Source organism: Pseudomonas sp. WS 5011 (assembly GCF_012985775.1).
Taxonomy (GTDB): domain Bacteria; phylum Pseudomonadota; class Gammaproteobacteria; order Pseudomonadales; family Pseudomonadaceae; genus Aquipseudomonas; species Aquipseudomonas peli.
Map to the genome: position 1 here is coordinate 1 of NZ_JAAQXA010000006.1, position 56,177 is coordinate 56,177.

The 56,177-nt window shown below is 58.8% G+C and carries 58 protein-coding genes, 1 tRNA gene, 1 pseudogene and 1 riboswitch (1 of these 61 running past the window's edge); of the genes and pseudogenes, 19 read left to right on the forward strand and 41 right to left on the reverse strand.

Annotated features, from left to right (window positions below; all coding sequences use genetic code 11):
* Positions 1-121: 121 nt before the first annotated feature.
* The 4 genes and pseudogenes from HBN63_RS08245 to HBN63_RS08260 all read left to right on the forward strand — a co-directional run.
* Positions 122-1,846 (forward strand): annotated as a pseudogene (locus HBN63_RS08245) (DUF748 domain-containing protein); the annotation flags it as partial.
* 12 nt (positions 1,847-1,858) lie between these two features.
* On the forward strand, positions 1,859-2,155 hold the full coding sequence (locus HBN63_RS08250; RefSeq protein ID WP_167147759.1) for a DUF2845 domain-containing protein: 297 nt from the start codon (positions 1,859-1,861) through the stop codon (positions 2,153-2,155).
* A gap of 3 nt (positions 2,156-2,158) precedes the next feature.
* Complete coding sequence (locus HBN63_RS08255) at positions 2,159-2,458, forward strand: DUF2845 domain-containing protein (RefSeq protein WP_160088684.1); 300 nt, start codon at positions 2,159-2,161, stop codon at positions 2,456-2,458.
* A gap of 43 nt (positions 2,459-2,501) precedes the next feature.
* Positions 2,502-2,792 (forward strand): DUF2845 domain-containing protein, encoded by a 291-nt coding sequence (locus tag HBN63_RS08260; protein WP_170049074.1) that lies wholly within the window; start codon positions 2,502-2,504, stop codon positions 2,790-2,792.
* A 64-nt stretch (positions 2,793-2,856) separates the two neighbouring features.
* Here the strand turns inward: HBN63_RS08260 and HBN63_RS08265 are convergent, their stop codons facing one another.
* From HBN63_RS08265 to rlmE, 16 genes are all read right to left on the reverse strand, one after another.
* Positions 2,857-3,054: a CsbD family protein gene (locus HBN63_RS08265; protein ID WP_090256042.1), complete on the reverse strand. Its 198-nt coding sequence runs from the start codon at positions 3,052-3,054 to the stop codon at positions 2,857-2,859.
* Positions 3,055-3,117: 63 nt separating this feature from the next.
* Positions 3,118-3,486 (reverse strand): BON domain-containing protein, encoded by a 369-nt coding sequence (locus tag HBN63_RS08270; protein ID WP_170049075.1) that lies wholly within the window; start codon positions 3,484-3,486, stop codon positions 3,118-3,120.
* Positions 3,487-3,783: 297 nt separating this feature from the next.
* Positions 3,784-5,889, reverse strand: a complete 2,106-nt coding sequence (gene pnp / locus HBN63_RS08275; RefSeq protein WP_090255985.1) for a polyribonucleotide nucleotidyltransferase — start codon at positions 5,887-5,889, stop codon at positions 3,784-3,786.
* 207 nt (positions 5,890-6,096) lie between these two features.
* Positions 6,097-6,366, reverse strand: a complete 270-nt coding sequence (gene rpsO / locus HBN63_RS08280; RefSeq protein ID WP_090255984.1) for a 30S ribosomal protein S15 — start codon at positions 6,364-6,366, stop codon at positions 6,097-6,099.
* Between the two features lie 155 nt (positions 6,367-6,521).
* On the reverse strand, positions 6,522-7,439 hold the full coding sequence (gene truB, locus HBN63_RS08285; RefSeq protein ID WP_170049076.1) for a tRNA pseudouridine(55) synthase TruB: 918 nt from the start codon (positions 7,437-7,439) through the stop codon (positions 6,522-6,524).
* 4 nt (positions 7,440-7,443) lie between these two features.
* Positions 7,444-7,848, reverse strand: a complete 405-nt coding sequence (gene rbfA / locus HBN63_RS08290; protein ID WP_090255982.1) for a 30S ribosome-binding factor RbfA — start codon at positions 7,846-7,848, stop codon at positions 7,444-7,446.
* Between the two features lie 107 nt (positions 7,849-7,955).
* Positions 7,956-10,451, reverse strand: a complete 2,496-nt coding sequence (gene infB / locus HBN63_RS08295; protein WP_170049077.1) for a translation initiation factor IF-2 — start codon at positions 10,449-10,451, stop codon at positions 7,956-7,958.
* A 27-nt stretch (positions 10,452-10,478) separates the two neighbouring features.
* Positions 10,479-11,960 carry a transcription termination factor NusA gene (nusA, locus tag HBN63_RS08300; RefSeq protein WP_090255980.1) on the reverse strand — a complete coding sequence of 494 codons (1,482 nt, stop codon included), beginning with the start codon at positions 11,958-11,960 and terminating at the stop codon, positions 10,479-10,481.
* 67 nt (positions 11,961-12,027) lie between these two features.
* Positions 12,028-12,489, reverse strand: coding sequence for a ribosome maturation factor RimP (gene rimP, locus HBN63_RS08305; RefSeq protein WP_090255979.1), 462 nt, complete (start codon positions 12,487-12,489; stop codon positions 12,028-12,030).
* A gap of 301 nt (positions 12,490-12,790) precedes the next feature.
* Positions 12,791-12,876 (reverse strand) — tRNA-Leu (locus HBN63_RS08310).
* A gap of 25 nt (positions 12,877-12,901) precedes the next feature.
* Positions 12,902-13,285 (reverse strand): preprotein translocase subunit SecG, encoded by a 384-nt coding sequence (gene secG / locus HBN63_RS08315; RefSeq protein ID WP_090255978.1) that lies wholly within the window; start codon positions 13,283-13,285, stop codon positions 12,902-12,904.
* Between the two features lie 4 nt (positions 13,286-13,289).
* Positions 13,290-14,045 (reverse strand): triose-phosphate isomerase, encoded by a 756-nt coding sequence (gene tpiA / locus HBN63_RS08320; RefSeq protein WP_170049078.1) that lies wholly within the window; start codon positions 14,043-14,045, stop codon positions 13,290-13,292.
* 65 nt (positions 14,046-14,110) lie between these two features.
* Positions 14,111-15,448, reverse strand: a complete 1,338-nt coding sequence (glmM, locus tag HBN63_RS08325) for a phosphoglucosamine mutase (protein WP_090255976.1) — start codon at positions 15,446-15,448, stop codon at positions 14,111-14,113.
* 18 nt (positions 15,449-15,466) lie between these two features.
* A complete protein-coding gene (folP, locus tag HBN63_RS08330; protein ID WP_090255975.1) occupies positions 15,467-16,318 on the reverse strand; it encodes a dihydropteroate synthase in 852 nt (283 codons plus the stop codon).
* Positions 16,319-16,326: 8 nt separating this feature from the next.
* On the reverse strand, positions 16,327-18,243 hold the full coding sequence (gene ftsH, locus HBN63_RS08335) for an ATP-dependent zinc metalloprotease FtsH (RefSeq protein WP_170049079.1): 1,917 nt from the start codon (positions 18,241-18,243) through the stop codon (positions 16,327-16,329).
* Positions 18,244-18,423: 180 nt separating this feature from the next.
* Positions 18,424-19,047 (reverse strand): 23S rRNA (uridine(2552)-2'-O)-methyltransferase RlmE, encoded by a 624-nt coding sequence (rlmE, locus tag HBN63_RS08340; protein WP_090255973.1) that lies wholly within the window; start codon positions 19,045-19,047, stop codon positions 18,424-18,426.
* Positions 19,048-19,149: 102 nt separating this feature from the next.
* On the opposite strand from rlmE, the gene yhbY reads away from it, so the two are divergent.
* Positions 19,150-19,461 (forward strand): ribosome assembly RNA-binding protein YhbY, encoded by a 312-nt coding sequence (yhbY, locus tag HBN63_RS08345; RefSeq protein ID WP_170049080.1) that lies wholly within the window; start codon positions 19,150-19,152, stop codon positions 19,459-19,461.
* A 65-nt stretch (positions 19,462-19,526) separates the two neighbouring features.
* Here the strand turns inward: yhbY and HBN63_RS08350 are convergent, their stop codons facing one another.
* The 8 genes from HBN63_RS08350 to grpE all read right to left on the reverse strand — a co-directional run bounded on the left by HBN63_RS08350 (position 19,527) and on the right by grpE (position 29,748).
* Positions 19,527-19,973 (reverse strand): DUF4149 domain-containing protein, encoded by a 447-nt coding sequence (locus HBN63_RS08350; protein ID WP_170049081.1) that lies wholly within the window; start codon positions 19,971-19,973, stop codon positions 19,527-19,529.
* Positions 19,945-20,421, reverse strand: coding sequence for a transcription elongation factor GreA (gene greA / locus HBN63_RS08355; RefSeq protein WP_160088698.1), 477 nt, complete (start codon positions 20,419-20,421; stop codon positions 19,945-19,947). Before greA ends, HBN63_RS08350 begins: the two co-directional genes overlap by 29 nt.
* Positions 20,418-23,639: a carbamoyl-phosphate synthase large subunit gene (gene carB, locus HBN63_RS08360; protein WP_090255969.1), complete on the reverse strand. Its 3,222-nt coding sequence runs from the start codon at positions 23,637-23,639 to the stop codon at positions 20,418-20,420. Before carB ends, greA begins: the two co-directional genes overlap by 4 nt.
* 36 nt (positions 23,640-23,675) lie before the next feature.
* Positions 23,676-24,824 (reverse strand): glutamine-hydrolyzing carbamoyl-phosphate synthase small subunit, encoded by a 1,149-nt coding sequence (carA, locus tag HBN63_RS08365; RefSeq protein WP_160088702.1) that lies wholly within the window; start codon positions 24,822-24,824, stop codon positions 23,676-23,678.
* Positions 24,825-25,033: 209 nt separating this feature from the next.
* Complete coding sequence (dapB, locus tag HBN63_RS08370) at positions 25,034-25,837, reverse strand: 4-hydroxy-tetrahydrodipicolinate reductase (protein ID WP_170049082.1); 804 nt, start codon at positions 25,835-25,837, stop codon at positions 25,034-25,036.
* 71 nt (positions 25,838-25,908) lie between these two features.
* Positions 25,909-27,036 carry a molecular chaperone DnaJ gene (gene dnaJ / locus HBN63_RS08375; protein ID WP_090255965.1) on the reverse strand — a complete coding sequence of 376 codons (1,128 nt, stop codon included), beginning with the start codon at positions 27,034-27,036 and terminating at the stop codon, positions 25,909-25,911.
* A 126-nt stretch (positions 27,037-27,162) separates the two neighbouring features.
* Positions 27,163-29,079, reverse strand: coding sequence for a molecular chaperone DnaK (gene dnaK, locus HBN63_RS08380; protein WP_170049083.1), 1,917 nt, complete (start codon positions 29,077-29,079; stop codon positions 27,163-27,165).
* Between the two features lie 99 nt (positions 29,080-29,178).
* The gene (grpE, locus tag HBN63_RS08385; protein WP_170049084.1) at positions 29,179-29,748 is read right to left on the reverse strand and encodes a nucleotide exchange factor GrpE; all 570 of its coding nucleotides are present in this window, start codon (positions 29,746-29,748) and stop codon (positions 29,179-29,181) included.
* 156 nt (positions 29,749-29,904) lie between these two features.
* Here grpE and recN point away from each other — a divergent pair, with 156 nt between their 5' ends.
* On the forward strand, positions 29,905-31,578 hold the full coding sequence (recN, locus tag HBN63_RS08390; protein WP_170049085.1) for a DNA repair protein RecN: 1,674 nt from the start codon (positions 29,905-29,907) through the stop codon (positions 31,576-31,578).
* 60 nt (positions 31,579-31,638) lie between these two features.
* On the opposite strand, the gene fur is transcribed toward recN, so the two are convergent.
* Positions 31,639-32,043 (reverse strand): ferric iron uptake transcriptional regulator, encoded by a 405-nt coding sequence (gene fur / locus HBN63_RS08395; RefSeq protein ID WP_090255961.1) that lies wholly within the window; start codon positions 32,041-32,043, stop codon positions 31,639-31,641.
* 97 nt (positions 32,044-32,140) lie between these two features.
* Between fur and bamE the strand changes: the two genes are divergently transcribed.
* Positions 32,141-32,656, forward strand: a complete 516-nt coding sequence (gene bamE, locus HBN63_RS08400) for an outer membrane protein assembly factor BamE (RefSeq protein WP_170049086.1) — start codon at positions 32,141-32,143, stop codon at positions 32,654-32,656.
* 75 nt (positions 32,657-32,731) lie between these two features.
* Here the strand turns inward: bamE and HBN63_RS08405 are convergent, their stop codons facing one another.
* Genes HBN63_RS08405 through HBN63_RS08415 form a run of 3 tightly spaced genes read right to left on the reverse strand, consistent with a single transcriptional unit; the run spans position 32,732 to position 34,917 of the window.
* Positions 32,732-33,052 (reverse strand): RnfH family protein, encoded by a 321-nt coding sequence (locus tag HBN63_RS08405; protein WP_167147718.1) that lies wholly within the window; start codon positions 33,050-33,052, stop codon positions 32,732-32,734.
* A complete protein-coding gene (locus HBN63_RS08410; protein ID WP_170049087.1) occupies positions 33,045-33,479 on the reverse strand; it encodes a type II toxin-antitoxin system RatA family toxin in 435 nt (144 codons plus the stop codon). The genes HBN63_RS08405 and HBN63_RS08410 overlap by 8 nt, the downstream gene beginning before the upstream one ends.
* Before the next feature lie 34 nt (positions 33,480-33,513).
* Positions 33,514-34,917 carry a sodium-dependent transporter gene (locus HBN63_RS08415; protein ID WP_170049088.1) on the reverse strand — a complete coding sequence of 468 codons (1,404 nt, stop codon included), beginning with the start codon at positions 34,915-34,917 and terminating at the stop codon, positions 33,514-33,516.
* A 166-nt stretch (positions 34,918-35,083) separates the two neighbouring features.
* Between HBN63_RS08415 and smpB the strand changes: the two genes are divergently transcribed.
* Positions 35,084-35,566 (forward strand): SsrA-binding protein SmpB, encoded by a 483-nt coding sequence (gene smpB / locus HBN63_RS08420; RefSeq protein WP_090255207.1) that lies wholly within the window; start codon positions 35,084-35,086, stop codon positions 35,564-35,566.
* Positions 35,567-35,769: 203 nt separating this feature from the next.
* Here the strand turns inward: smpB and HBN63_RS08425 are convergent, their stop codons facing one another.
* Positions 35,770-36,399, reverse strand: coding sequence for a LysE family transporter (locus tag HBN63_RS08425; RefSeq protein WP_170049089.1), 630 nt, complete (start codon positions 36,397-36,399; stop codon positions 35,770-35,772).
* 82 nt (positions 36,400-36,481) lie between these two features.
* Between HBN63_RS08425 and HBN63_RS08430 the strand changes: the two genes are divergently transcribed.
* From HBN63_RS08430 to HBN63_RS08445, 4 genes are all read left to right on the forward strand, one after another.
* Positions 36,482-37,447, forward strand: a complete 966-nt coding sequence (locus tag HBN63_RS08430) for a 2-hydroxyacid dehydrogenase (protein ID WP_170049090.1) — start codon at positions 36,482-36,484, stop codon at positions 37,445-37,447.
* A gap of 28 nt (positions 37,448-37,475) precedes the next feature.
* A complete protein-coding gene (locus HBN63_RS08435) occupies positions 37,476-38,474 on the forward strand; it encodes a class I SAM-dependent methyltransferase (RefSeq protein ID WP_170049091.1) in 999 nt (332 codons plus the stop codon).
* Positions 38,475-38,510: 36 nt separating this feature from the next.
* A riboswitch (yybP-ykoY riboswitch) is annotated at positions 38,511-38,642 on the forward strand.
* A 76-nt stretch (positions 38,643-38,718) separates the two neighbouring features.
* Positions 38,719-39,303 (forward strand): TMEM165/GDT1 family protein, encoded by a 585-nt coding sequence (locus tag HBN63_RS08440; RefSeq protein WP_090255215.1) that lies wholly within the window; start codon positions 38,719-38,721, stop codon positions 39,301-39,303.
* Positions 39,304-39,408: 105 nt separating this feature from the next.
* Complete coding sequence (locus HBN63_RS08445) at positions 39,409-39,852, forward strand: ketosteroid isomerase-related protein (protein ID WP_167147700.1); 444 nt, start codon at positions 39,409-39,411, stop codon at positions 39,850-39,852.
* Positions 39,853-39,906: 54 nt separating this feature from the next.
* On the opposite strand, the gene HBN63_RS08450 is transcribed toward HBN63_RS08445, so the two are convergent.
* Entirely contained in the window at positions 39,907-40,719 is an 813-nt protein-coding gene (locus HBN63_RS08450; protein WP_160088728.1) for a M48 family metallopeptidase, read from the reverse strand.
* Positions 40,720-40,897: 178 nt separating this feature from the next.
* On the opposite strand from HBN63_RS08450, the gene HBN63_RS08455 reads away from it, so the two are divergent.
* Positions 40,898-43,033, forward strand: coding sequence for a methyl-accepting chemotaxis protein (locus HBN63_RS08455; protein ID WP_170049092.1), 2,136 nt, complete (start codon positions 40,898-40,900; stop codon positions 43,031-43,033).
* A gap of 64 nt (positions 43,034-43,097) precedes the next feature.
* Here the strand turns inward: HBN63_RS08455 and HBN63_RS08460 are convergent, their stop codons facing one another.
* From HBN63_RS08460 to HBN63_RS08470, 3 genes are read right to left on the reverse strand one after another with little or no spacing between them, the layout of a single operon-like run.
* Positions 43,098-43,715, reverse strand: coding sequence for an SOS response-associated peptidase (locus HBN63_RS08460; protein ID WP_170049093.1), 618 nt, complete (start codon positions 43,713-43,715; stop codon positions 43,098-43,100).
* A 59-nt stretch (positions 43,716-43,774) separates the two neighbouring features.
* A complete protein-coding gene (locus HBN63_RS08465; RefSeq protein WP_170049094.1) occupies positions 43,775-44,035 on the reverse strand; it encodes a DUF2007 domain-containing protein in 261 nt (86 codons plus the stop codon).
* Complete coding sequence (locus HBN63_RS08470; RefSeq protein ID WP_170049095.1) at positions 44,035-44,217, reverse strand: CPXCG motif-containing cysteine-rich protein; 183 nt, start codon at positions 44,215-44,217, stop codon at positions 44,035-44,037. Before HBN63_RS08470 ends, HBN63_RS08465 begins: the two co-directional genes overlap by 1 nt.
* Positions 44,218-44,345: 128 nt before the next feature.
* Here HBN63_RS08470 and HBN63_RS08475 point away from each other — a divergent pair, with 128 nt between their 5' ends.
* Complete coding sequence (locus tag HBN63_RS08475; protein WP_170049096.1) at positions 44,346-45,512, forward strand: 1-acyl-sn-glycerol-3-phosphate acyltransferase; 1,167 nt, start codon at positions 44,346-44,348, stop codon at positions 45,510-45,512.
* Between the two features lie 64 nt (positions 45,513-45,576).
* Here HBN63_RS08475 and HBN63_RS08480 read toward each other — a convergent pair whose 3' ends face one another.
* Positions 45,577-45,864, reverse strand: coding sequence for a hypothetical protein (locus tag HBN63_RS08480; protein WP_170049097.1), 288 nt, complete (start codon positions 45,862-45,864; stop codon positions 45,577-45,579).
* A 273-nt stretch (positions 45,865-46,137) separates the two neighbouring features.
* On the opposite strand from HBN63_RS08480, the gene HBN63_RS08485 reads away from it, so the two are divergent.
* Complete coding sequence (locus HBN63_RS08485) at positions 46,138-46,344, forward strand: hypothetical protein (RefSeq protein ID WP_170049098.1); 207 nt, start codon at positions 46,138-46,140, stop codon at positions 46,342-46,344.
* Between the two features lie 65 nt (positions 46,345-46,409).
* Here HBN63_RS08485 and HBN63_RS08490 read toward each other — a convergent pair whose 3' ends face one another.
* Entirely contained in the window at positions 46,410-46,994 is a 585-nt protein-coding gene (locus HBN63_RS08490) for a YajG family lipoprotein (RefSeq protein WP_090255237.1), read from the reverse strand.
* A gap of 231 nt (positions 46,995-47,225) precedes the next feature.
* Here HBN63_RS08490 and HBN63_RS08495 point away from each other — a divergent pair, with 231 nt between their 5' ends.
* Entirely contained in the window at positions 47,226-47,459 is a 234-nt protein-coding gene (locus tag HBN63_RS08495; RefSeq protein WP_170049099.1) for a hypothetical protein, read from the forward strand.
* A gap of 454 nt (positions 47,460-47,913) precedes the next feature.
* Entirely contained in the window at positions 47,914-49,416 is a 1,503-nt protein-coding gene (gene mqo, locus HBN63_RS08500) for a malate dehydrogenase (quinone) (RefSeq protein ID WP_167147682.1), read from the forward strand.
* Positions 49,417-49,501: 85 nt separating this feature from the next.
* On the opposite strand, the gene HBN63_RS08505 is transcribed toward mqo, so the two are convergent.
* The 3 genes from HBN63_RS08505 to HBN63_RS08515 form a co-directional block, all read right to left on the reverse strand.
* Positions 49,502-49,864, reverse strand: a complete 363-nt coding sequence (locus HBN63_RS08505; RefSeq protein WP_167147679.1) for a PilZ domain-containing protein — start codon at positions 49,862-49,864, stop codon at positions 49,502-49,504.
* 60 nt (positions 49,865-49,924) lie between these two features.
* Positions 49,925-50,347, reverse strand: a complete 423-nt coding sequence (locus tag HBN63_RS08510) for a DUF4124 domain-containing protein (RefSeq protein WP_160088746.1) — start codon at positions 50,345-50,347, stop codon at positions 49,925-49,927.
* A gap of 210 nt (positions 50,348-50,557) precedes the next feature.
* The gene (locus HBN63_RS08515) at positions 50,558-50,932 is read right to left on the reverse strand and encodes a tetratricopeptide repeat protein (protein ID WP_160088748.1); all 375 of its coding nucleotides are present in this window, start codon (positions 50,930-50,932) and stop codon (positions 50,558-50,560) included.
* Positions 50,933-51,081: 149 nt separating this feature from the next.
* On the opposite strand from HBN63_RS08515, the gene HBN63_RS08520 reads away from it, so the two are divergent.
* Positions 51,082-51,879, forward strand: coding sequence for a tetratricopeptide repeat protein (locus HBN63_RS08520; RefSeq protein WP_160088750.1), 798 nt, complete (start codon positions 51,082-51,084; stop codon positions 51,877-51,879).
* Between the two features lie 88 nt (positions 51,880-51,967).
* Entirely contained in the window at positions 51,968-53,419 is a 1,452-nt protein-coding gene (pyk, locus tag HBN63_RS08525) for a pyruvate kinase (RefSeq protein WP_170049100.1), read from the forward strand.
* A gap of 61 nt (positions 53,420-53,480) precedes the next feature.
* Here the strand turns inward: pyk and HBN63_RS08530 are convergent, their stop codons facing one another.
* The 3 genes in view from HBN63_RS08530 to HBN63_RS08540 are tightly spaced (at most 46 nt apart) and all read right to left on the reverse strand, a layout consistent with a single transcriptional unit that may run on beyond the window.
* Positions 53,481-54,254 (reverse strand): enoyl-CoA hydratase, encoded by a 774-nt coding sequence (locus HBN63_RS08530; protein WP_170049101.1) that lies wholly within the window; start codon positions 54,252-54,254, stop codon positions 53,481-53,483.
* Positions 54,255-54,300: 46 nt separating this feature from the next.
* On the reverse strand, positions 54,301-55,242 hold the full coding sequence (locus HBN63_RS08535; protein WP_170049102.1) for an iron-sulfur-binding ferredoxin reductase: 942 nt from the start codon (positions 55,240-55,242) through the stop codon (positions 54,301-54,303).
* Positions 55,235-56,177, reverse strand: partial view of a GGDEF domain-containing protein gene (locus HBN63_RS08540; RefSeq protein WP_160088758.1) — the 3' portion only. The gene runs 185 nt beyond the window's last position; only the last 943 of its 1,128 coding nucleotides appear in the window; the start codon falls outside the window, past its right edge — the gene reads right to left on this strand; it ends in the stop codon at positions 55,235-55,237. The genes HBN63_RS08535 and HBN63_RS08540 overlap by 8 nt, the downstream gene beginning before the upstream one ends.

Sequence of the window (56,177 nt, forward strand, 5' to 3'; positions counted from 1 at the left end):
TCTTTGCGGGTCTGTTTGCGCTTACCGGCATACTCGGCGTCGGCGAAGGTCATCTGCTTCATTGGAAAACTCGGCGGGTGGAATCCGGGCATTTTGCCAAAATCAGGAAGTCTTCTTCAGAGTTTCCCTAAGCGACTTTGACAGCCTGGGCACTTCACCCTTCGGCCTCAAGCTCGACACAGGAGTGAACAAGACCGGGCAGATCAAGGCCGACGGCCAGGTGCAACTGACCCCGACCACGGCCAAGCTGCAGGTTGCCACCCGCGATATCGACCTGCGCCTGGCGCAGACCTACCTGAGCCCCTTCGTGCGTCTGGAACTGCGCAGCGGTAAGCTCGGTAGCGACCTGGCGGTTGATCTGCAGAGCGTGGAACCGCTGGCCTTCAGTATTGGCGGGCAAGCCGAGATCAACCAGCTGCATACTCTCGACACGCTAAAGGACCGCGACTTCCTCAAATGGCAGCAAGTGCTGGTGGAAGGAATCGACTATCAACACGGCAAGGGCCTGGTGATCGGGCAGATCAAACTGCAGCAGCCTTATGTGCGCTTTATCATCAATGAAGACCTGACCACCAATATCAGCGATCTGATGATTCCACAGCCGGCAGAGGCCAACGCCAAACCCGCTGCAGCGAGTAAACCGCTGCCGATGCGCATCGGCGGTATCAGCATCAAGGACGGTTCGGCGAACTTTGCCGACTTCAGCCTGACGCCTAACTTCGCCACGGCCATTCAGCAACTCAACGGCAAGATCGGCACACTCGACAACCAGAGTCCGAAAACCGCCAGCGTCGATATTCAGGGCAAGGTCGACAAGTACGCGCCCGTCAGCATCAAAGGCAAGCTGACGCCGTTCGACCCGATGAACAGCCTGGATATCGCCACCAGCTTCAAGAATGTCGAACTGACCACCCTCACGCCCTACTCCGGCAAGTTCGCCGGCTTCCGCATCCGCAAGGGCCGCCTCAACCTCGACCTGCATTACCAGATCGAGAAAGGCCAGCTCAACGCCGAAAACAAACTGCTGCTGGAAGACCTGCAGCTGGGCGAAAAAGTCGACAGCAAGGACGCCATGGACCTGCCAATCCGCCTGGCCATTGCCCTGCTCAAAGACACCGACGGCAATATCAGCATCCAGCTGCCCGTGCAGGGCGACCTCAACAGCCCGCAGTTCAGCGTTATGCCCATCGTCTGGCAAACCCTGCGCAACCTGGTGCTGCGCGCCGCGCAGGCACCGTTCAAATTTATCGGCGGCCTGGTCAGCGGCGGGAGTGAAGTTGACCTCAGCACCGTGCGCTTCAATGCCGGTGACAGCGAGCTCGACGGCGACGCACAGAAGGCGCTGGACACGCTGGCCAGCGCCCTGAAGGAGCGTCCGACCCTGCGCCTGGAAGTCGAAGGCATGAGCGCGCAGAGCAGCGACGGCCCACCACTGGCTGCTGCGCGCCTGGAGCGCGAATACCAGAACACCTGGTACAAGATGCTGCAACGCCGTGGGGAGGATGTACCTGCCGAAGCCAGTGAGCTGGTGGTGGATGAGGACGACAAAGCCGTACTGCTCGAAGGCATCTACCGCACCCGCCTCAAACAGCAGCCGCCAGCCGAGTGGGCCGAACTGCCCGACGAAGAGCGCAGCGTGAAGATGCGCGAAGGTGTGCTGCAATCCTGGGCACAAAGTGAACTGCTACAGCGTCAGCTGGCCCAGGCGCGAGCGGCAGAAATAAAGAGCTATCTGGTCGAGCGCGGCGGCCTGGCCGACGAACGTATTTACCTGCTGGATGTCAACATGGCACAGGCTGACGCCAATGGCCGCGTCGCCACTACCCTGCATCTCGGCAGCGAGTAAGGTCTCCGTCATATGCGTGCATTGGCTACAACGCTGCTCCTCGCCCTGACGGGCGCGTCGTCTCTGGCTCAGGCTGAGACCTTGCGCTGCGGCAGCCAACTGGTAAGCCTGGATGACCGACGCTTCGAGGTGCTGCAGAAATGCGGCGAACCAGCCTTCCGCGATCTGGTCGGCTATTCGCTCGGGCCAAGTGAACGGCGCGAATACCAGATCGAGGAATGGGTCTACGGCCCCGATAACGGCATGCTCAGTATTCTCACCTTCGAAGGCACGCGCCTGCGCGCCATCGAACGCCGTCGTAGTCGCTAATAGATGAAAGCTTTTATCAGCGCCCTGCTATTACTTGTGCCCTTCTGTGCACAGGCCTCATCGACTCTGCGATGCGACAGCGGGCTGGTCAGCCTTGATGACACCACTAGTGAAGTCAGCAGCAAATGCGGCGAACCCCTGAGCCGTGACTTTCTCGGCTACCGCGAAGTGCTGGATGAATACGGTTTCTACAATGAAGTCGCGGTCGAAGAATGGTCATACGGACCGCGCAACGGCATGTACCAATTTCTGCGCTTTCAAGGCAATCGACTGATCAAGATCGACAGTAAACGCGGCAACTAGCAACACCTAACACTCACCAAACCAACGATAGGGACATTACACCATGCAACGGATAGCACTTAGCCTCTCCCTGCTGCTTCTGGCAACCAGCGCCCAGGCCAGCACCCTGCGCTGTGAGAAGGGCATCGCCAGCACCGGCGACCGCACCACAGAGGTCGCCAGCAAATGCGGCGAACCGATTGCCCGCGACATGCTGGGCTACACCCTGGATGCCCACGGCAATAACGAGTTCCTCGTCGAAGAGTGGGTCTATGGCCCGCGTAACGGCATGAACTACTACCTGCGATTCGAAGGTGGCCGCCTGAAGAGCGTTGAAAGTAAACGCGGCAGCTAAGCCTTTCCATAAGAGCCACAAAAAAGCCCCGCAGGTTATGCCTGCGGGGCTTTTTTACGCCTGATTACAGCTTGCTGCTGAAATCGCGCAGCTCATCCTGAGCCTTTTCCTTGGTCCAACCGTAACGCTCTTGCAGCTTGCCGGCCAGGTACTCGCTATGACCTTCGGCGACATTCAGGTCATCATCGGTCAGGTTGCCCCAACGCTCCTTGATGCGACCATTGATTTGCTTCCACTTGCCTTTGATTACGTCAGCATTCATCTGCTTGTCCTCGTCGTTGAGTGGCTGCCAGGCCTATCGCAGCGCCTGGCACGCTTCCATGGATTACTGAGCGGTTTTCAGCGCTTCGGCGGATACAGCGCTCACACCTTTGATCTCACCTGCCCTGGCAATGGCCAGATCACGTTCAGCAGAGCTGGCAACAACCCCGGAAAGCGTAACAACGCCCTTATTGGTTTCGACCTTGATGTCGATACCACTCAAGCTGCTGTCGGCCAGGAAGGTCGATTTCACCTTACTGGTGATCCAGGTGTCGGAAACCGCATCTTCTGCTTTATCCATCGTCTCACTGGCGGCCAGCAGGGTTGGTTGCACGGTCGGGGTGTCCGCAGCCATAACCGGCCCGGCGAGCAACAGACCCAGCGCGGTAGCGGTCATGGCGGTTACTGCGAAATGCTTGATTGGCTTTTTCATAAATAATGCCTCCTGCGTGTACTGAACAATCTGCAAGCCACTACGAGCTGCAGTCTCCCCAGTACTATCGCAAGCGCTATGCCAACCTTCTTAAAATAAAATAATCTATAAATATCAATAGCTTAAAAACAAATTAGATGAACCTGCCTCGTGCAATCTGCATGCTAGGGCCAAACGAGCAAGGCATATTGCACGACAGCTGCGACCTCTATAGGCGACGAGGGTAAACGCTTTATCTACAGGCAAAAAAAGAGGGCCCCGAAGGGCCCTCTTTTCTGCTGTTTAGCAACGCGGCGATTAAACGCCCGAAGCCTTGGCAGCAGCTACATCCTTGATCGACAGCTTGATACGGCCGCGGTTGTCCACGTCCAGTACCAGTACTTCAACTTCCTGACCTTCTTTCAGAATGTCAGTCACTTTCTCAACGCGAGCGTCGCTCAGCATGGAGATGTGCACCAGACCGTCTTTGCCCGGCAAGATGTTAACGAATGCGCCGAAGTCGACGATGCGCTCAACCTTGCCGACGTAGATCTTACCGATCTCGGCTTCCGCGGTGATGCCCAGTACGCGCTGACGCGCAGCCTCGGCCGCTTCCTTGGTTTCGCCGAAGATCTTGATCGAACCGTCGTCTTCGATGTCGATCGACGCCTTGGTTTCTTCGCAGATAGCGCGGATGGTTGCACCACCTTTGCCGATCACGTCGCGAATCTTGTCCTGGTCGATCTTCATCGCGATCATGGTTGGGGCGTTAGCCGACAACTCGGTGCGCGAGGTTGCGATGATCTTGTTCATCTGACCGAGAATGTTCAGGCGTGCTTCCAGGGCCTGATTCAGGGCGATTTCCATGATCTCTTCGGTGATGCCCTGGATCTTGATGTCCATCTGCAGCGCAGTAACGCCATTGGCGGTACCGGCTACTTTGAAGTCCATGTCGCCCAGATGATCTTCGTCGCCGAGGATGTCGGTCAGAACGGCGAATTTCTCGCCTTCTTTAACCAGACCCATGGCGATACCAGCAACCGGCGCCTTCATCGGCACACCGGCATCCATCAGCGCCAGGGATGCACCGCAAACCGAAGCCATGGAGCTGGAACCGTTGGACTCGGTGATTTCCGAAACCACACGGATGGTGTACGGGAACACGTCAGCAGCAGGCAACATCGCCTGTACCGAACGACGCGCCAGACGACCGTGACCGATTTCGCGGCGACCGGTAGCGCCCATGCGACCACACTCGCCCACCGAGTAAGGCGGGAAGTTGTAGTGCAGCATGAAGGGGTCTTTCTTCTCGCCTTCCAGGGTGTCGAGCAGCTGTGCGTCGCGCGCGGTACCGAGGGTGGCAACCACCAGAGCCTGAGTTTCGCCACGGGTGAACAGTGCCGAACCGTGGGTCTTGTCCAGTACACCGACTTCGATGTTCAGGCCACGCACAGTGCGGGTGTCACGGCCATCAATACGCGGCTTGCCGTTAACGATGTTCTCGCGCACGGTGCGGTATTCGATTTCGCCGAAAGCGTCTTTGACTTCAGCAGCAGAAGGCTGGCCTTCTTCACCGGAGAACTTGGCAACGATTTCATTGCGCAGCTCACCCAGACGGGCATAACGCTCGTGCTTGACGGTGATGGTGTAAGCCTGGGAGATCGCCTCGCCGAACTCGCTACGGATAGCGTTCAGCAGTGCAGTGTTCTCAGCTTTTGGCTGCCAGTCCCACGTCGGTTTGGCGGCTTCAGCAGCCAGCTCGGCAACAGCGTTGATCACCACCTGGAATTCGTCATGGGCGAACAGTACAGCGCCCAGCATCTGGTCTTCGGTCAGCTCTTTAGCTTCCGATTCAACCATCAGTACGGCGTCTTTAGTGCCGGCTACGACCATGTCCAGGCTGGAGGCCTTGAGTTGCTCGTAAGTCGGGTTCAGCAGGTAGCCGGTTTCCGGGTGGAAGGCTACGCGCGCAGCACCGATCGGACCGTTGAACGGGATGCCGGAGATGGCCAGCGCAGCCGAGGTACCGATCATCGCAGCGATGTCCGGATCGGTCTTCTTGCTGGTGGAGATCACGGTGCAGATGACCTGCACTTCGTTCTGGAAACCTTCTGGGAAGAGCGGACGGATCGGACGGTCGATCAGGCGCGAAGTCAGGGTTTCCTTCTCGGAAGGACGGGCTTCACGCTTGAAGAAACCGCCGGGGATCTTGCCGGCTGCATAGGTTTTTTCCTGGTAGTGCACGGACAGCGGGAAAAAGCCTTTGCTTGGGTCAGCAGTCTTGGCACCGGTTACGGCGACCAGTACGGCGACGTCGTCGTCAACGGTGACCAGTACTGCGCCGGAGGCTTGACGGGCGATACGGCCTGTCTCGAGGGTAACGGTCGATTGACCGAACTGGAACTTCTTGATTACCGGGTTCACGGTGTTTTCCTTCTCTTTGTTGCCCTTGGGGAAAGCGTTTCTTGCAGCCGTTGTTCAGCATATGAACAGACGGGTCTTACAGAATGAGTGGGCGGTTACGGGAATCGGACCCGCTATCGTCCAAAACAGCCAAAGCAGAAAAGCAAAAGCTGGAAGCAGGGTAAACCCCACTTCCAGCTTCGGCAGTCAGCTACGCGTAAGCATTGCTTAGCGACGCAGACCCAGGCGACCGATCAGGGCGCTGTAACGACTGGTGTCCTTACCCTTCAGGTAGTCCAGCAGCTTACGACGCTGGTTAACCATACGGATAAGACCACGACGGCTGTGGTGATCTTTACCGTTGGCCTTGAAGTGGCCTTGCAGCTTATTGATGTTGGCGGACAGCAGTGCAACTTGCACTTCCGGGCTACCGGTGTCGCCAGCAGCTTGCTGGTAGTCAGTTACGATTTGGGCTTTTTCTTCAACGCTGAGTGCCATGGGGCAATCCTCTCAGTTAAGAAACGGCTGCAAAGCAACCATTTCAATAGGCCGGGAATCGCTTCCCGTGTTTTTAAGTGAGGTATGACCGTGCCTATTAACAGCCACCCTCGATACACGCACACCAGAGCCGAAACCCCAGGCCTGCGCTACGGTCATGCAGACCGAATCAAACGACGCGGCGCAATGCGCCCGTCTTCGCTCACCTCACCGATACCGATAAAGCGACCGTTGTGATCTTGCACCCGAACCATACCGAACTTCGGCGCTTCCGGGGCGCGTACCGGCTGCCCTTGCAGCCAGTAGAACGAACTGTGCTCGGAGAACTGCAGCAGCGGCCAGTGTTGCAGACCGCTGTCGACCGGTTGCAGGAACTGGTCAACGGCCTCATTACCACCTTCGCCATGCACCCGCTCCAGCTCTTCGAGCGTCACGGTGCGGCTTAGGTCGAACGGGCCGGCTTTGGTTCTGCGCAGCTCAGCTACATGTGCACCACAACCCAGCAGGTGGCCAATGTCTTCGACCAGCGTGCGGATATACGTGCCTTTGCTGCAATCGACCGCCAGGCGCGCTTGCTCCGCTTCGCAGTCCAGTAATTCCAGGCGCGCAATAGTAACAGAACGCGGCTCACGCTCCACTACTTCACCGGCACGGGCCAACTTGTAAAGGGGCTGCCCGTCACGCTTGAGCGCCGAGTACATCGGCGGTATCTGGCTGATTTCACCACGAAAGCCGGGTAGCGCCGCTTCAATATCGGCGCGACCAACGGTCACTGGGCGACGCTGTAGCACCTCACCTTCGGCATCAGCCGTGGTGGTGGTGACGCCCAGTTGCATCAGGGTTTCGTAGCCTTTGTCGGCATCCAACAAGTACTGGGAGAATTTGGTCGCCTCGCCGAAGCACAACGGCAGTACGCCAGTGGCCAGGGGATCGAGGCTACCGGTGTGCCCAGCCTTTTCAGCATTCAGCAACCAGCGCACCTTCTGCAGCGCGGCGTTGGAGCTGAAGCCCTTGGGCTTATCCAGCAGGATGATGCCATCGACGGCACGACGAATACGTTTGACCTGGGCCACGCGCTTACTCCTTGGCCTCGGGTTCATCTTCGTGCTGGCGGTCTTCACTGACCGCGCGCTCGATCAATGCCGACAACTGCGCACCGCGAATCACGCTTTCGTCGTAATGGAAACGCAGGTTCGGCACGCTGCGCAGCTTCATTGCCTTGCCCAGCTGCATGCGCAGGAAGCCGCTGGCATCGTTGAGCACCTTGATGCTTTGCACGACGGGATCGACACCCTCTTCAGGCTCACCACCCATGATGGTGACAAACACCTTGGCGTGGCTGGAGTCGCGGCTGACTTCCACCGCAGTGATGGTCACCAGGCCGCCAAGACGCGGGTCTTTGACTTCAAGGCGGATCAACTGCGCCAATTCGCGCTGTATCTGGTCGCCGATGCGCTGAGCCCGGCTAAATTCTTTGGCCATTTCTTACTACCTTCACTCGTCGCGCTGCCTGAAAGCAGCGGACCTAAAAGCGGCAAACGCCCGGCCGCGCAAATGCGGGGCCGGGCGCTGCGTGTTGCGACTCGTGCTTACAGGCTACGAGCCACTTGGACTTTCTCGAACACTTCGATCTTGTCGCCGACCTTAACGTCGTTGTAGCTCTTCACGCCGATACCGCACTCCATGCCATTACGCACTTCGGAGGCATCGTCTTTGAAGCGACGCAGGGATTCCAACTCGCCTTCGAAGATCACCACGTCGTCACGCAGTACACGGATTGGACGGTTACGGTAGACCGTACCTTCAACCACCATACAACCGGCAATCGCACCGAATTTCGGCGAACGGAACACGTCACGCACTTCGGCAATACCCAGGATATTCTCGCGAACATCGCTGCCGAGCATGCCGGTCAGGGCCTTCTTAACGTCTTCGATGATGTCGTAGATCACGTTGTAGTAACGCATATCCAGACCTTCCTGCTCGACGATCTTGCGCGCGCCGGCATCAGCACGCACGTTGAAACCGAACAGTACAGCGTTGGAGGCCAGCGCCAGGTTGGCATCGGACTCGGTGATACCACCGACGCCGCCACCGACCACACGCACCTGCACTTCATCGTTACCCAGGCCGCTGAGCGAGCCTTGCAGCGCTTCCAACGAACCACGGACGTCGGATTTGAGGACGATGTTGAGCGTCTTCTTCTCTTCCTGGCCCATGTTCTCGAAGATGTTTTCCAGCTTGCCGGCGTGAGCACGGGCCAGCTTCACTTCGCGGAACTTGCCTTGACGGAACAGAGCGACTTCGCGTGCCTTCTTCTCGTCAGCCAGCACGCTCATGTCGTCGCCAGCATCCGGGGTGCCGTCCAAGCCGAGAATCTCGACTGGAATCGACGGGCCCGCTTCTTTGATCGGCTTGCCGTTCTCGTCGAGCATGGCGCGGATACGGCCGTAGTTGGAACCGATCAGCACCATATCGCCTTGGCGCAGAGTACCGTCCTGAACCAGTACGGTCGCAACCGGACCGCGGCCTTTATCCAGACGCGATTCAACCACAACACCACGACCTGGGGCCGACGGAGTGGCTTTCAGCTCGAGGATCTCGGCTTGCAGCAGTACGGCTTCGAGCAGTTCGTCGACACCGGTACCGACTTTCGCCGATACAGGAACGAACGGCGTATCACCGCCCCACTCTTCCGAGGTCACACCGTGCACAGACAGCTCGCTACGAATGCGATCAAGGTCAGCGCCCGGCTTGTCGATCTTGTTCACTGCAACCACCAGCGGCACGCCAGCTGCCTGTGCATGCTGAACGGCTTCAATGGTCTGCGGCATCACGCCGTCGTCCGCAGCCACCACGAGGATGACGATGTCGGTCGCCTTGGCACCACGGGCACGCATGGCGGTAAACGCGGCGTGACCAGGGGTGTCGAGGAAGGTGACCATGCCACGCTCGGTTTCTACGTGGTAGGCACCGATGTGCTGGGTGATACCGCCAGCTTCGCCAGCCGCCACCTTGGCGCGACGAATGTAGTCGAGCAGCGAAGTTTTACCGTGGTCAACGTGACCCATTACGGTCACAACCGGCGCACGAGCAAAGGTCTCGCCTTCGAACTTCAGCGACTCAGCCAGGGAGTCTTCCAGGGCGGTGTCGCTGACCAGGGTAACTTTGTGACCCAGCTCTTCAGCAACCAACTGGGCAGTTTCCTGATCCAGCACCTGGTTGATGGTCGCAGGGGTACCCAGCTTGAACATGAACTTGATGATTTCAGCGGCTTTGACCGACATCTGCTGAGCCAGATCGCCCACAGTGATGGTCTCGCCAATCTTCACTTCACGCACGATCGGGCCTGTCGGGCTCTGGAAGCCGTGAGCATTACGCTTCTTCAGCTTGGCCTTGCCACGACCGCCACGACGGAAGCTGTCGCTTTCTTCGTCGATGGTGCGCGGAGCAACACGTGGCGCCGGAGCCTTCTCCTTGACGCTCGGACGATGCTGGGTGGTCTTGCGCTCACCACCACGACGATCGGCATCATCATTGCGCGCTTTATCTGGACGACGCGGTTCATCTTTCTTGCGCTCGTCTGCTGCAGGAGCAGCCATTACCGGCAGCTCAACCGCTACAGCCGGAGCGGATTCAACCACTGCTTCGCCAGCAACTGGCGCAGAGGCCGGGCGCTGCGCTTCTTCTGCGGCGCGACGCTTGGCTTCTTCATCAGCCTTAGCCTTGGCAGCATCAGCTACAGCGCGCTGTTCAGCCAGCTCACGCTGCTTCTCAGCTTCGATCTCTTCAGCACTGCGTTTGACGAAGGTCTTCTTCTTGCGCACTTCAACACTGATGGTCTTACTGCCAGCAACCCGCAGGGTGCTGGTAGTTTTGCGCTGCAAAGTAATTTTGCGCGGCTCTTCTGTTTTGCTGTCGCCGTGACTGCTCTTGAGATGGGCCAACAGGGCCTGTTTCTCACTGTCAGTGACTGCTTGATCAGCACTTTTGTGTGGCAAACCTGCCTCACTCATCTGCTGCAGCAGGCGTTCAACCGGTGTATTGACCACTTGGGCCAGTTCTTTAACCGTGACTTGCGTCATGCATTTCTCTCCTCAGGCCGCAACTGCTTACTCGAACCAATGGGCTCGGGCGGCCATGATCAACTTGCCGGCTCGCTCAGCGTCGATACCGTCGATGTCGAGCAGGTCATCAATAGACTGCTCGGCCAGGTCTTCGCGGTTAACAACGCCGCGCACTGCCAGTTCATGCGCAAGCGCCTTATCCATCCCCTCAAGCGAGAGCAAGTCTTCGGCTGGGTGGGCATCTGCCAGCTTTTCCTCGTTCGCGATGGCTTTGGTCAGCAGGCGATCTTTGGCGCGAGCACGGAGCTCATTGACGATATCCTCGTCAAAACCATCGATGCTGAGCATCTCTTCCATCGGCACATAGGCAATTTCTTCAAGGCTGGTGAAGCCCTCTTCGACCAACACCTGGGCCAGTTCTTCGTCGACTTCCAGCTCATCGATAAAGCGCTGCAGGATGTCGCCTGTTTCTGCTTGCTGCTTGGCCTGAATGTCCGCCTCGGTCATCACGTTCAGGGTCCAGCCAGTCAACTGACTGGCCAAACGTACGTTTTGACCGCCACGGCCAATGGCCTGAGCAAGGTTGTCTGCGCCAACAGCGATGTCCATGGCATGGGCATCTTCGTCAACGATGATGGCTGCAACCTCGGCCGGCGACATGGCGTTGATCACGAACTGCGCGGGATTGTCATCCCACAGCACGATGTCTACACGCTCGCCAGCCAACTCGCCGGAAACCGCCTGCACGCGAGAACCACGCATGCCGATACAGGCACCCTGCGGGTCGATACGCTTGTCTTTGGAACGCACAGCCAACTTGGCGCGCGAACCCGGATCACGGGACGCGCCCATGACTTCGATCAGCTCTTCGGCAATTTCCGGCACCTCAATACGGAACAGCTCGATGAGCATTTCCGGGGCGGTACGCGAAAGGATCAACTGCGGACCGCGGTTCTCGGTGCGAATTTCCTTGAGCAGAGCACGCAGGCGCACACCAACACGGAAAGTCTCGCGGGAGATGATGTCTTCGCGCGCCAACATGGCTTCGGCGTTGTTACCCAAGTCAACGATCACGCTGTCACGGGTGACTTTCTTCACGGTGCCGGAGATGATTTCACCCAGGCGCTCGCGGTAAGCCTCGACCACCTGAGCGCGCTCAGCTTCGCGGACTTTCTGCACAATCACTTGCTTGGCGGTTTGCGCGGCAATACGACCGAACTCGATGGACTCGATCTTCTCTTCCAGCACGTCACCAACTTTGGCGTTGGCTTCGACTGCACGCGGCATGTCCGTGGTGACCTGGTGTGCAGGATCATCAAAGTCACTTTCTTCAACCACTGTCCAGCAGCGGAATGTTTCGTAGTTGCCAGTCTGACGATTGATCGCCACACGCAACTCCACTTCGTCTTCAAAACGCTTTTTGGTAGCAGTGGCTAAAGCCAGCTCCAGCGCTTCAAAAATTACGCTCGCCGGTACACCCTTTTCGTTGGATACCGACTCAACAACCAGCAGTACTTCTTTGCTCATCGTACGCCTCGCCTTTCGCAATCCATTGGATCCGCGCTATCCGCGCCACTTGCGCGGGATCCGCGTCTCAATCAAACCTGGGGATAATGTTGGCCTTGTCGATCATGTCGATCGGCAACAGGAATTCATGGTCATCCACCTGCACCACCACGTCCTGCTCTTCCACACCGCGTAGAAGGCCCTGAAAATTGCGTCGACCTTCAAAAGGTGACCGCAGCTTGATCTTTACTTGCTCACCGGCATGGCTGGCGAACTGTTCAAGTGTGAACAGCGGCCGATCCATACCTGGCGAGGACACCTCAAGGGTGTACTCAGCGCTGATCGGGTCCTCGACATCGAGCACGCCACTGATCTGCCGACTGACAATTTCACAGTCCTCGATCAACACGCCGTCAGGCTGTTTATCAATATAAATTCGCAGCAGAGAATGCCGCCCTTGTGACAGGAACTCGACACCCCAACATTGGTAGCCAAGGGCCTCGACTACCGGGGCCACCAAGGCCTGCAACTGTTCTAGCTTGCTCGACACCTGAACCCCTCGCGCATGCTGTAGAAATAAAAAATGGGCGAATCGCCCATCATCGAACCGCCCTCTAAAGGCCGGTAAAGCTGTCATCCAGCTAGCAAAAAGCCCCTTGAAAGGGGCTCCTCTGCAACTCAATGCGGGGGCTGGTTTAACCCAGCCAGCTTCGGACTTAACATCCGAGGAGCGACTTTGCTGCTCATTCCCACATCAAAGCTGGGGCCGGATTATACGACCTAACCCTGCACAGGGTCAATCGACACTCCAGCAACAAAAAGACCCGCATCAAGCGGGCCTTCCTGAAAAATGGTACCGAGAAGGGGACTCGAACCCCTACAGCCTATGGCCACTACCACCTCAAGGTAGCGTGTCTACCAATTCCACCACCTCGGCAAAATCGTTTACTGCATACAACCTATTACTGCTGCTCTGGAGCCTGAGGTACGTCCGCCGCTTCAACTGCCGGCTTAGCTGCATCAAGAACAGGTACATCTTCAACAGCCGGCTTAGCCTGCTGCACTTCCAGGACTGCTGGATCAGGCAAACCAACCTGAGCCATGCCATCAGCTTTGTCTTTAGCAAAGAACGCTAAACCCAAGCTAGTCATGAAAAAACCGGCGGCAAGTATAGCAGTAACTCGACTCAGAAAGGTAGTACTTCCTTGGCTACCGAATACGGTAGAAGAAGCACCCGCACCGAACGAGGCACCTGCATCTGCGCCTTTACCCTGCTGCAACAAAACCAGCGCAACAACACCGATGGCGCCCAGCAGATGAAGAACAACGATAACTGTTTCCAGCATTTCTTTAGCTTCCTGCGGCGCGACAAATCGCACCGAACTCATCCGCATTCAGAGAGGCTCCACCTACAAGCCCCCCATCGATATCCGGCATACCGAACAACTCGGCAGCACTGGCGGCCTTGACGCTGCCACCATAAAGAATTCTTACCTTGCCAGCCAACTCAGGACTTTTCGCCGCCAACTGCGCACGAATCGCAGCATGCACTTCCTGCGCTTGCGCAGGCGATGCAGTCAAGCCAGTGCCAATAGCCCAAACCGGCTCATACGCGATGACCGCAGCGGAAAACACTTCCACACCTAAAGCATCAATCACGGCAGACAACTGCGCCGCAACCACTTCAAGCGTCTGGCCCGCCTCACGCTGAGCAAGGGTCTCACCGACACACAGCACTGGGAGCAAACCCGAAGACTGCGCCGCAGCAAATTTGCGCGTCACAACTTCATCACTCTCACCCAGCAGCAACCTACGCTCGGAGTGACCGACCAGCACCAGCGAACAGCGCGCGTCATGCAACTGACTTGCCGCCACTTCACCAGTCAAAGCACCTTGCTGCGCTTCGGTTGCGCAATCTTGCGCACCTACCGCAACAGCCTTGCCTGCCAAACCATCAACCACCTGGCCAAGATGCAAACAAGAGGGAAAGACCGCTACATCTACACCAGCAGGCAACGCCTGCTGATTGAGACCGTTGATCAGCTCTACGACGCTGGCGCGGGTACCGTGCATTTTCCAGTTACCAGCAACCATTGGGCGACGCATGCTTTACCTCGTCGGTCAAAGAGGGCGCAGATGTTACCCAACAGCTACCAGACTGGCAAGCCGAATCAAGCACATACATCCGCAACAACTTTAGCCAATTCATCGGCATAGCCGCGCACTTGGCCTTCGTCATCACCTTCAACCATAACTCGCACCAACGGCTCGGTGCCGGATTTACGCAGCAACACCCGCCCACGACCGGCCATCTGCTCGGTTACCCGCGCACTGGCCTGCTGCACAGCCGGATGCTCCAACGGATCAACACCACCAGCAAAGCGTACGTTCACCAGCACCTGCGGACACTTCTGCATACCCAAACGCGCCTCGCCCAATGTTTGCTCACGGCGCTTAAGAGCCATCAACACCTGCAGCGCAGCGATAATTGCATCACCAGTCGTGGTGTGCTGGAAACACACCAGATGCCCCGAGTTCTCACCACCCAACTGCCAGTTGCGCGACAGCAACTCGGCAATCACGTAGCGGTCACCGACCTTGGCCCGCACAAACGGAATGCCCAGATCAGCCAAAGCCAGCTCCAACCCGAGGTTACTCATCAGCGTACCGACGACGCCGCCCTGCAGCTTGCCGCGCTCCAGCAGATCGCGAGCGATGATAAACAGCAGCTCATCCCCATCAACTACAGCGCCTGAGTGATCGACCATTAACACACGGTCCGCATCGCCATCAAAGGCGATGCCCAGATCAGCCTGCTGCGCCAGCACTTCGGCCTGCAAGGCCTCGACGTGGGTCGAGCCGCAGTTATCATTGATATTCAAGCCATTGGGCTGGGCTGAAAGCACAGTGACCTGCGCCCCCAACTCACGGAATACGCTAGGTGCAACCTTGTACGCCGCACCATGGGCACAATCGACGACGATCTTCAGCCCGGCGAAGTCGGTACTGCTCGGCACACTGCTCTTACAGAATTCGATATAGCGCCCGGCGGCATCGTTGATTCGCGAGACCTTGCCCAGCTGCTCGGACTCGACCACCGTCATCGGCTGATCAAGCAACTCTTCGATCATCAGCTCAATTTCGTCCGGCAGCTTGGTGCCCTGCCCGGAGAAGAACTTGATGCCGTTGTCATGATGGGGATTGTGCGAGGCACTGATAACGATTCCGGCCTCGGCATGGAAAGTACGGGTCAAGTAGGCAATTGCTGGCGTCGGCATCGGGCCGAGCAGCATCACATCCGCGCCGGCCGCGGACAAACCAGCCTCCAAGGCAGACTCGAACATATAACCGGAGATGCGCGTGTCCTTGCCGATCAAAATGCGGCACTTGCCCTGCTTGCGAAATGCCATCCCGGCTGCCCAGCCGAGCTTGAGCATGAATTCCGGGGTTATAGGGAAGTCACCGACACGCCCACGAATACCGTCAGTACCAAAATATTTTCTACCCATCCCACAATTCCTTCTAACTTATTCGGCCGCTTCAACCGCGGCGATCATCCTTACCACATCAACTGTTTGCGCCACATCGTGCACTCGCAGGATGTGCGCGCCCTTGCTCAGCGCCAACGCAGCCAAGGCCAGACTGCCATATAGGCGCTCGCCCACTTCATGCCCTAGCACCTTGCCGATCATACTCTTGCGCGACACCCCGACCAGCAAAGGCCGACCCAGCGCATGTAGCGCCTGCAGGTGCTTGAATAGCGACAGATTGTGCTCCAGGGTTTTCGCAAAACCAAAACCCGGATCAAGAATGACGCGCTCAGCCCCAACCCCAACCGCTGCGCAGGCCGTCAGCCGCTCAAGCAGAAACTCGCGCACTTCTGCCACGACATCAGGGTATTGAGGGTTCTGCTGCATAGTGGTGGGCTCACCGCGCATATGCATCAGGCACACCGGCAAACCGCTATCCGCCGCCGCATCCAGCGCACCATCGCGCTGCAATGAACGCACGTCATTGATCAACCCAGCACCCAGCCGCGCAGTTTCGCGAATGACTGCTGGCGTTGAGGTGTCCACCGAAATGATCACATCCAGCTCGCGGGCAATGGCCTCAACGACGGGCGCAACCCGCTCCAGCTCCTCAACGGGAGAAACCGCACGAGCGCCAGGGCGCGTCGACTCACCACCCACATCAATCAGTGTCGCCCCCGCCTTAAGCATCGCCTCGGCATGACGCAAAGCAGCATCACGCTGGCCATAGCGCCCACCATCGGAGAAGGAGTCAGGAGTGACGTTGAGGATGCCCATCACTTGCGGACGGCTTAAATCAAGAAACCGGCTGCCACAGGGGAGCCGGTCGAAGGTTGGCGCAACAGACATGGAAAACCTTATAGCTCGGCGGCTGGACCACCAATTGGCTTCTCTGTGGACTCTGCGACTTCAACTGGCGCAGTCGGCGTGCCGTTGTTGTCGTCACCGCCCTGCCAGCCTTTCGGCTCACGCGGCGCGAGACCATTCATAATGTCTTCGATCTGCTCGGCATCAATGGTTTCGTACTTCATCAACGCTTCGGCCATTGCATCGAGCTTGTCGCGGTTTTCCTGCAACAGGCGCTTGGCGGTGCCGTAGCACTCATCAATGATGCTGCGTACTTCCTGATCGATCAATTTGGCGGTGTCGGCAGAGACGTTGCTCTGATTACTGCCCATGCTACGACCAAGGAAAACCTCACCCTCTTCTTCCGCATACATCAGCGGGCCGAGCTTTTCCGACAAGCCCCATTTGGTGACCATGTTCTTGGCCAACTGGGTGGCGCGCATGATGTCATTGGACGCACCAGTGGTGACGCCATCGAAGCCTAGAGTCATTTCTTCGGCGATACGGCCACCGAACAGCGAGCAGATCTGACTGGTCAGCGCACGCTTGCTAAGGCTGTAACGGTCTTCCTCGGGCAGGAACATTGTCACACCCAAGGCGCGACCGCGCGGAATGATCGACACCTTGTAGACCGGATCATGCTCAGGCACCAACCGCCCGACAATCGCGTGACCAGCTTCGTGGAAGGCGGTATTGAGCTTTTCTTTGTCCGACATGACCATGGTTTTGCGCTCGGCGCCCATCATGATCTTGTCTTTGGCCAGCTCAAACTCTTTCATCTCGACCACACGCTTACCGGCACGGGCAGCGAACAGCGATGCCTCGTTGACCAGATTCGCCAGGTCGGCACCGGAGAAGCCCGGCGTACCACGCGCAATGACGGCTGGCGCAACGTCTTCGCCCATTGGCACTTTGCGCATATGCACTTTGAGAATCTGCTCGCGACCACGGATGTCCGGCAGACCCACCACGACCTGACGGTCAAAACGACCCGGACGCAGCAAGGCTGGGTCGAGCACGTCAGGGCGGTTGGTAGCAGCGATAACGATGATGCCATCGTTCATTTCGAAGCCATCCATCTCTACCAGCAACTGGTTGAGGGTCTGTTCACGCTCGTCGTGACCGCCGCCCATACCAGCACCACGATGGCGACCCACAGCGTCGATCTCGTCGATAAAGATGATGCACGGCGCGTGCTTCTTGGCTTGCTCGAACATGTCACGCACACGGGATGCACCGACACCAACAAACATTTCCACGAAGTCCGAACCAGAAATGGTGAAGAACGGCACTTTGGCTTCGCCAGCAACCGCCTTGGCCAGCAGTGTCTTACCGGTACCTGGCGAGCCAACCATCAACACGCCGCGCGGAATACGCCCACCCAGACGCTGGAATTTGCCCGGATCACGCAGGAATTCAACCAGCTCGCCGACTTCTTCCTTGGCCTCGTCGCAACCGGCGACGTCAGCGAAGGTGGTTTTGACCTGATCTTCCGAGAGCAGGCGCGCCTTGCTCTTACCGAAACTCATCGGCCCGCCTTTACCGCCCGCGCCACCTTGCATCTGGCGCATAAAGAACATGAACACGGCGATGATCACCAGAATCGGGAAGCTGGCGACCAGCAGCTGAGTCCAGATGCTCTGCTGCTCAGGCTGCTTGCCGACGATCTCGACGTTGTTGTCCATCAGGTCCTTAATCAGGCCATTGTCCTGAATCGCCGGACGCACGGTCTCGAACGAGGAACCATCGGTACGGGTACCGCTAATGATGAAGCCATCAACTGTCACTCGCTTAACGCCGCCATCCTGAACCTGCTGGATAAACTGCGAATAATTGAGTTTGTTCGACTCAGTTGGGCTGGAAAAATTGTTCATCACCGTCACCAAGACGGCGGCGATGATCAGCCACAGGACCAGATTCTTTGCCATGTCGTTCAATTAGCTACCCTCTGAAGCAGGCCCCGTGTCGAAGCGCACTTCGCATGACGACCAGTTATGTACCGATCTAACTTACTACACAACGCCCACCCCTGGCAGGCGCCGTCTGTAACCCTTTATTTGTTGTGAGACTACAAGAGCTCAGCACAATTCGCCGAACACCTTGCTGCCTCAGAGACCGCGAAAGCCTCGCGCCAGCAGATATTGCTCGCGGGAGCGGTCACGTGAGGACAACGGCTTACGCATCTGCACCTTGTCGAACAGCTGACGCACCTGCTTGTGATAAAGATCAAAACCTTCACCTTGGAAGATCTTGATCAGGAAATCACCACCCGGGCGCAATACACGAGTCGACAAATCCAGCGCCAACTCGCACAGGTACATCGCACGCGGCTGATCCGATTCCCTTACCCCACTCATATTGGGGGCCATATCGGAAATCACAAGGTCTACCGGATGATCACCGATGGCTTCGAGAATCTGCGCGAACACCGCATCATCGGTAAAGTCGCCCTTGATAAAGGTGACATCCGGGATGCTGTCCATCTCCAAGATATCTGACGCGATCAAACGCCCCTTGTCACCGATCACCCGACTGGTGACTTGCGACCAGCCGCCCGGGGCTGCGCCCAGATCGACTACAGTGATGCCAGGCCGCAGGATACGATCCTTCTCCTGAATCTCCAGCAGCTTGTAGCTGGCGCGCGAGCGATAGCCATCCTTCTGCGCCATTTTGACGTAGGGGTCGTTGAAATGCTCTTTCAGCCAACCTTGACTGGTCTTGGAACGGGCCACGCAATACCTCGAATGTGCAACGCATGAATATCTGGGCGGCCCCGAAGTCGCTCGGGTAAACTAACCGCCGTTTTTTACCAGATTAAATGCAGGAATCAGATTATGCCGCTCACTCAAGAGCAGAAGAAACAATTCAAATCTATCGGTCACCATTTGAAGCCTGTATTGATCGTGGCTGACAACGGTCTGACCGAAGGTGTGCTGACTGAACTGGAACGCGCACTGAGCGATCATGAACTGATTAAAGTGCAATTACGCATCACTGAGCGCGAAGATCGCCTTACGGCCATCAATGAACTGTGCAAAACCGGCAAAGCCGAGCTGGTGCAGGTGATTGGCAAAATGGCGTTGATCTACCGCAAGAACCCGAAAGTGAACAAAAACCTGTCCAACGTTCACCGTCATCACGGCTGATCTATCAGCCGTTGCAAGGCGCGCTCAGCGCCTTTGCAACCCACCTATCCTACCAATCTTGCTGCTTAGCGCTTGTGCGTGAGCTTTTGCGGCAGCGGCTGCAACACCAGCAACAGGCCGCAAAAGGCCATGACCAGGTAACTGAACATCAACCAAAGTTCAGCCTCTGGCAGCAGTTGGCGCACAGCAAAGTAACTGCCCGCCATCGCCACTACAACCAATAGCAATTGCCCGCGGGTATCACGCCACAGGCTTGCCAGGCGTTCGGCACGAATCAGTACCAGCACCTGGAGTCCGGCGCAAACCGCCGCCAGGCCAACCAGCAATGGCCGCAAGGTATTGCCGATTTCTTCCACCAGCAATGAGGCCAGGCCGATCTTGGCAATTGCAGGCAGCAGCAAAAAATGTAGCAACCAGAGACCGCCAACCCAGAGCGTCTGAGCCAGCAGCCAGCTGATTGCGCCAGCGTCACGCACCAGCGGCTTAGAGATGGCGAACCTCGACAATCTCATACTCCAGCGCACCGCTCGGCGTCTGTACCACGACCACATCCCCCTCACTCTTGCCGATCAAGGCGCGGGCGATAGGTGAGCCTACAGAAATCTTGCGCTGCTTGATGTCAGCTTCGTCCTCACCCACGATCTGGTAAGTGACGCTTTCATCGGTTTCGCAGTTGGCGATTTCCACGGTGGTGCCGAAAATCACCTTACCCGTGTGCTCAATCGTGGTGACGTCGATGATCACCGCATTCTGCAGGCGGCCCTCGATATCACGGATACGCGCCTCGACCATGCCCTGCTGCTCGCGCGCGGCATGGTATTCAGCGTTCTCTTTGAGGTCACCGAGCTCGCGCGCAGTGCCGATATCCTGGCTCAGTTTGGGACGCACCACCTTGGTCAGGTGAGCGTGCTCCTCTTCCAGGGCGCGCGCACCCTGGACAGTCATTGGGTATTTGATCATGCGTTGATTCCTGCATGCAGATCCTGCAGACGGCGCACAGTCTTCTCGGGACCGAACTTCAGCGCCTCACAGATTGCCTGCCCCGCCGCAATGGTGGTGGTGCAGTAGATCTTGTGCTGCAGAGCGTTACGACGAATGGAGTAGGAGTCAGCAATCGACTGACGACCTTCGGTGGTGTTGATAATCAGAGTGACTTCATCATTCTTGATCATATCGACCACGTGCGGGCGACCCTCGGTTACCTTGTTGACGCGGCGCACGGGCAAGCCCGCTGCCTCGATCAGCTTGGCGGTACCGGCAGTGGCCACCACTTCAAAGCCCAGCTCAATCAGGTCACGCGCCACGCCTGCTACCAGCGGCTTATCATCGTCACGCACGCTGATAAAGGCCACGCCAGCGTTTGGCAGAATCTCACTGGCCCCCGACTGGGCCTTGGCGAAGGCTTCACCGAAGGTATCGCCCACGCCCATCACTTCACCGGTGGACTTCATTTCTGGGCCGAGGATCGGGTCGACGCCTGGGAACTTGGCGAACGGGAACACCGCTTCCTTGACGCTGAAGTACGGCGGAATGATCTCGGCGGTGTAGCCGGCTTCAGCCAGAGTTTTGCCGGCCATCACGCGCGCAGCCACCTTGGCCAGCGAAACGCCGACGCATTTGGAGACAAACGGTACGGTACGCGAGGCGCGCGGGTTCACTTCAATGACGAAGATGTCCTCACCCTGCACGGCCATCTGCACGTTCATCAGGCCAACCACGTCGAGTTCCAAGGCCATTTTCTTGACCTGCTCGCGGATCTCGTCCTGGATGTGCATTGGCAGTGAGTACGGCGGCAGCGAACAGGCGGAGTCGCCCGAGTGCACACCAGCCTGCTCAATGTGCTGCATGATCGCGCCGATCACCACGGTTTCGCCGTCGCACACCGCATCCACGTCCACTTCGATGGCGCAGTTGAGGAAGTGATCGAGCAACACCGGGCTGTCGTTGGAGACTTTTACCGCTTCGCGCATATAACGCTTGAGCTCGTCTTCCTGGTAGACGATTTCCATCGCACGGCCGCCCAGTACATAGGACGGACGCACCACCAGCGGGTAACCGATGGTCTTGGAGTGGGCCAAGGCCTCGTCTTCGCTGCGCGCGGTGGCGTTAGCCGGCTGACGCAGACCGAGACGCTGAACCATCTGCTGGAAGCGCTCGCGGTCTTCGGCGCGGTCGATGGCATCAGGCGAGGTACCGATGATCGGTACGCCGGCTTCTTCAAGGGCGCGGCAGATTTTCAGCGGAGTTTGGCCGCCGTACTGCACGATCACACCTTTCGGCTGCTCGACGCGGACGATTTCCAGCACGTCTTCCAGGGTTACCGGCTCGAAGTACAGACGGTCGGAGGTGTCGTAGTCGGTGGAGACGGTCTCCGGGTTGCAGTTGACCATGATGGTCTCGTAACCGTCTTCACGCAGCGCCAGTGCCGCGTGTACGCAGCAGTAGTCGAACTCGATGCCCTGGCCGATACGGTTCGGCCCGCCACCAAGGATCATGATCTTGTCGCGGGTCGACGGATTGGCTTCGCACTCTTCCTCGTAGGTCGAATACATGTAAGCGGTGTCGGTGGCGAACTCGGCGGCGCAAGTGTCGACGCGCTTGTACACCGGCAGCACTTTCAACTTGTGGCGCTGGCTGCGCAGGGTCTTCTCAGTCACACCCAGCAGCTTGGCCAGGCGAATATCGGAGAAGCCTTTACGCTTGAGTTTGTACATCGAGTCACGATCAATGCTCGACAACGCCAGGGTCTTGATGCGCTCTTCGTCCTTGATCAGATCTTCAATCTGCACCAGGAACCATTCATCAATGTTGGTCAGCTCGAAGACTTCGGCCACGGTCTTGCCGGCACGGAAGGCATCGCCGATATACCAGATACGATCAGCGCTTGGCACGGTCAGTTCGCGACGCAGGGTGCTTTCAGCTTCAGGATCGGCCAGATCGAGCATCGGATCGAGGCCCGAAACGCCTACTTCCAGACCGCGCAGGGCTTTCTGCAGGGATTCCTGGAAGGTACGGCCGATGGCCATGACTTCACCGACCGACTTCATCTGGGTGGTCAGGCGGGCATCAGCTTTCGGGAATTTCTCGAAGGCAAAACGCGGGATCTTGGTCACGACATAGTCGATCGCTGGCTCGAACGAGGCCGGGGTGCGACCGCCGGTGATGTCGTTGCTCAGCTCATCAAGGGTGTAACCCACTGCCAGCTTGGCGGCGATCTTGGCGATCGGGAAGCCGGTGGCCTTGGAGGCAAGCGCCGAGGAACGCGACACGCGCGGGTTCATCTCGATCACGACCATACGGCCAGTGTTCGGGCAGATGCCGAACTGCACGTTGGAGCCGCCGGTTTCCACGCCGATCTCACGCAGTACCGCCAAAGAGGCGTTACGCAGGATCTGGTATTCCTTGTCGGTCAGGGTTTGCGCCGGAGCCACGGTGATCGAGTCGCCGGTGTGCACGCCCATCGGGTCGAAGTTTTCGATGGCGCAGACGATGATGCAGTTGTCCTTTTTATCGCGGACCACTTCCATCTCGTACTCTTTCCAGCCGATCAGCGATTCGTCGATCAGCAGTTCGCTGGTTGGCGACAGATCGATACCGCGGGCGCAGATTTCTTCGAACTCTTCACGGTTGTAAGCAATACCGCCACCGGTGCCGCCCATGGTGAAGGACGGACGGATGATGCACGGGAAGCCAACCTTCTCCAGCACGCCGTAGGCTTCTTCCATGTTGTGAGCGATGCCGGAAACCGGGCAGGCCAGACCGATGTCTTTCATCGCCTTGTCGAAGCGCGAGCGGTCTTCGGCCTTGTCGATCGTGTCGGCGTTGGCACCGATCATCTCGACGCCGAATTTTTCCAGAACGCCGTGCTTCTCCAGGTCCAGCGCGCAGTTCAGCGCGGTCTGGCCACCCATGGTTGGCAGCAGCGCGTCTGGGCGCTCCTTCTCGATGATCTTGGCCACGGTGGACCACTTGATCGGCTCGATATAGGTGGCGTCCGCCATGGCCGGGTCGGTCATGATGGTGGCCGGGTTGGAGTTCACCAGAATGACGCGGTAACCCTCTTCTTTCAGCGCTTTACACGCCTGGGCACCGGAATAGTCGAACTCGCAGGCCTGGCCGATAACGATCGGGCCAGCGCCGAGGATCAGGATGCTTTTAATGTCTGTACGTTTTGGCATAGCGGTTACTCGAATCCTTGGGTCAGTCGGCGAGGTTTAGCGGCGCTTGGCCATGGTTTCGATAAAGCGGTCGAACAGCGGGGCCACATCGGCTGGACCGGGGCTCGCTTCGGGGTGACCCTGGAAGCTGAAGGCGTCCTTGTCGGTACGCTCGATACCCTGCAGGGAACCGTCAAACAGCGACTTGTGAATGGCGCGCAGGTTGCTCGGTAGAGTGGCCTCGTCCACGGCGAAACCGTGGTTCTGGCTGGTGATCATCACCACGCCGGTGTCGAGGTCTTGCACCGGGTGGTTGGCACCGTGGTGGCCATGGCCCATTTTCAGGGTTTTGGCGCCTGAGGCCAGAGCCAGCAGCTGATGACCGAGGCAGATACCGAACACTGGAATATCAGTTTCCAATACATCCTTGATTGCCTGGATCGCGTAGTCACAAGGCTCGGGATCACCTGGGCCGTTGGACAGGAACACGCCATCAGGATTCAACGCCAGCACGTCAGCGGCGGGTGTTTGCGCCGGCACTACCGTCAGGCGGCAGCCACGCTCAACCAGCATGCGCAGGATGTTCCACTTAACCCCGTAGTCGTAAGCCACCACGTGGTATTTCAGCTCACTGGCTGGAATTTCGGGGTGACTGTCGTCTTTCAGGTTCCACACGCTTGAGCGCCACTCATAGCGCTCAGTGCAGCTCACCACTTTGGCCAGGTCCATGCCTTTCAGGCCGGGGAAGCTACGCGCCAACTCCAGGGCTTTTTCTTCAGTGGCGTCATCGCCAACCAAAATGCAGCCGTTCTGCGAACCTTTCTCACGCAGGATGCGGGTCAGGCGACGGGTGTCGATACCAGCAATGGCGACGGTGCCGTTTTCCTTGAGGTATTCATCCAGCGGCTGCTTGTTGCGCCAGTTACTGGAGGTCAGCGGCAGGTCACGGATAATCAGGCCAGCTGCCCATACGCGGTTGGATTCGGCGTCTTCCGGCGTGGTGCCGGTGTTGCCGATGTGCGGATAGGTCAGGGTGACAATCTGCTGGGCATAGGAAGGATCGGTAAGGATTTCCTGATAGCCGGTCATGGCGGTGTTAAAAACCACCTCTCCAATAGTTTGGCCATCGGCACCGATGGCCTCGCCGCGAAAAATACTGCCATCAGCAAGAGCCAAAATGGCAGGTTTAAGGGCTGGCTTACTCAAGAAAACCTCCGAAAATCAAAACGTGAAGCAAACGCAGATTGTAAAAAAGCGGGATGACGTATCGACCGTCACCCCGCTTTTTTATCTGATTCATTCTGCGCAACTTTAGTGGACACACTAAAGCAGAAAGCTTACAGGAAACTGCCTTTTGGGTCCACCGCCAGTTGCGACTCAGACCCAGGTAAAACACATTCCTGCGACAGAATGCCTCAGTTAAGCCCCAGAACGTCCTGCATGTCATACAGACCAGGCTGACGTTTTTGCAGCCACAACGCCGCACGCACTGCGCCTTTGGCGAAGGTCATGCGACTCGATGCCTTGTGGGTGATTTCCACACGCTCGCCATCAGCGGCGAACAGCACAGTGTGATCACCGACCACATCACCGGCGCGCACCGTGGCAAAACCGATGGTTTCGCGCTCGCGCGCACCGGTCTGACCTTCGCGGCCATACACCGCGACTTTCTGCAGATCACGCCCTAGGGCATTGGCCACTACTTCACCCATACGCAAAGCGGTGCCGGACGGCGCATCGACCTTGTGGCGGTGATGGGCTTCGATGATTTCGATATCCACGTCATCACCAAGCACCCGCGCCGCAGTGTCGAGCAGCTTCAGGCACAGATTGACGCCAACACTGAAGTTGGCGGCAAACACGATGGAAATCTGCTTGCCGGCCTCAGCCAGCTGCTGCTTTTCTTCTGGGGAAAAACCGGTGGTGCCGATCACCAAGGATTTACCGGCCTGACGGCAGATTTCCAGGTTCTTCAGGGTGACCGATGGATGAGTGAAGTCGATCAGCACATCGAACTGATCAAGCACCGCATTCAGATCGCCGGACAGATTGACGCCAATCTTGCCCTGCGCCACCAACTCACCGACATCCGCCCCGACCAGGCTGCTGTCGGCACGATCAATCGCCGCGCTCAGGCTTGCGCCATCGACCAGCTGCACGGCCTCGATCAGGGTCTTGCCCATGCGCCCGGCGGCGCCCATCACAGCAATACGTTGCATAGCTATCAGCTCCAAGCTGTCGCCCCAGGCTGCAGCCGCCGCTCAGCGACCGCGCAGCCTGTCAGCGGGATTTACAGGTCGCCAAAGAAGCGCTTAACGCCTTCGAACCAGCCATTGGCCTTCGGCGAATGCGAGCTGTCGCCTTCCAGGGTTTTACGGAACTCATCAAGCAGTTCGCGCTGACGCTTATCCAGGTTGACCGGGGTTTCCACCGCCACCTTGCACATCAAGTCTCCGGCACCACCGCCACGCACGGGCGCGACGCCCTTGCCACGCAAACGGAACATCTTGCCGGTCTGCGTGCCTTCCGGAATCTTCAGCTTGACTCGACCATCCAGGGTTGGCACTTCCAACTCGCCGCCCAGGGCAGCATCGGCAAAGCTGATCGGCACTTCGCAGTACAGGTGTTTGCCGTCGCGCTGGAAGATCGCGTGCTCGCGCACATTCACCACCACATACAGGTCGCCCGCTGGGCCACCCATGGCACCCGCCTCGCCTTCGCCAGACAGACGAATGCGGTCGCCGGTATCGACGCCAGCCGGCACTTTAACCGACAAGGTCTTGTGCTCTTCGACCCGGCCGTGACCGTGGCAGGAGCCGCAAGGATCGGTGATCATCTTGCCGCTGCCGTGACAACGCGGACAGGTCTGCTGCACCGAGAAGAAGCCTTGCTGCATACGCACCTGGCCGATACCACCACAGGTGGTACAGGTCACCGGCGTGGTGCCCTTCTTCGCGCCCGAGCCATCGCAAGGTTTGCAATTGACCAGCGTCGGCACGCGAATGGTCACGGTAGTGCCACGCACCGCTTCTTCCAGGTCCAGCTCCAGGGTGTAGCGCAGGTCACTGCCGCGCTGCGCGCCGCCACGTTGACCGCCACGGCCACCGCCGCCAAAGAAATCGCTGAATACATCACCGAAGATATCGGAGAAGTTCGCCCCGCCCGGGCCGCCACCGCCGCCCCCCATTTGCGGGTCGACACCGGCGTGGCCGTACTGATCGTAAGCCGAACGTTTGGCCGCATCGGAAAGCACTTCGTAAGCCTCGTTGGCTTCCTTGAACTTCTCTTCGGCGGCTTTATCGTCCGGGTTACGGTCGGGGTGATACTTCATGGCCAGACGGCGGTAGGCTTTTTTCAGCTCCGCTTCGCTGGCGCCGCGCTCGACACCGAGCACCTCATAAAAATCGCGTTTAGCCATAAGTCTTCAACACCTTTAAATCGTCTACTCCAGACACGCCAACGCGGGAGCAAGCTCCCGCGCGGCGGATCATGCCGAACGCGACTCGCGTCACGCCCGGCCAGAGCGGCATAAGCTTGCGCCTATTTATTTGTTGTCTTTGACCTCTTCGAACTCAGCGTCGACCACGTCGTCGCCTGCGTCCTTGGCTTGCTCAGCACCCGGGGCTTGTGTACCTGGCTGCGGCTGCTCGGCGTACATCTTCTGCGCAAGCGGTGCGGTCACTTCGGACAGCGCGGTCATCTTGGCGTCGATTTCAGCTTTGTCGTCACCCTTGATCGCCACTTCCAGTGCGCTCAATGCGGTTTCGATAGCAGTCTTCTCGTCAGCAGTGGCCTTGTCGCCGGCCTCGGTGATCATCTTGCGGGTGGCGTGCACCAGCTGATCGCCCTGGTTACGTGCGGTCGCCAGCTCTTCGAACTTGCGATCTTCCTCGGCGTTGACTTCGGCATCACGAACCATCTGCTGAATTTCTTCTTCAGACAGACCGGAGTTGGCCTTGATCACGATCGACTGAGTCTTGCCGGTCGCCTTGTCTTTCGCGCCAACGTGCAGGATGCCGTTGGCATCGATATCGAAGGTTACTTCGATCTGCGGTACGCCGCGCGGAGCCGGTGGAATCTCGGCCAGGTCGAATTTGCCCAGGGACTTGTTACCGCTGGCTTGCTTGCGCTCGCCCTGCAGCACGTGAATGGTCACGGCGCCCTGATTGTCGTCGGCAGTCGAGAACACTTGCGATTTCTTGGTCGGAATCGTGGTGTTTTTCTCGATCAGCGCAGTCATCACGCCGCCCATGGTTTCGATACCCAGGGTCAGCGGAGACACGTCGAGCAGCAGCACGTCTTTGACGTCGCCCGACAGTACCGCGCCCTGGATAGCAGCACCCATGGCTACAGCTTCGTCCGGATTGACGTCTTTACGCGCTTCTTTACCGAAGAAATCGGTCACCAGCTTCTGCACCAACGGCATGCGGGTCTGACCGCCGACCAGGATCACGTCGTTGATCGCACCAATGTCGATACCGGCGTCTTTCAGCGCGATACGGCACGGCTCGATGGTGCGCTGTACCAGGTCTTCCACCAGCGATTCCAGCTTGGCGCGGGAGATCTTCACGTTCAGGTGCTTAGGACCGGTGGCGTCTGCAGTAATGTACGGCAGGTTCACGTCGGTCGACTGGCTCGAGGACAGTTCGATCTTGGCTTTCTCAGCGGCTTCTTTCAGGCGCTGCATGGCCAGCGGGTCACCCTTGAGGTTCATGCCGCTTTCTTTCTTGAATTCGTCAACGAGGTAGTCGATCAGACGAATATCGAAGTCTTCACCGCCGAGGAAGGTGTCACCATTGGTGGCCAACACTTCAAACTGGTGCTCGCCGTCGACTTCAGCGATCTCGATCACGGATACGTCGAAGGTACCGCCACCCAGGTCATAAACGATCACGGTGTGATCGCCCTTGGCCTTGTCCATACCGTACGCCAGAGCAGCTGCGGTAGGCTCGTTGATGATGCGTTTTACATCCAAACCGGCAATACGGCCGGCGTCTTTGGTGGCCTGACGCTGGCTGTCGTTGAAGTAGGCCGGCACGGTGATCACCGCTTCGGTCACTGGCTCGCCGAGGTAGTCTTCGGCGGTTTTCTTCATTTTCTTCAGGATTTCAGCCGAGATTTGCGGCGGAGCCATCTTCTGGCCGTTCACTTCAACCCAAGCGTCACCGTTGTCCGCCTTGGCGATCTTGTACGGCACCATTTGGATGTCTTTCTGCACGACGTCTTCTTCAAAACGACGACCGATCAGACGCTTTACCGCGTACAGGGTGTTATGCGGATTGGTCACGGCCTGACGCTTGGCCGACTGGCCGACGAGGATTTCACCGTCGTTGGCATACGCGATGATTGACGGCGTAGTACGCGCGCCTTCAGCGTTTTCGATAACTTTAGCGACACCGTTTTCCAGAACCGAGACGCACGAGTTGGTGGTCCCCAGGTCGATACCAATAATTTTGCCCATCTTCACTCTCCCGAAACTTTGATAATCCCGCCGCTGATCGCTGTCAGCGGCGGTAGCACTAAAACGCTTGACTGTTTAATGGGGGCAGCTCGGCGAATTTCAAGCCTGCTCATCGATCGATGGCGGCGCTTCTACCGGCGCCTTGCTGACCACCACCATGGCGGGGCGCAGCAGACGACCATTGAGCATGTAGCCCTTCTGGAACACCTTGAGCACGCTGTTTGGCTCGACGCTGGTGCTTTCCTGCATCGCCATCGCCTGATGATGCTCGGCGTTGAACGGTGCACCATGCGGATCAATGGCTTCCAACTGGTGACGCTTGAGGGTGTCGCCGAACAGCTTGAGTGTCAGCTCCATGCCCTCACGTACAGCCTTGATCGCCTCATCATCAGGATTCGACAGTTCAAGACCGCGCTCCAGGCTATCCACCACCGGCAACAGGTCGTTGGCGAATTTCTCCAGAGCGAATTTGTGCGCCTTCTCTACATCCTGCTCGGCGCGGCGGCGCACATTCTGCAGATCGGCAGCCATGCGCAGCGACTGATCCTGCGCAGCAGCCAGTTGCTCTTCCAGCGCTTGCACGCGGGCAACCAGGTCATCGCCCGCAGCCGCTTCGGCAGCTGTTTGTAAATCGGGGTTCTGCGTATCCAGGGTCTGTTCGTCAGCCATGCGTCTCTCCTCTTATAAATCCGACGCGAGCCTTAACTCACGTACCTGGCTGCTATATGGGGTCAAAAAATGTGGTTTCAAGGACAACAGACGGATTGTCAGTCCACAAAAAAACACTGTATAAATAACCAGACATGAACTTGGGAGGCCCTCGCCATGCTGGTGCACCTGTCCGTACACAACTACGCCATCGTTGAACACCTTGATCTAGAGCTGGACGCCGGCATGAGCGTGATCAGCGGCGAAACCGGCGCGGGCAAGTCGATCATGCTCGACGCCCTCGGCCTGACCCTGGGCGATCGCGCCGACAGCGGCGTGGTGCGTCCCGGCGCGGATAAAGCGGACATCCTCGCCAGCTTCGACCTGCACGACATCCCCGAAGCCCGTGCCTGGCTGGCCGAGCGTGATCTGGACAACGACGGCCCGTGCATCCTGCGCCGAGTGATCACCGCCGAAGGCCGCTCGCGCGGCTACATCAACGGCTCGCCCTGCCCGCAAGGTGACCTCAAGGCTCTGGGCGAACTGCTGATCGACATTCACAGCCAACACGAACATCAGTCACTGCTCAAACCTGACACCCACCGCCGCCTGCTTGATGAATATGCTGGCAGCCAGGAACTGGCGCGCCAGGTGCAGCTTGCTGCACAGCGCTGGAAACAGACGCGCAATGAGCTGGAGCGCATCGCCAACATCGGCGACGAGCAACGCGCACGCCACCAATTGCTCAGTTATCAGCTCGAAGAACTCGATAACCTAGCTTTGGGTGAGGACGAGCTAGAACAACTGGAGCAGGAACATAAAAACCTGACCAACGCCGAAAGCCTGCTCAGCGCATGCCGCCTGGTGATCGAGCAATGCAGCGAGAATGACGCTGGCAACGTTCTGTCCGCACTGACCAGCAGCCTCAATCGCCTCAGCGCCTTCCGGGGTCAGCCCGGCGCACTGAGCGAAGCCACCAGCCTGTTGGCCAGCGCCCAAATTCAGGTAGAAGAAGCCGTCGGCGAGCTGAACCGCTTTCTCGACCACTTCGACGCCGACCCCGAACGCCTGCAGCAAATGGAAGAACGCCTGGACGCCATCTACACCCTGGCACGCAAGCACCGCATCCAACCAACCGAGTTGGGCGCCATGCAACAACAGCTGTTTGAAGAGCTGGAAAGCCTGAATGCCGACGACCAGGCTGCCGAGCGCCTGAGCGACGAACTGGCCGCCTTCGAGCGGCATTATCAGGAAAAAGCCAGCGAGCTGAGCACCCTGCGCAACAACGCTGCCAGCCAACTGGCCAGCGCGGTGGAGCTGGAAATGCAGAACCTCGGCATGCCGGGCGGGCGCTTCAACATCAAGCTAAGCGCTAACAGCAGCAGCGAGCCACACCCGAATGGCCTGGAGCAGCTGGAATTCTTGGTCAGCGCCAACCCTGGCCAACCGCTGAAAGCCCTGGCCAAAGTTGCCTCGGGCGGCGAGTTGTCGCGTATCAGCCTGGCGATTCAGGTGATCACCGCACAAACCTCACGGGTGCCGACGTTGGTATTCGATGAAGTCGACGTAGGCATCGGCGGCCCCACCGCCGAAGTGGTCGGGCAACTGTTGCGCCGGCTCGGCGAGCGCGGCCAGGTGCTGACTGTTACCCACTTGCCGCAAGTAGCCGCACAAGGTCACCAGCACTTATTTGTGCACAAAGTGCGCGACAGTGACGCCACCCGCACCGCTGTCAGCAAGCTAGACAGCGCACAGCGTGTCGAGGAAATCGCACGCATGCTCGGCGGCGTCGACCTGACAGAGGAGTCATTGGCCCATGCCAGAAAAATGGTCAGCAGCGCTCAAGCCTGACCCCAAAACACAGCAAGAAAAAAGGCGACCCCAGGGTCGCCTTTTTCATATGCCGATCAATCAGCTCTTTTTGCGCACATACAGCACAAGGTTGTGATCAACCAGCTCAAAGCCGTGTTCTTTGACGATTTCTTTCTGACGCTTTTCAATCTCGGCATCGAAGAACTCGATCACTTCACCGGAATCGACACAGACCATATGGTCGTGATGGCCGCTGTCCGCCAATTCGAAGACCGCATGACCGCCATCGAAGTTATGACGAACCACCAGACCTGCCGCTTCGAACTGGGTCAGTACGCGGTACACAGTCGCCAGACCTACGTCGTCACCCGCCTCCATCAGTGCCTTGTAGACATCTTCAGCACTCATGTGACGCTGACCGGCAGAGTCGAGCATTTGCAGTATCTTGACCCGTGGCAGGGTCACTTTCAGGCCAGCCTTGCGTAGTTCGCTATTTTCAACCATGGTCTGCTTTCTCACGGAAGCGGCTTCGCAGCTTCCTTTATTGCGGGTATGATCCGGGGTTATATTGCCCAGCCAAGATAGTGGAAGTCGCCCACCGATGCAAAAAACCAAACTCCTGCTGACCAGCCTCACCCTTACGGGGCTACTCGCACTCGCCGGTTGTTCATTCCCCGGGGTTTATAAAATCGACATTCAACAGGGCAATGTCGTCACGCAGGACATGATAGACCAGTTGCGCCCGGGAATGACCCGCAAGCAAGTGCGGTTTATCATGGGCAACCCTCTGCTCACTGACACCTTCCATGCCAACCGCTGGGATTATCTGTACAGCATCCAGCCGGGTGGCGGTAAGCGCCTGCAGGAGCGTGTAAGCGTTAACTTCAATGCCGACGACCAACTGGTTGGCTTGTCTGGCGACTTTATGCCGGGCGTCAGCCGCGACCAGGCTATTCTGGGTGAAGACAGCGGCGTAACCACTCCGCAAACAACTCAGCAGCAGGTTGAAGAGAAACCCGCTCCGGGCTCGCTGCTTGAGCAGATTCAGCGCGAGGTGGACGACGTGAAAGTCGTGCCGGTACCGACTCCAGAGCCTCTGGAAAGCACACCGCAGTAACATTTGCTGATAAAAAAGCCCGGACATGTCCGGGCTTTTTTATACCTGCATCTCTGCAAATCACGCTTTCAGCACTTACTGTCCGGCATCCTCGGCCTTGGCTTGCGCCGCTTTGGCCGCACGCTGCTTGCGCACTTCTTTCGGATCGGCAATCAGCGGCCGGTAGATCTCCACCCGCTCACCCTCTTCCAGCACTCGCTCATCGGGCTTGCTCACTGCCTTGCCAAAAATCCCCAGCGGGCTGTTGTGCAGATCCAGATCGGGAAAATGCGCCTGCATCCCGGACTGCACCGCTGCCTGACGCACCGTGGTGCCATAGGGCAGGCTTAAGCGCAGCAGCTTCTGCTTGTCGGCCAGGGCGTAGGCCACTTCGACCACGATATTTGGCTTATCCATAAAGTTGCTTGGCCCTTTGGCAGAAAGCATCGACCAGAGTATTGGTGGCCTGATTGAACAGCGGCCCGAGGGTAGCCCGTACCAGAGGCCCGGCATAGTCGAATGTCAGATCCAGGCTGATCTTGCAGGCCTTTTCGCCCAGTGCCTTGAACTCCCAATGCCCATATAGCTGGGTGAACGGCCCCTCGACCAGAGTCAGCTTGATCAGCTCGCCCGGCACCAGGGTGTTGGCCGTGACAAAGCGCTGGCTCAAGCCGCCTTTAGCCACCGCAAGGCTGGCGCGCATATGCGTGTCGCTGACCTCAAGCACTTCACTGGCCGAACACCAGGGCAGAAACTGCGGGTAACTGGCCACATCATTGACCAGATCAAACAGTGCTAGCGCGGGATAAGGCAACAGCGCCGAACGCTGAATATGAGTGCTCATAACCCAACCACTTGGTTAAACAGGATGCAGGCGATCATTTGCTCAGCTCTGCGACAAACACGATCAGCACACCAATTGGCGCGACCACACGAATCAACCAATACACCACGTTGAACAGTAGCGGGCTTTTAATCGCCAGCTCTTCGCGCACGGCTTCACGCTTTAGCACCCAGCCGGCGAATAAAGCAAACGCCAGGCCACCGAGCGGCAACAGAATACGGCTGGTCAGGTAGTCGATGGTGTCGAAGAAATTCCGCCCGCCCTCTGCGCCCCACTGGAACAGGTGGAAACCATCCTTGCCAAAAACAAAGAACTTCGCTTCAGCCCCCAAGTTAAAGGACAGCACCGTACCCATACCGACTACCCAGCAGAGGAACGCCAACACGCTGGTCACCAGCACCCGGCTGCGCTTGGTGCGCTCGACCAGATAGGCCACCGCCGGCTCCAGCATGGAGATCGACGAAGTCCAGGCAGCGATCAACACCAGGATAAAGAACAGCGTGCCCATCACCTGGCCAAAAGCGATATTGCCGAACGCCACTGGCAGGGTGACAAACATCAGCCCTGGCCCTGCGCCAGGCTCCAGACCACCGGCGAAGACGATGGGAAAAAGCGCCATACCAGCAGTGAGAGCTACCAGGGTGTCGAGAATACCGACGGTGAGAATGGTGCCGCCAATCGAGGCGTTCTTAGGCATATACGAGCCGTAAACCATGATCGCGCCCACGCCGACGCTTAGGGTGAAGAAGGCATGGCCCATGGCGGCCAGCACACCATCGAGCACGCGGTCCGGCTGGAAATCGAAGAGAAAGTGAAAGCCCTGCATAAAGTGCCCGGTGGTCATGCTGTAACCCAGCAGCACCAGTAGCAGCACGAACAGCAGCGGCATCATGATCCGCAGGCTGCGCTCAAGGCCGGCCACCACGCCACGGGCGATGACAAAGCCGGTCAGCAGCATAAACAGCGTATGCCACAGAGTCAGCCGCCACGGGTCCGCCGTCAGCGCACCAAACGCCGCGCCAGCCCCTTCGGCACTCACGCCGGCAAACTGCCCGCCGCCCATGCTGAGGATGTAATCCAGCGACCAACCTGCGACCACACTATAAAACGACAGAATCAGCAACGCCGCGATCATGCCCATCAGCGCTGCCCAGGACCATTTCGGCGAAGCACCCGACTCGATGGCCAGGGTCTTGAGGGTATTCACCGGGCTCTGCCGGCCACGCCGACCGATCAGGGTTTCGGCCAGCATGATCGGCAAGCCGACCATAAAGATGCATACCAGGTACATCATCACGAAAGCACCGCCGCCATACATGCCGGTCATATAGGGGAACTTCCAGATATTGCCCAAGCCAACAGCCGAACCAGTCGCAGCCAGAATAAACACCCAACGGCTGGCCCAGGCGCCGTGTATCGAAACCTTATCGTTCGCCATGCTCGGCTAGCCTGCTCTATTGAAAAAAGATCGCGCATTGTCGGGGATTCGCCAGGGCGGCTCAAGCACAGCCGACACCGCGCAGTGCCCAGCCGCCAAGCAGAGCCGATTTTGCCCTGCCGTACACATAGCGCCCGCGCCAGTGACTCCCTATAATGCGCGCCCTATGGCTAAACAAAAGAAACACCCGCAAGGCACCATCGCGCAAAACAAGAAGGCGATGCATGACTACTTCGTCGAATCCAGGTTCGAGGCAGGCTTGGTCCTGGCCGGCTGGGAAGTGAAAAGTCTGCGCGCCGGCAAAGCTCAGTTGGTCGACAGCTATGTGCTGCTGAAAAACGATGAAGCCTGGCTGATGGGCTGCCACATCACCCCACTGACGGCAGCGAGCACCCATGTGATCGCTGACCCGACGCGCACCCGCAAGCTGCTGCTGAATAAACGCGAGCTGGACAAGCTGTTCGGCGCCGTCCAGCAGAAAGGCTACGCTTGCGTGGCCATGTCGATTTATTGGAAGGCGCACCTGATCAAGTGCGAAATTGCCCTGGCCAAAGGCAAGAAGGACTTCGACAAACGCCACACCGAGAAAGAGCGCGACGCCGACCGCGAAGTGCAGCGCGCGATGCGCAGCAAAGGCAAAGACGAGTAAATCGACTCTGCACTAATGAAAACGCCCCGCAATGCGGGGCGTTTTTGTTACTGCGTTCGACTCAGAACCTGTTTAACGTCTTGCGAGCTAGAGCCATGCAAGGCAAAAACAGGCAAGGAAGCGGAGTTTACTGATGTAAATGAGCATTCCGAGCCTGTTTATAACGCAGCAGGGCCGACGCGCAGCAGGCGTTAGAAAGGTTCTTAGCGCAACTCGCTAAACGCCAGCTTGACGCCCAACCCCACCAGCACAGCCCCCATCAGCCGATCAAACCAGTGGCCCATCCGGGCAAAGCCGGCACGCACGCGCTGATGACTGAACAGTTGGGCAACCATGCAAAACCACAGCGCCGTGGCCACCGCCAGATAAACGCCGTAGCCCGCCTGCACCGGCAGCGGCGTATGCGGGTTGATCACCACGGTAAACAGCGACAGGAAGAACAGCGTGGCCTTGGGGTTCAGGCCATTGGTTACAAAGCCTGCCACAAAGGCTGCACGCGGCGAGCGCTCACCTTCATCCAGGCTCAACTCGGCATCGCTCGAGCTTGCCGGTTTGGCCCGCAATGCCCTGATACCGATGTACAGCAGGTAAGCCGCCGCCAGCCACTTCAGGGCGTTGAACAGCACAATCGACTGCGACACGATCAAGCCGATACCCAGTAGCGAATAGGCCACATGGATAAAAATCCCGCAGCCCACACCAATCGCACTGAAGATGCCTGCACGCCGCCCGTGCGCGACACTCTCGCGCACCACAATCGCGAAATCCGGGCCAGGGCTGGCCACAGCCAGCAAGTGGATCAGGGCCACAGCTAAAAACTCGGTCCAGTACATGGGGCGGCTCCGCGACGTCGAAATGATTCTGTTAGGCTCGCCACCTTACTCCCCGCCCAAACCCGCAGGATAGATACAGCTGATGAGTAACAGTCACCGCGCCGCCTTTCTCGACCACAGCTCACTCGACTTGGGCGACCTTGACCTGTCCAAGCTGAGCGCCTGCTTTGCCGACCTGCAGTTGTACCCGCACAGCACGCAGGCGCAGACCATCGAACGTTTGCAGGGCGCGCAGGTGGCGATCAGCAACAAGGTGCCGCTGAATGCCGAGGTGTTCGCCGCCTGTCCAGATCTGAAGCTGGTGCTGGTGGCCGCCACCGGGACTAACCCGATTGACCTGACTGCCGCCCGCGCCCATGGCGTAACCGTGTGCAACTGCCAGGGCTACGGCACGCCATCGGTGGCGCAACACACACTGATGCTGCTATTGGCCCTGGCCACGCGCCTACCCGATTACCAGCAGGACGTTCGCGCCGGCCGCTGGCAGCAGGCGCAGCAGTTCTGTCTGCTCGATTACCCGATCGTCGAGCTGCACGGCAAAACCCTCGGCCTGCTCGGTCATGGCGAGCTGGGCGGCGCAGTCGCAAAACTGGCAGAGGCCTTTGGCATGCGCGTGCTGCTCGGTCAGCTGCCAGGTCGACCGCCTCGAGCCGACCGCCTGCCACTGGATGTACTGCTGCCCCAGGTCGATGCCCTGACCCTGCATTGCCCGCTGAACAGCGACACCCTGAACCTGATCGATGCCCGCGAGCTCAGCCTGATGAAGCCCACGGCCTTTCTGATCAATACCGCCCGCGGCGGCCTGATCAACGAGCAGGCCCTGGCCGACGCATTACGTGCAGGCCACCTGGGCGGTGCCGCAACCGATGTACTGACCCAGGAGCCACCAAAAGACGGTAATCCCTTGCTCGCCGCCGATATTCCAAGGCTGATCATCACCCCACACAGCGCCTGGGGCAGCCGCGAAGCGCGGCAACGCATCGTCGGCCAGCTCAGTGAAAACGCTTTGGCATTCTTCAACGGCACGCCCATGCGCGTTGTCAGCTAAGCTACGCGACTTTTTTACAGGAGCGCTTATGGACCCGCGAAGCGAAGTACTGCTGCGCCAGGCCGATCTATTCACCGGCCCACTGCTGCTTGCCGGTTTACCAGCAGATGATCTGCTTGGCCAACTTCCTGAAGCCCACGGCTGGAGCTGGCATGCCGGCGAGCACGCACTGCTGGACGCCCGCTTCAGCACTCGCTGTCACTTTGGCACTCAACCTGGAGAACGCGACTTCCAGGCAGCCGTGCTGTTTCTGCCGAAGTCCAGCGAGCTGACCGAATACCTACTCAATGCCCTGGCGGCGCGCCTGAATGGCCGCGAACTGTTTCTGGTCGGTGAAAAACGTGCCGGCATTGAGCGCGCCGCCAAGCAGCTGGCGAACTTCGGTCAAGCACGCAAGCTCGACAGCGCACGCCACTGCCAGCTCTGGCAAGTACGGGTTGAGTACGCACCCGCCGCGCCGGATCTGCACAGCCTGGCACAACGCTACGAACTGGCCCTGACCGACGGACCGCTGCAGGTGCTTAGTCTGCCGGGCGTATTCAGCCATGGGCGCCTGGACGTAGGCAGTGCGCTGCTGCTTGAGCATCTCGATGGTTTGCCCAGTGGGCATATTCTGGATTTCGGCTGCGGGGCCGGCGTGCTTGGCGCAGTGCTGAAACGCCGCTACCCAGACAGCAAAATCACCCTGCTGGACGTGGACGCTTTTGCCGTCGAAAGCAGCCGTCTGACCCTTGCAGCCAATGGCCTGCAGGCTGACGTGATCAATGGCGACGGCATTGATGCGGCACCTACGGGCCTGAGTGCCATCCTCAGTAACCCGCCCTTTCACCAAGGCGTACACACCCACTACCAAGCCACCGAGCACCTGCTGCGCCAAGCCCGCCAGCATCTGGCTACGAAAGGCGAATTGCGCCTGGTGGCTAACAGCTTTCTTAAATACCCACCGCTGATCGAACAGCACCTCGGCCCCTGCCGGACCCTGGCCGATGCCAAAGGCTTTCGCATCTACCGCGCCAGCAATAGCTAAACGGGGCTTGCCCTATCACGGATGCGCGGGCAGAATGCGCGCGTCCTAGGGGAGTAGTCTCCCGCGAGCGCCAGCTCGCCCGGCACGCGTCAACATACTTGCTCAGCAGAGCATGGCGCGTGCGACCCAAGGCCCACCCAGTGGGGCCTGCGGTTTGACAAGACCTATGACACGCACACCTTACCCGGGGCGGGAAGGCTGTACGTGTCATAGTCATGTTGACCCGCCCCTTTAGGAAAGCCTGATGCTCGAATCCCTGTTTGTTCCCACCTTTATTGTGGCCTTGGCCGAAATCGGCGACAAAACGCAGTTGCTCGCTTTACTGCTGGCTGCGCGCTTTCGCAAACCGTGGCCCATCATTTGGGGCATCGTGGTCGCCACCCTGGCCAACCATTTTGCGGCAGGCGCCATCGGCAACTGGGTTGCCAGCTTCTTCTCCCCCGCCACCTTGAGCTGGATTCTCGCCGCCAGTTTTGTAGCTGTGGCCCTGTGGACACTGATCCCAGACAAACTGGATGACGACGAAAGCTCCAAGTTCAAGCGCTACGGGCCTTTCCTGACCACCCTGATTGCCTTCTTCCTCGCGGAAATGGGCGACAAAACCCAGGTCGCCACGGTGATGCTGGCCGCGCAGTACCCGTACTTTGTTCTGGTGGTCATTGGCACAACCCTCGGTATGCTGATTGCCAACGTGCCAGTGGTACTGGCCGGCAACTTCGCGGCGGAACGCCTGCCACTGACACTGATCCGCCGTGTGGCCGCCTGTGCATTTGCAGCACTGGCGGTGTATGCGGTCTACCAGGCACTGAAATTCAGCGGATTTGTCTGACAGCTAGTTGACGCCAGGAGACTGGCGTTTCGGCCAATACCTCGGCTTCCAGGCGGCTGCTACAGTGCGCAACATTCTGCCCACACAGCCGTCAGGGAGACGCCCATGTCACTGGATGATCGGAAAAAACTGGTCCGCCACCATATAGACCTGTCTTGGAATAAAGGCCGCACGGCGCTGGCAGAACAACTGCACAGCAAAGACTTTCTCTATAAGAGTTCGTTTATTGGCAGACCGCTGACCAGCTCTGCCTTTGCCCAGATGGTGCAGGACATCCGCCATGCCATGCCGGACCTGCAGGTGGTGGTCGAGGAGTGCATCGCCGAAGGCAACAAAGTGGTCACCTGGAGCACCTTGATCGGCACCATCCAGAAACCCGCACTCGGCTACCCGCCCAGTGACAAGGTGCTGAGCATCTCAGCCATGGCCTTCTGGACCATTACCTCCACTAATGAAATTCAGGAAATCTGCACCATGTTTGACATGGAGAGCTTCCGCTCACAATTGGGCCTGGCCACCCAACCCTTTGCGGCCAAAGCCTTGCCCTGATCAACAAACACCCAATAAAAAGCCCCCATTTGGGGGCTTTTTGCTGAACGCGGATTAGCGTGCCTGCTCATACAGCGGCATCACCTTGGGAATAGCTGCCTGCAGAGACGCGATACGGCTATTGGATGACGGGTGCGTGCTCATGAACTCAGGTGGCGCACCTTCACTGGCGGCGGCCATCTTCTGCCACAGGCTGACCGCAGCATTGGGGTTGTAGCCACCCCGGGCTGCGAGCTCCAGGCCAATCAGATCGGCCTCGTTCTCATTGCCACGGCTGTTTGGCAGCATCATGCCGTACTGCACGGCGGCATCGGCCAGCGCCAAACTGTCGGAACCCAGCCCCAGCAAGGCACCGGCGCCCTGCTTGGCCAGCTCAACACCATAGGCTTTGGACATGGACTCACGGCTGTGCTCACGCAGTGCGTGGGCCATTTCGTGCCCCATGATCGCGGCGATTTCATCGTCAGTGAGTTTGAGCTTTTCGATGATCCCGCTGTAGAAAATGATCTTCCCACCTGGGCCGCAGTTGGCGTTCAGCTCAGGGCTTTTGATCAGGTTGACCTCCCACTGCCACTGCGCCGCATCCGGACGAAACAACGGGGCATGCTTGATCAAACGGTCGGCGATGGTGCGCAAGCGCTTGGCATTGTTACTGGTTTTATCCAACACACCCTTACTGGAGGCCTCGCCGAGGGTCTGCTGATAGGACTGCGCATACATCTGATTGACTTCTTGGGTCGAGAGCATGCTGAACATGTACTGCTTGCGCTCGACACCGACAGCGCCGCCGCTGGTGGTGTTTACGGCCTGGCAGGCCGTCAGCAGACTGCAGAGCGCCAAAGCGGCCAGACGAAATGGGGTATTCATGTCAGTTCTCCTTCACGACAGGGACCGTATGCTAGGCCGTGCACCTGGGCAACACAACCCGCAGGCGCTGCAGAATAGGCCGCCGCACACGTTGCTAAATCACAGAATCGAGCTAATGCTTTGAAGCTACACAGCCGATATACCAGGGACAGGTGTAACCCGTAGTTGAGGAGTCCCTATGCGATTCAAATCGATCCAGTCTTCCGTTGCGCTTATGGCGGGGGCCAGCATCCTGGCTGTTATCGTCGCATTGGTACTCTACGCCCTGTTCGCCGGGGGGCGTACCCAGACCCAGGTGCAAGAGCGCACCCAGGCACTGCTCGAAACAGTGATTGATCAGCGCCTGAACGCCCTGGCTCAAGCACAGGTTGGACAACTGCAGCGCCAATTCGAACGCCCCATGACCGTTGCCAAATCCCTGGCCACCCTCAACAGCCAGATGGCCAGTGCCGATGGCAGCCCCGGTATCAGCCTGACTCGCGAGGAACTGAGCAAACTGGTCAGTGAGTACCTCAAGGTCAACCCAGAACTCATCGACCTCTATATCGGCTGGGAACCGAATGCGTTCGACCAGGACGACGACCTCTATGTTGACCAAAAAGAGAATGGGTACGACAACACCGGCCGTTTCATGCCCTGGTGGTACCGAGAAGGTAACCAAATCAAGCTCGACGCACTGACTGTTGAGCAAATGGAAAGTGAAGAAATTCAACCCACCGGGGTGCGCACAGGCGAGTATTACCTGTGCCCCAAGGAAACTGGCAAACCCTGCGTAATTGACCCCGCCTCCTACGATTTTGGCGGCAAGCAGGTGCTGGTTGCCGCCTTCAACGCGCCGATCATGGTCAATGGTCAATTCCGCGGCGTAGCTGGCAACGACCTGGCGCTGGACTTTATTCAGGAGCTGCTCACTACCGCCAAGGCCGGGTTGTATGACGGCGCGGGGGAACTGGCCTTGATTGCCTCCAACGGCACCCTGATCGCCGCAACCCAGGACGCCACATTGATTGGCCAACCGGCAAGCAAGGCGATTGATGCCGAGCTGCTGAGCCAGCTCAAGCAGAGCAGCAATGAGCAGCCAATCAACAAACTCGACGAAGAGCGCCAACTACTCCAACTGCTGCTGCCGTTCCAAGTGGCTGGCACCTCGACACGCTGGACCCTGGCCATCGTTCTGCCAACCAGTGCCGTGTTTGCGGACCTGAATGAACTGCAGGCCGGCCTCACTCAGCAGGCCGAAGCAGATACCTTGGGCATGGCATTGGTGGGTTTACTGGTTGCAGGCCTTGGCATGCTGGTGATCTGGTTCGTCGGCTATGGCATCGCCCGCCCACTGCGACAGATGGTGGTCATGCTCGACGACATTGCCCAGGGCGATGGCGATTTGACCCGTCGCCTGGACGTGAACCGCAGCGATGAACTGGGCGATATCGCCAGGGGCTTCAACACCTTCCTCGGTAAGCTACAAAGCATGATTACCCAGGTGGTCAGTTCGGTGCAGAAAGTCAGCGACTCTTCCGAACACACCGCCGACATCGCCATCCGCACCAACACGGGCGTACAGAAGCAGCTGGCGGAGATCGAGCTGGTCGCCACCGCCGTACATGAAATGACCGCGACCGCCCAGGACGTGGCACGCAACGCCACCCATGCCGCCGAAGCCGCCAACCATGCAGACCGCGCCGCCAATCAAGGCAAACAGACAGTGCAACACACCGCCGAGGCAATTGCCGCCCTGGCACAAGAAATTGGTCGCGCGGTCACCGTGGTACAAACGCTGGCCAAGGACAGCGAGAACATCACCGCGATCCTGGTCGCCATTCGCGGGATTGCCGAGCAAACCAACCTGCTGGCACTCAATGCTGCCATCGAGGCCGCCCGTGCCGGCGAACAGGGTCGCGGCTTTGCCGTGGTAGCCGATGAGGTGCGCAATCTGGCGCAGAAAACCCAAAAGGCCACCGAAGAAATCCAGACCATGATCCAGCAACTGCAACAAGGCACTCGCGATGTCGTCACGGTCATGGAAGACAGCCAGAGCAAGACCGAGGTCAGCGTGCAGCAGGCCAGCCAGGCCGCTGAGGCACTGGAGTCCATCACTCAGGCGGTCTCGGTGATCAATGACATGAACACGCAGATCGCCAGCGCCGCCGAGGAGCAAAGTGCAGTGGCCGAAGACATCAACCGTAACGTCACCAACATTGGCCAAGTGGCCAATGAAGTGGCCGGTGGCGCTGATGAAGCCAGCCAGGCCAGCGCCGAATTGACCCAACTGGCCGAACAGCAACGTCGCTTGATCAATCAGTTCAAGGTTTGACTACGCGTAAGCAAAAGGGCGGACTGCTATGCAATCCGCCCTTTTTTTGCATCTTGTTAATAACCTAGGCCGGCGTCAGGCACTCAGGCGCATCCAGCTTGGGATCATTGATCAGATTGGCCAGAACCCGCTCACGCAGCGCCGGTTGCGGGCTCGCCAATAAAGCCTGCAACTCAACCGCCGGTGTGTCGGCAGCTAACCAGGCCGCCTGACCTGAGTCATCGAGAATCAGCGGGCGCCGCTGGCTAGCAGCCGCCTGAGTCACCACTGCGGCGCTCAAGTAGACACACCCCTCCACCGGATAAGCCTCCCATAAGGCGGCGAAATACAGCGGCGTAGCATCACCCGTAAGCCAGTACGGGCGCTTGCGCGCAGTGCCACGCCACTCATAAAAGCCGTTGGCAGGAAGTAGGCCGCGGCGCAGACGAAACGCCTCACGAAACATCGGCTGTTCCGCCAGGGTTTCCGCTCGCGCCTGGGCGGGAGTCCTGGTCAGGTCCGTCAGCCAGGGCGGAGTCAGCCCCCAGCGTGCACGCGTCAACTGGCGCTCGCCCTCGACATTGCGCAGCAGCAACACCTGACTATGCGGCGAAATACTCCAGTGCGGTAACTGATCAGCAGGAAAACCGGGAATCGCCGCAAATGCAGGCGTCCAACGGAACAGGGCATAACGTCCACACATGGGGAAACTCGATAACACTTGAAGGAAAGGCCGCTGGGCCGACGCGCTGCAGACCGCAATCAGCAGAGCAACGTACCTTGTAAGTTATCCGGCTCGTCGCCGGGCAGAGGCAGGGCGGCATTGTACGCGGCGATCAGCTGATGCGCGCGGTGCGCGTGGTCATCCTCCACCATCACACCAAGCAGACCACAGGCCGGCAACTCGCCCACAGCGCCGGCCAAGTGCTGCCCCGTGAGGTAGGCCTCGATTCCTTCACTGGCCAGCATACCCAGCAGCAGCTCGCCCTCCATCAGGTCTTGCGGCTCGTAGATTCGCTGCATCAATCATTCTCCCCGCGCGCGTCCAGGCTCCAGTCCTCGCCATCCGTCTGCAGCGAAAACACAATCGGCCGGCAGCACACCGGACAGTCTTCGATGTACTCCTGATCGCCTCCCGACAGATCGAGCAACGCCTCAGCTTGCTCACCACAATAAGGACATTGGTAGTCCTGACTTTCTAGCATCGCTGCCTCCTTGTGACTTGGCGTTATAATCGCCGGTCTATAGCTGGCCCTGCAGTCGCGTGTTGTTCCATCTCACGCCCGACGTTCAGCGCAGTGAGCATCTCCACAGCCACCCACAACAAGAGAGCATGATGGGCGAATTCGATGCCATCCGACCTTACGCCGACGCCGAAGTCCCTGCCGTGTTGGCACGCCTGCTTGCCGACGATGCGTTTCTCGGCATCCTCACTCAGTTCCGCTTCCCGCGCCTGGCATCTTCGCTAGGCTGGCTGCTTAAACCACTTATAGCCTATCGCCTGCGTCTTGAGTTTCGCGACGTGAGTTCAGTGGCGCAATTACAGACGCGCATCGAGAGCTATGTCGATCGCACTATCGAGCAGGCGACCGATGGCGTGAGCTACTCCGGTATCGAACACCTGCAAGCCGGTAACGCTTATCTGTTTCTGGCTAACCACCGCGATATCGTCATGGACCCGGCGTTCGTCAACTATGCGGTGTACCACGCCGGCCTGCCAACGCCGCGTATTGCCATCGGCGACAACCTGTTGCAGAAGCCCTTTGTCAGCGACCTGATGCGCCTGAACAAGAGTTTTATCGTGCACCGTTCGATCAACGGACGGCGCGAGAAGCTGGCGGCTTACCAATTGCTGTCGGCATACATCAATCACTCGATCCGCAATGATGGCGAGTCGATCTGGATCGCCCAGGCCGAAGGCCGCGCCAAGGATGGTGATGACCGTACCGATTCGGCGATCCTCAAGATGTTCCATATGAGCCGCAAGGGTGAACCATTCGCCGAGGTGATCAATGCCCTGCGCCTGACGCCGGTGTCAATCAGCTACGAGTACGACCCCTGCGACCAAGCCAAGGCTCGCGAGCTGTTTATCCGCGCCAGCAGCGGCAGCTACACCAAAGCGGCGGGCGAGGATGACCAGAGCATTGCCCTCGGCATTACGGGCTACAAAGGTCGCGTGCATGTGCACTTCGGTGCGCCGGTCAGCCAAGGGATTGAAGACAGCAAACTGCTGGCTGCGGAAATGGACAGGCAGATTCTCACCGGCTACCGGCTATTTCCTGTGCATTACCTGGCCTACGCCATGTGGGCGGATCGCGACCCGGAACTGGCCGTACCCAGCGCCGCAGACGTATTTCCTGCCGAGGAGCTCAGTGCGGCCAAGAATGAATGGCTGCGACGCCTGGCCAACTGCCCGAACGAGCAGCAGCCCTATCTGATTCTGCAATACGCCAACCCGGTGCGTAACCAGTACCGGATCAAGGCTGGTCTGCCGCTTTAGGCAAACCGCGGCAATAAAAAACGGCAGCCCATGGCTGCCGTTTTTTATTGCTACAAAGGGCGTGTTACAGCCGCGTGCTAAGCCAGGAAAGCAGCAGTGCGCCCCCCAGGCAGACATAGCCAAACCGGACGAAAAACTGGTTCAGCCGCCATGTAGGTTCATCACAGGCGTAGGCCTGCTCCGCCAGCTCATTCAACTCATTACCCGCCAACACGCGGGCCTGTGCACGCTGCTCACGCAGACGGGTAGCCAACAGCAACCAGGCGCCGGCCAAGGCAAAAAACACCGCCAGCCCATTAAGCCACTGCCCAGGCTGACCTTCGATCAGCAACCAAAGCGCTTGCAACGACATCCTCGACCTCTACTACGTCTATAAGGCATGCGACCAACATCGCGCCTAATTAGCAGCACACCCGATGCACAATCGGGCAGCCCAAATACGGTCGCGAAGTCTACCGAAGGTTGCAGCACTCGCGGCTCGATTCCGACGAATCGCAGTCACTATGACTAAGCGGTCTAAACACTGTCATCTTCGTGGACTATGGTCTAACACTCGTCCCAACGCCCTGGCCAAAAAGGCTTCAAGCACGGCGACAGGTTTTAAACATCCATGGAGGAACACACCATGCTGCATGCCCAACCGCAAGACCGCGATTACCTGATCGACTCGCTGGATGAGGTGGACGATGTGGTAAACGGGCTGTCTTTCAATGTGCAGGACGACCACTGGCTGGTCTATTGCGCCATGGGCGGCCACGAGCATTACGCCCTGCCCGACATCGACACACGCACGGGCATGAGCCTGCCCGAGTTCTATAGCGAAGCCGCCTGAAAGGCAGCAGCACAGATGTAAAAAAGCCCGGAGTCACCCGGGCTTTTTCATTACTGCAATACGGATTACTGCCCGAGCATCTGGCCGATGGTCGGATCCTTGAAAGCGCGGGTCAGGGCGTCGCTCAACACGTCGCCAACCAACTTGGTGTTGGTTGCCTGGTTTGGCGCCATGCCGAAGCGCTGGTTCAACGAGGCGCCGTAACGGCCGCTGTAGCGACGGCTGCTGTTCTGCACATCAACGCGGAAAGTCGCGGTCATGTCAGCTTCGGTTACGTACATGCCTTCTTTCGGCGACTGGTATTTCAGTTCGGCCAGGGTCAGGGTCAGCTGCGGTGCGTTGTAGGCATTCGCGCTTGGGGTAAAGCCGAGCAAACGTACAGCCGCTTCAGCCTGGGCCTGCAGCTTGGGCAGGATGTCCTGGCCGCTCACGCTGATGGCGCTGGTTTCCGGGTAGAGACCACCGCGAGTTCCCAATACTGGCGAAGGACGGCCATCGGCTACGCGCACCACCACCGGCTGGCCTTGGCCAACAGCGGTCAGCGGGCTATTAAGCTTGGGTTGTGGGCTGAGTTGTTGCGGGCTGTGGGCACAACCCACCAGAGTAAGGCTGGCAACAGCCACCAGACCAAACAGCAGACGATGCAGCATGCTCAACTCTCCATACATAAGGGGGTAGAAGTGGCGCGCAGTATAACCAGCGCGGCAAATGCCTGACAGCGCTGCTTGCCAGGGCCTGCTGCCATTTCTCACAGCAATGCAGCTCGCGATGAAACGGCGACAGGGCCTAGGACGCTTATCGCGCTTACTGGTTCCCGTAACACCCCTGTAACCCACGTCAGGCATAAGACTTTAGTCTTCCTTGTTCGTGAGTGATTCGCCATGTTCTCACTGCGCAACCTGCTCGCCCCACGCCGCCCGATGCGCTCATTTGCCCTGGTCGATGCGCAAGGCATCTGCCGCGCCCTGCGCCAGTCAACCCAGGCGCCACAAGGCTCCGGCTGGATTGAGGTGCAACACAGCTGCCTGAGCTGGCTCAATCGACCGCTGCCCGCTAGCGCCAGAACTGCCCAGGTCACGCCATGCCTGCGCGTGCGGCAAACGCTGGCAGCCTGACCGGCGGAAGAAGAAAAGTCACGCTAGGCGATCAATTTTCCTGCTTTGCCCTTATAATCTCGCCCCGATTATAAGGACGCCTCCTGTTCGGGCCTTGCCGTATCGCTGATGCTCCATTGCACCAGCTCCGCCCCAGAGAGTCGCCCACTTCGCGCTGCCTTCCGGCTGCCGCTTACTCCCACGTATAACGCCTGCAATCGCTGCATGGCCGTTCTATGTCGTAGAAAAGCGTGCCCAGCAGACGTGTTTTGAGGTTCACGACTCCAAAAGAGCGTGGAAAGAACGGTTTGGAAAACTTCACAAGAGTGTGGCGAAAATGAACGATCTCGCGGTTGGCATCTGCTTCCAGAAGCCTGCTTTCCTCAACCCTGAGCGTCTCGCCGACTGCTGATTGGCTGTGTGCATACATAAGCTGACGAACGTCTATTGAGTGCTGGTTTGCGGAGAAGTGGTAATGGCGCAAAACGATTACGAAACAATGGATGTGGTGCTGGTGGGTGCCGGCATCATGAGTGCGACCTTGGCCGTACTGCTGAAAGAGCTCGACCCGGCGATCAAGCTGGAAGTGCTCGAAATGATGGAATCGGGGGCAATCGAAAGCTCCAACCCCTGGAACAACGCAGGCACCGGCCACGCCGGCCTGTGTGAGTTGAACTACACGCCGGAGTCGGCAGACGGTTCGATCGACATCAAGAAGTCGGTAACCATCAATACTCAGTTCGAAGAGTCCAAGCAGTTCTGGGCCTACTTGGTCGAGAAAGGCCGCTTTGGTTCGCCCAAATCGTTCATCAATCCAGTGCCACACCTGAGCTTCGTTCGCGGCCAGAAAGGTATCGATTACCTGAAGAAGCGCTTCCAGGCGTTGACCGTGCACCATGCCTTTGCGGACATGGAATACACCGAAGACAAAGCCACCCTGGCGGAGTGGATGCCGCTGATGATGCCGGGCCGCGACCCGAACGAGCCAATTGCAGCCACTCGCGTCATGGCGGGCACCGACGTCAACTTCGGCAACCTGACCACGCACCTGCTCGCACACCTCGGCCAGCAAGCTGATGCCAAGGTTTCCTGCAACCAAAAAGTGGTTGGCCTGAAGCGCAGCGGCCAAGGCTGGCGGGTCAGCGTCAAGGACCTGCAAAGCGGCAACAACCGCGAGATCCAGGCTAAATTCGTCTTCCTCGGCGCTGGTGGCGCGGCGCTGCCGCTGCTGCAGATGTCTGGCATCCCGGAAGGCAAAGGCTTCGGCGGCTTCCCGGTCAGCGGCCAGTGGCTGCGTTGCGACAACCCGGACGTGGTCAAACAGCATCAGGCCAAGGTCTATAGCCAGGCAGCCGTGGGCTCGCCACCGATGTCAGTGCCTCACCTGGACACCCGCGTGGTAGACGGTAAAACCTCGCTGCTGTTCGGCCCCTATGCCGGCTTCACCACCAAGTTCCTCAAGCGCGGTTCGTTCCTTGATCTGCCGCTGTCGATTCGCTTTAACAACATCGGCCCAATGCTGGCCGTGGCGCGCGACAACTTTGACCTGACCCGCTACCTCGTCAAGGAAGTGCTGCAATCCGAAGCCCAGCGCCTGGAAACCCTGCGCGGCTTCTATCCACTGGCCAAGGCCGAGGACTGGAGCCTGGAAATCGCCGGTCAACGCGTGCAGATCATCAAAAAGGATGCGAAGAACGGCGGCATCCTGCAGTTCGGGACCGAACTGGTAGCAGCCGAAGACGGCTCCATCGCTGCCCTGCTCGGCGCATCGCCAGGCGCTTCAGTGACTGTCTCGATCATGCTTGATCTGATCCAGCGCTGCTTCGGCACGCAGGTCAAATCAGAGCAGTGGCGCAGCAAACTGAACGAGATCTTCCCAGCCATGGGCGCAGTGCTCGCCAGCGATGCCGAGCGCTACCGCGAAGTGCAATCGCGCTCCGACGCGTTGCTGCAGTTGGAACAAACCGTCAGCGCCTAAACCGCACTGCAATAAAAAACCGCCTCTCGGGGCGGTTTTTTATTGCCTTTCATTCGCTGAAGGCCGTTTCAGGCTAATCGCGTATTTAAGCGGATGTGGGCATCGGCCGGAAACTGAAGTAATGCCGCAAGGCATCAACCATCTCGACGTAATCACCTGGGGGCGCGACCAGGGCGAAACCCGAGTCATAACTGCCGGGGGTGACATCCTCTCGGGACCATTGGCAGGTGGCCGAAAAGTCGATGTAGTGCGGGGCATCGTGCCCAGGAATTTTCAGACGCATATCAAAACGCGCGCCCACTAACAGGGGTAGCTGACTGATTAACATCAACCCGTCCAATGAGACATTACCGATATAGCCCATGGGCTTGTCGGTGATGCGATTGAATACCTTCAGGTAGTAGGGCAGTTGATGGCGTTCGATGCTGCGCTGAATATGCTTTTGCATAGTGGCAAATCGCTATTGATGGCCATTGAGTATGGCCCCACTACTGCGCTTAAACCAGTTTCAGGAACAGCGTTCAGACACCCGACTCTGGAGTTGCTGACGGGCGGTATCAACCTGCTCATCGCTGTAATAGCTGCGCTGACCATCCGCCTCGGTGCGGTAATAGCTTCGCCCCTCAGGGATCGAGGCCAGTTTTTTGCGCAGCTCGTGACATTCCTCGGCGCGTTTGGCCTGTTTTTCCGCAGCCACAGCCGAAACCTGCGCCTGCTCGTCGCGGCGTGCATCGTAAAACCGATTGGTACGCTCTTCGCGCTCACGGGTCAGCTGATCGCGTTCGACCACCTGCGGTTTGACTTCGACCTTTTCGGCTCCAGCCGCCGCTGGACGCTGACCGAAGTGCACCTGGCCATTGGCGTCGGTCCAGCGATAGATTTCCGCAGCCGCCAACCCCGGCAATAGCAACAGGCACAACAAGACGCGCATGGATTCCCTCCCTAAGAACCTGTTCACGATCTAGCGAGCTAGAGCCATACAAGACAAAAACAGGCGAGGAAGCGGAGTTTACTCGCTGTAAATGAGCATTCCGAGCCTGTTTTTAACGCAGTAGGGCCGACGCGCAGCAGACCGTGAGCAGGTTATAAAACCTCAGCTTACTGCCGAGTAGACCCTTCTTTGTCCTGTGACGACCAACGGTCAGGGCTTGACCGGGGTGACCTTGACCGCCGCACCAGCGCCTTCATGCCCCAGCTCGCGCAGAGTATCCATGCGTGCACGGGCGCGATAGGCGTACTCGCTGGCCGGGTAGTTGGTGACGATGAACTGATAGGTCTGCATCGCATCAACGAACAGCGCCTGACGTTCCAGGCACTGGCCGCGCAGCAGGGAGATTTCCGGCTGCATGTAACGCCGCGAACGGCTGTTGCGCTCGGCCTTGGACAGCGACAGGATCGCTGCTTCGCACTCGCCACGGTCATAGGCCTCATAGGCACTATTGAGGTGGTGATCAAACGAGTAACGGTTGCACCCCGCTACACCCAGCACCAGCAGAACAATAAACACTAAGCGCATAAGCCTCTCCTCCGATGAGCAGTGTATCGACTGCCCAGGAAAATTCTGCAGCAACATATCCTCTGATGGGTAATGCCGCCAGCCACTTGGCCACCGCCCGCTCGCCTGACTAGACTGGCGCGCAACGGCCATTGCGCCCAGGAGCTGTCATGTCGTCGTCACCTCGCCTGTTAGTGCTGCTGTGTACCGCTCTGTTGAGCGCCTGCTCGCCCACCACACCGCTGTTTATTGCGCAGATCACCACCAACGAAGTGGTCGAATACAAAACCCTGAAGAACAACCGCATGCTCGCAGCCATTGAGGATGAAGGCGACCTGCTGACCTACAGTGCCCAGGCCATCCGCGACGCCAAAAGCGAACAAGCCGAGCAGCTGTACCTCACCGGTTACCGTGACGAGAAGCTCAGCGATGAGGTGCGTGCCATCTCGCTGTACCAGATCGGCCTACTCTATATGAACCGTTTCAACGACCAGCGCGACGACAATAAAGCGCTCAACTATTTCTATCAGGTGCTTAACCAGTTCCCATCCAGCCGGGCTGCCGAACGGGCCGAGGCGCGGATTGTGATGATCCGCGAGCGCGCAGACGAGCCCGTACACAAGACCTCCCGCGAACTGCTGGCACACTGGAAGCCCAACCAGCAACTTGACCTGTACAAGCCCAGCCTCGATACCGACATGACCCTGCTGTCGCGCCGCGCCGTACTGAAAAACCGCGTCAGTGAGGCTGAAGAGCTGTACCTGCTGGCCTTGAGCGACCCCGGCATCCCTGCAGACATCAAGGAAAAAGCCTTGTACCAGCTCGGCCTGATGTACCTGGCCCCGGATAACCCACAGGCCAGCCGCGACAAGGCCATCACCTACCTGCGTCGTCTACTGGTGCAATTCCCCAATAGCGACCTGAACACCAAGGCCGCCCGCCATCTGGACCAGGCACTTAATCGCTAGCAGGTGGGCCAAGGTAGTACAGAGGAACAATGACTACAGGGTTGCGGCATAGTAGCCTCATGCGCAGCTGCCACTCAGGAGTCTGTGCATGACCTTTCGCCGCACCAAAATCGTCGCCACCCTCGGCCCCGCTAGCAACAGCCCAGAGGTGCTTGAACAACTGATCATCGCTGGCCTGGATGTCGCCCGCCTGAACTTCTCCCACGGTTCGCCCGATGAGCACAAAGCCCGCGCCAAGCTGGTGCGCGAATTGGCTGCCAAACACGGCCGTCACGTAGCGCTACTGGGTGATCTGCAAGGCCCAAAAATTCGTATCGCCAAATTCGCCAACAAGCGCATTGAGCTCAAGCTAGGCGACCGCTTCACCTTCTCCACCAGCCATCCGCTGACTGCCGGTACGCAAGACATCGTCGGCATCGACTACCCGGACCTGGTCAAGGATTGCGGCGTCGGTGATGAGCTGCTGCTCGACGACGGCCGCGTGGTCATGCGCGTGATGGAAGCCACCGCAGATGCCCTGCACTGCGAAGTGATCATCGGCGGCCCGCTGTCCGACCACAAAGGCATCAACCGCCGTGGCGGCGGCCTGACTGCGCCGGCGCTGACCGAGAAAGACAAGGCAGACATCAAACTGGCCGCCGAGATGGAGCTGGATTACCTGGCCGTATCCTTCCCACGCGATGCCGACGACATGCATTACGCGCGCAAGCTGCGCGACGAAGCCGGCGGCACCGCCTGGCTGGTGGCGAAGATCGAACGCGCCGAAGCGGTAGCCGACGACGAAACCCTCGACGGCCTGATCCGCGCCAGTGATGCGGTGATGGTTGCTCGTGGTGACCTGGGTGTAGAGATCGGCGACGCCGAACTGTGCGGCATCCAGAAGAAAATCATCCTGCACGCGCGACGCCACAACAAGGCGGTGATCACCGCGACGCAGATGATGGAGTCGATGATCCAGAACCCGATGCCAACCCGCGCGGAAGTCTCCGACGTAGCAAACGCCGTGCTCGACTACACCGATGCGGTGATGCTCTCGGCGGAAAGTGCCGCCGGTGCCTACCCGCTGGAAGCCGTGCAGGCCATGGCGCGCATTTGCCTGGGTGCGGAAAAACACCCAACCAGCAAAAAATCCAGCCACCGCATGGGCACCGAGTTTGAGCGCTGCGACGAAAGTATCGCCCTGGCGGCCATGTACACGGCCAACCACTTCCCCGGTGTGAAAGCGATCATCGCCCTCACCGAAAGTGGCTACACGCCGCTGATCATGTCGCGCATACGTTCTTCGGTGCCGATCTTCGCCTTCTCTCCGCACCGCGAAACCCAGGCCCGCGCGGCCATGTTCCGCGGCGTCTACACCGTACCTTTCGACGCAGCCGCCTTGCAACCGGCGGAAGTCAGCCAGGCCGCGGTGGACGAACTGCTCAAGCGCGGCGTGGTGCAGGCCGGTGATTGGGTAATCCTGACCAAGGGCGACAGCTACCACACCATCGGCGGCACCAACACCATGAAGCTGCTGCATGTCGGTGAAGCACTGGTGTAACTGCTGCACTGCAACGCAAAAGGCCGCTCAATCGAGCGGCCTTTTTGTTTGCCTCAAGGCATCAGGCGAACTTGCTGAAGTCCGGCGTGCGCCGCTGCATAAAGGCCGTCAGCGCTTCGATAGCTTCTGGCGAGCGCAGGCGCTGGCCGAACAAGGCGCCCTCTTCCTCGATAACCCTACGCAGTTGCTCGCGATCCGGTGCGCGCATCAGGCGTTTGCTATCCGCAACGGCAGCCGGTGCCAACTGTTGAAAGCGCAGGGCCATTTCGCGAGCCTTGGCCAGGGTTGCCGAGCCGCTATCCAGCGCCTGATTGGCGATGCCCCAGGTTGCAGCCTGCTCACCGGTAAAGCTCTGCCCGAGCAGCAGCAGTTCGGCAGCGCGGGCGTGACCGAGCAGGCGCGGCAGGATCAGGCTGGAACCGTATTCAGGACACAGGCCCAGGTTCACAAAGGGCATCTTCAGCGTGGCATCACGGCTGACATAGACCAGGTCGCAGTGCAGCAGCATGGTCGTGCCGATACCCACCGCCGGACCGTTGACGGCGGCCACCACTGGCTTGCTGAACTCGAACAGCGCCTGCATAAACTGGAACACTTCGCTGTTCAGCCCGGTGGGCGGCGCCTTGATAAAGTCGGCGACATCATTGCCGCTGGTAAAGCAGCTGTCGCCGCCGGTGATCAGCACGGCGCGCACGCTTTTATCCTCATCAGCCTGCACCAGCACTTCAGCCATGCCGCTGTACATGGCGCGGGTCAGGGCATTCTTCTTGTCGGGGCGGTGCATGCGCAGAGTCAACAGCCCTTGTTCACGCTCTACCAGCAGGTGCTCGCTCATCATCAATCCTCACGGCAGGCCACCCGCGAGCTGAGAACCTGAACGGCTAGCGCGCGTGGGGCAAAAAGACGTCAGCGAAAACCTGACTGCGCGGTAAACCCGCCAGATACAGGCGGCGCGCAAAGGTTTCGACGCTGTCGGGGTGGCCGCAGAGTAAGGCGATGGTTTGCCGTGAAACAAGGCGCAGTTCGGCCAAAGCAGCCGTCAACTCGGCCGTGGTGAGCAACTCGACCTGCACCTGCGGATGGCTGGCAGCCAACGCCTGCAAGGGCTCAGCCAGATAATGTGCGGCCGCATCATGGGCCAGGTGAATAACCCGAATGACGCCCTGATGCTCCTGACGTATTGCCTCACGCAGCACCCCATAGAGCGGCGCCAAGCCGGTGCCAGAGGCCATCAGCCAAAGCGGACGGGCTTGCCAGTCCGGGTCATAGTGCAGCGCCGCACCGCGCAATTCGCCCAATCGTAGGCTGCCACCCGGCTGAAACGCCCGCGCTGCCGTGGCAAAGGCACCGCCGTGTCGACAGTCAATATGAAATTCCAGCCAAGGATCGTCGCCCGGCACGCTGGCCAGCGAATAAGGTCGGGCTATGCCGTCCTCAGTCCAGAGTTGCAGGTGCTGGCCGGCGCTGTAGCGCAGCGGCCGCTGTGGGGTCAGGCGCAGACGCAGCACATCGCTGCTGAGCCAATCGCAACTGTGAATAACGGCGGGAGCGGCATCGCGCAGCGGGTCGAATACCTCGATGCTCACGTCCTCGACCACCCGACACTGGCAAGCCAGGCGCCACCCCTGCTCACGCCGCGCATCGTCCAGGGCTTCCGGTTTGCCATCGAGCAACTCGCCACCCACGCAACGCACCAGGCAGGCATGACAACTGCCGGCGCGGCAGCTGTAGGGCACGGTAATACCGGCAGCCAGCAGGCTGTCCAGCAGGTTACTGGCGGGGGCGACATCAAGGCAGCGATCAGCGGCCCGCAACTCAGGCATCCACATCCTCCCAGGTCGCCGCGCAACGGTTACGGCCGTCGCGTTTGGCCTGGTAGAGCGCCTGATCGGCACGTTGCAGGGCTTCGTCGAGATCATCGTGCACGGTCAACAACGTCATGCCGATGGACACGCTCAGGCTGGCCACCTTCACACCCAGCGGCTCGGCGCGGCTAAAGGCCTCACGCAAACGCTCGCAGCAGGCGGTGAACTGATCGGCTTCGGTATTGGGTAACAACAACACAAATTCCTCACCGCCGTAGCGGGCTACCACATCACCATCGCGCAGGCAGGCGCGGGCGACTGCAGCGAACGTTTGCAGAACGCGGTCCCCAGCAGCGTGACCATGGATATCGTTGATCCGTTTGAAATGATCCAGATCGAGCAGCGCCAGACCGTGCTGACGCCCATGATGCAGCCCTTCCAGTTCACGACTGGCAAGACGCAGGAAGTGCCGGCGATTACACAGGCCGGTCAACTCGTCAGTGGCGGCCAGGTCTTCCAGTTGACGCATCATGCCACGCAGCGTGTCCTGATGCGCCTGCAGGGCAAAACGCCGTTGGCGCATGCGCTGACGCATAGCTTGGGCGTAACTGGCAAACAGACACAGCCACACCAGCACCACGGCCAGCACACACGCCTGCATAAAGGCCGCACGCGGCTCATTCAACTGCAGGGTATAGGCTTCATACAGGTTCAAGCCGGCAAAACCGAAGAAGGCAAACAGCGCGCAACGGGCGAAGACCCGCGGCGGCAACTGAAACACGCCGAATAGCATGATCAGCAGGTAAATCACCAGCATGCTGCCGCGCCCTTCGCTGAACAGTGACAGCAGCACCGTCAGCCAGGCCAACGCCACCAGCACCTGCGGTTCAGTCAGGCTGGGGTCGGACAATCGCAGGTTGAAATGGGACAGAAACAGCACGAGGAACACCAGC

Bases quoted from the DNA above. Each gene is read 5' to 3' on its own strand.
- HBN63_RS08495 (WP_170049099.1), top strand. From the start codon at position 47,226: ATGTTCTCACTGCGCAACCTGCTCGCCCCACGCCGCCCGATGCGCTCA.
- HBN63_RS08465 (WP_170049094.1), bottom strand. From the start codon at position 44,035: ATGCAGCGAATCTACGAGCCGCAAGACCTGATGGAGGGCGAGCTGCTG.
- HBN63_RS08460 (WP_170049093.1), bottom strand. From the start codon at position 43,715: ATGTGTGGACGTTATGCCCTGTTCCGTTGGACGCCTGCATTTGCGGCG.
- HBN63_RS08450 (WP_160088728.1), bottom strand. From the start codon at position 40,719: ATGAATACCCCATTTCGTCTGGCCGCTTTGGCGCTCTGCAGTCTGCTG.
- HBN63_RS08410 (WP_170049087.1), bottom strand. From the start codon at position 33,479: ATGAGCACTCATATTCAGCGTTCGGCGCTGTTGCCTTATCCCGCGCTA.
- HBN63_RS08480 (WP_170049097.1), bottom strand. From the start codon at position 45,864: ATGTCGTTGCAAGCGCTTTGGTTGCTGATCGAAGGTCAGCCTGGGCAG.
- HBN63_RS08260 (WP_170049074.1), top strand. From the start codon at position 2,502: ATGCAACGGATAGCACTTAGCCTCTCCCTGCTGCTTCTGGCAACCAGC.
- HBN63_RS08255 (WP_160088684.1), top strand. From the start codon at position 2,159: ATGAAAGCTTTTATCAGCGCCCTGCTATTACTTGTGCCCTTCTGTGCA.
- HBN63_RS08265 (WP_090256042.1), bottom strand. From the start codon at position 3,054: ATGAATGCTGACGTAATCAAAGGCAAGTGGAAGCAAATCAATGGTCGC.
- mqo (WP_167147682.1), top strand. From the start codon at position 47,914: ATGGCGCAAAACGATTACGAAACAATGGATGTGGTGCTGGTGGGTGCC.
- HBN63_RS08270 (WP_170049075.1), bottom strand. From the start codon at position 3,486: ATGAAAAAGCCAATCAAGCATTTCGCAGTAACCGCCATGACCGCTACC.
- HBN63_RS08250 (WP_167147759.1), top strand. From the start codon at position 1,859: ATGCGTGCATTGGCTACAACGCTGCTCCTCGCCCTGACGGGCGCGTCG.
- HBN63_RS08470 (WP_170049095.1), bottom strand. From the start codon at position 44,217: ATGCTAGAAAGTCAGGACTACCAATGTCCTTATTGTGGTGAGCAAGCT.
- HBN63_RS08475 (WP_170049096.1), top strand. From the start codon at position 44,346: ATGATGGGCGAATTCGATGCCATCCGACCTTACGCCGACGCCGAAGTC.
- HBN63_RS08415 (WP_170049088.1), bottom strand. From the start codon at position 34,917: ATGGCGAACGATAAGGTTTCGATACACGGCGCCTGGGCCAGCCGTTGG.
- HBN63_RS08515 (WP_160088748.1), bottom strand. From the start codon at position 50,932: ATGCGCTTAGTGTTTATTGTTCTGCTGGTGCTGGGTGTAGCGGGGTGC.
- HBN63_RS08440 (WP_090255215.1), top strand. From the start codon at position 38,719: ATGCTCGAATCCCTGTTTGTTCCCACCTTTATTGTGGCCTTGGCCGAA.
- HBN63_RS08530 (WP_170049101.1), bottom strand. From the start codon at position 54,254: ATGAGCGAGCACCTGCTGGTAGAGCGTGAACAAGGGCTGTTGACTCTG.
- carB (WP_090255969.1), bottom strand. From the start codon at position 23,639: ATGCCAAAACGTACAGACATTAAAAGCATCCTGATCCTCGGCGCTGGC.
- folP (WP_090255975.1), bottom strand. From the start codon at position 16,318: ATGTCTGTTGCGCCAACCTTCGACCGGCTCCCCTGTGGCAGCCGGTTT.
- tpiA (WP_170049078.1), bottom strand. From the start codon at position 14,045: ATGCGTCGCCCAATGGTTGCTGGTAACTGGAAAATGCACGGTACCCGC.
- dnaK (WP_170049083.1), bottom strand. From the start codon at position 29,079: ATGGGCAAAATTATTGGTATCGACCTGGGGACCACCAACTCGTGCGTC.
- HBN63_RS08430 (WP_170049090.1), top strand. From the start codon at position 36,482: ATGAGTAACAGTCACCGCGCCGCCTTTCTCGACCACAGCTCACTCGAC.
- greA (WP_160088698.1), bottom strand. From the start codon at position 20,421: ATGATCAAATACCCAATGACTGTCCAGGGTGCGCGCGCCCTGGAAGAG.
- HBN63_RS08405 (WP_167147718.1), bottom strand. From the start codon at position 33,052: ATGGATAAGCCAAATATCGTGGTCGAAGTGGCCTACGCCCTGGCCGAC.
- rpsO (WP_090255984.1), bottom strand. From the start codon at position 6,366: ATGGCACTCAGCGTTGAAGAAAAAGCCCAAATCGTAACTGACTACCAG.
- bamE (WP_170049086.1), top strand. From the start codon at position 32,141: ATGCAAAAAACCAAACTCCTGCTGACCAGCCTCACCCTTACGGGGCTA.
- HBN63_RS08535 (WP_170049102.1), bottom strand. From the start codon at position 55,242: ATGCCTGAGTTGCGGGCCGCTGATCGCTGCCTTGATGTCGCCCCCGCC.
- yhbY (WP_170049080.1), top strand. From the start codon at position 19,150: ATGCCGCTCACTCAAGAGCAGAAGAAACAATTCAAATCTATCGGTCAC.
- HBN63_RS08435 (WP_170049091.1), top strand. From the start codon at position 37,476: ATGGACCCGCGAAGCGAAGTACTGCTGCGCCAGGCCGATCTATTCACC.
- fur (WP_090255961.1), bottom strand. From the start codon at position 32,043: ATGGTTGAAAATAGCGAACTACGCAAGGCTGGCCTGAAAGTGACCCTG.
- HBN63_RS08350 (WP_170049081.1), bottom strand. From the start codon at position 19,973: ATGAGATTGTCGAGGTTCGCCATCTCTAAGCCGCTGGTGCGTGACGCT.
- pyk (WP_170049100.1), top strand. From the start codon at position 51,968: ATGACCTTTCGCCGCACCAAAATCGTCGCCACCCTCGGCCCCGCTAGC.
- HBN63_RS08445 (WP_167147700.1), top strand. From the start codon at position 39,409: ATGTCACTGGATGATCGGAAAAAACTGGTCCGCCACCATATAGACCTG.
- HBN63_RS08490 (WP_090255237.1), bottom strand. From the start codon at position 46,994: ATGCTGCATCGTCTGCTGTTTGGTCTGGTGGCTGTTGCCAGCCTTACT.
- HBN63_RS08520 (WP_160088750.1), top strand. From the start codon at position 51,082: ATGTCGTCGTCACCTCGCCTGTTAGTGCTGCTGTGTACCGCTCTGTTG.
- infB (WP_170049077.1), bottom strand. From the start codon at position 10,451: ATGACGCAAGTCACGGTTAAAGAACTGGCCCAAGTGGTCAATACACCG.
- HBN63_RS08455 (WP_170049092.1), top strand. From the start codon at position 40,898: ATGCGATTCAAATCGATCCAGTCTTCCGTTGCGCTTATGGCGGGGGCC.
- glmM (WP_090255976.1), bottom strand. From the start codon at position 15,448: ATGGGTAGAAAATATTTTGGTACTGACGGTATTCGTGGGCGTGTCGGT.
- smpB (WP_090255207.1), top strand. From the start codon at position 35,084: ATGGCTAAACAAAAGAAACACCCGCAAGGCACCATCGCGCAAAACAAG.
- HBN63_RS08425 (WP_170049089.1), bottom strand. From the start codon at position 36,399: ATGTACTGGACCGAGTTTTTAGCTGTGGCCCTGATCCACTTGCTGGCT.
- secG (WP_090255978.1), bottom strand. From the start codon at position 13,285: ATGCTGGAAACAGTTATCGTTGTTCTTCATCTGCTGGGCGCCATCGGT.
- rbfA (WP_090255982.1), bottom strand. From the start codon at position 7,848: ATGGCCAAAGAATTTAGCCGGGCTCAGCGCATCGGCGACCAGATACAG.
- recN (WP_170049085.1), top strand. From the start codon at position 29,905: ATGCTGGTGCACCTGTCCGTACACAACTACGCCATCGTTGAACACCTT.
- HBN63_RS08485 (WP_170049098.1), top strand. From the start codon at position 46,138: ATGCTGCATGCCCAACCGCAAGACCGCGATTACCTGATCGACTCGCTG.
- nusA (WP_090255980.1), bottom strand. From the start codon at position 11,960: ATGAGCAAAGAAGTACTGCTGGTTGTTGAGTCGGTATCCAACGAAAAG.
- grpE (WP_170049084.1), bottom strand. From the start codon at position 29,748: ATGGCTGACGAACAGACCCTGGATACGCAGAACCCCGATTTACAAACA.
- dnaJ (WP_090255965.1), bottom strand. From the start codon at position 27,036: ATGGCTAAACGCGATTTTTATGAGGTGCTCGGTGTCGAGCGCGGCGCC.
- HBN63_RS08505 (WP_167147679.1), bottom strand. From the start codon at position 49,864: ATGCAAAAGCATATTCAGCGCAGCATCGAACGCCATCAACTGCCCTAC.
- HBN63_RS08510 (WP_160088746.1), bottom strand. From the start codon at position 50,347: ATGCGCGTCTTGTTGTGCCTGTTGCTATTGCCGGGGTTGGCGGCTGCG.
- dapB (WP_170049082.1), bottom strand. From the start codon at position 25,837: ATGCAACGTATTGCTGTGATGGGCGCCGCCGGGCGCATGGGCAAGACC.
- ftsH (WP_170049079.1), bottom strand. From the start codon at position 18,243: ATGGCAAAGAATCTGGTCCTGTGGCTGATCATCGCCGCCGTCTTGGTG.